Source organism: Flaviflexus ciconiae (assembly GCF_003971195.1).
In the GTDB taxonomy this organism is placed as follows: domain Bacteria; phylum Actinomycetota; class Actinomycetes; order Actinomycetales; family Actinomycetaceae; genus Flaviflexus; species Flaviflexus ciconiae.
The window spans coordinates 1,210,002-1,267,672 of record NZ_CP034593.1; the positions used below are offsets into that span (position 1 = coordinate 1,210,002).

Sequence of the window (57,671 nt, forward strand, 5' to 3'; positions counted from 1 at the left end):
GTCATCATCATCATTGTTGGCCTCTATCACGTGTACAAGGGCATTTCCCGCAAGTTCCACCAGGACTTGAGCCCCTCCGGGGACCGACAGATCGGCCAGCTCATCGACAAGACGGGCCTCGTCGGTTACGTCGCAAAAGGCATTGCCCTCATGGGTGTCGGTGCGATGGTCATGTGGGCAGGTTTCACTGCCGACGCCGACAAGGCACGCGGACTCGATGCTGCCTTTAAGGAAGCCCTCGACCTTCCCGGCGGCGGTATTGCCCTTGCCGCTATCGGCATCGGATTCATCCTGTACGGCATCTATTCGGCGCTGAGGGCGAAATACCAGGAAATGTGAGTCTGGCGGAAGACTCCAACCCAAGCCGAGAAGACCTCCGGAATGATGGTGGCGGTAGCCCACGCGCTTCCGGAGGTCTTCCCCGTCTCGGCCGTTAACGATCACTCACGGACCCGATAGCTCAACGGATGAATCAACCAGAACAACTGTTTGCACCGCCTCCCCATCCTCGGAGGAAATGGGCGCAGAGCTTTCTCCGACGGAATCGAGTTTCCTCATCACCTCGACAACTCGAGTGATCTCACCAAGCGCCCCTCGCCAAAAGCCCCAGTGTCAGAAACGATGAATTACACCCGGGATATCGTCCGAGTCACAGTAGTCACTGGACAGTCTGCTGACGGCTGCCGATTTTACTGACAGTCGCCGATTCCGATGACGCAGGCAGGCGGGCGCTCAGGTTTTTCGATGACGCCTCGGAGACACGGCCGAACGGCGGGCCGCCGAAACCTGCCGCACCAATCTAGACGAGTACCATGAGTGCGGGGAGGAAGAGCCTTAGCAGGCGGCTCTTCTTCCGGTGTCAGGAGATTGGTGTTTAGTCAATGTCGCAGTCATGGTCAAGCGAACCCTCTACGCCAAATCTTAGTAGCCTCAACAAAAACTACACAAGGTGTAATAATAGGGGAACCGTGAACGACAAGTCTCCACAATCTGCCAAACCTTCCGGAATGTTCAGCCTCCGAGCAAACAGTCCGTCAGGGGAGCTTCTCGACCTCTCCGGCCTGGAAGAAGAGGACATTGAACAGATTTCAGCTCTCATGAATTCGCTCGGAAATCTGAGAGAAGCCGAGCGCCGGGTTTCGGAAGCCTCGGCCACCTACATGGCGCTGAACGAGACGGACATGAGGGCGTTGCATTTCCTCATCGTGTGCGAGAACCTCGAACAAGACGTCACGGCATCGAGCATTACTCGCCACCTCCGAGTCTCCCCCGCCACGACCACAAAGTTGCTCGACCGACTCGAAAAGGGCGGTCACATCACTCGCTCTCCACATCCCACAGACCGGCGCGCAACCACAATCCACATCACTCGCGAAACCCGAAAGGCCGCGTACGAATCCGTCGGGGCAATGCAGTCCCGGAGATTCCATGCCGCTGCCCGGCTGAACCGCGAGGAACGCGACATCGTTATCCGTTTCCTCGTGGACATGACCGAGCAGATTGACATGAAGCACGCCGATTGGGCACAGCACTAAGTACCGCATTGCGCGCAATGCGGTGCAGCACCTCGACATACAACGACGTAGTGCCTTCGACACACCGCAACGTAGCCGGTTGGGCCCGTTGCCGAGTAAAGGCCATGATCTGCCCCGCCTAAGGGTTAACGGACACAACCCTCGAACGCAGAAACTCACCTGATTCGAGCATCGTCGAGAACCATGGCCACGGAACGTGAGGCCCTAGCCCCGACACTGATCCGCGCGCACGTCCGAATCGGCACTAATGGACACGTGTTCACAACATCATGGAAACGTGCCGTTAACCACGCGGAGGTTACGACTCTATTGAGTGGTTTCATCCATAAGTCGGTTCGACTGACAGGAAGATGTGCCCACGAGGAAGAAACGAGCAATTTTATCGGTACCACTGCTCGTGGCGGGCCTTGGCGCATGCGGGAGCGACAACGAAGACGATTCCGCACCAGATAGTTCTGGAAAGTCCACGGTTTCATCCGATGACGCGAGCGCCGATAATGGTGAAGAAAACACTAGTGATGATGCCTCAGAGGATGAAACCGCGTCAGCGGACACGTCGAAATGAATGCCAGCATTCGATGCGGTTTTTGAGCTCGATGCCGAGGCTTTCTATGACGTGATGGCGGAGTCAGTTGGCAACAAGACTGCGATCCTCTCCGATAGGGCAAGTTTCACCTGCCCCTACAGGCCGAACTCGAGCACCAGCCTGGTGGGTACGACTTCTTTGCAAGCGACCCGGAGGTCAGGGACAATCTGGAATTCAGGATCACTGACCACGGCGACTACTATTCGGGGAACTCTGGGACACCGAACGCGACAGGTCACTTGAAGACTTCCAGCTAACCACTGGCAGGTACGGCGAAATCACCATCCCGGACCGTAGCGGCACCGTCACGCTGTCAATGCCGTACGAAACCGATGTCGTTCTCAACGACGGCCTTCCGCTCAAGATGGAAAAGCGGCGATTATGAAAATTGTCGCTTCGTTTACATGATCGACGGCCTGCCGTACGGCGACCACTAGCTCGCGCTCACCGATTATCCCGTCGATTTCGCAGAAAACTCCGCCGTCGAGTTCTCGGTTGGCTCCAGCGGCACGGCCACCTGCCCAGCGGCGCAGCCGGACCCGATGGCGCAACTCACGCAGGCAAACCAGATGCTCGAGCTGGGGCTTATCAACGCACAGGACCACGAGGCCGTCAAGAAGAAGGCCGTCGGACTGTAGTCACTCAGCCAGTCGTCACTCGAGCTGGATCCTCAAAGTCTTGCAGCCCAGAAGTGAAATCACCACTGCCCCGACAAGTGCACAGGAATCAATGCAGTTGTCTGGGCAGTGAGCACTGTAGATACTCCGCTTAAACCGATGGCCAACCGGCTTTACGAAGCCACTTGAATCCATCGAGGAGAATGTCGAGAACGAAACCGAACGCTGCATCGAGGTCACATCCGCGACTCGCACCCGATGCCATTGTCGCCTTGCGAACCATTGCAGGGTACTGCCGTCCGAACACCAACATCGCAACCTCCCGCTCCCCCGAATCCTCGGACCCCTCAGCTGTCGCTCGCTAAGGTCCGGTTACCCGGTTGAGTGACAACCCGTGGGGTCAGACTCGGCTGACGTGACCGTTCTGACCATCCGTGCGGAGTTCATCGTCCTGCTCATCCTTCGTGAGTTCAGCAGCTTGTCCATCGTCTCTGGAGAGCTTGGAAGGCCACCAGATTTTCTTACCAATGTCCAGGCTCAGGGCCGGGACCAGCAGTGTTCTCACGACGAAGGTGTCGAGGAGGACGCCGAAGGCCACAATGAATGCGAGCTGGAACAGGAAGAGGATCGGAATAACGGCGAGTGCCGCGAACGTGGCAGCAAGGACCAGGCCCGCAGAGGTAATGACCGTACCCGTCACCGCAAGGCCCCGGACAATGCCTTCCCGGGTTCCATGACGGAGCGATTCTTCCCGAACTCGTGTCATGAGGAAGATCGTGTAGTCGATGGAGAGCGCCACGAGGAATACGAAGGCATAGAGGGGAACAGCCGGGTCCGCTCCGGGGAAGTCGAGGATCTCGTTGAAGACAATCGCGGAGACACCCATAGCCGTGCCGAATGACAGGAGAGTTGTCAGCACCAGCAGGATTGGGGCAACGATTGCTCTCAAAAGCAGCATGAGGATGACAAGAATGACAACGAGGACAAGCGGGATGATGAGCTGTCGGTCCTCAATTGACGTTGTGATCGTATCCAGGTTCGTCGCGGACGGCCCGCCGACGAGCGCACCGGGAGCAGCTTCAGACAGACCTTCCCTGATGTCGACAATTGCATCAAGAGCCGCACGTTCATCGGCCGGATAGGACAGTGTCGCCTGGAGCAGAACGTTACCCTCGACAACTGTCGGGTCCGGTGCCGGAGCCTCGGGTCCTCCCGTGGACTGAATGCCATCCTGGTTGATCGGCGCCTGCCCGCCGGGCCCATCCACCGCGCTAATCGTGACGGAATCTACTCCTTCAGTCTCCTCAAGGACGCGCACGGCCTCGTCTAGGTTTCCTTCCGGCACAAGGATCGTGGCGGGGCTACCGGAGCCAGCCGTGAACTTCTCGGACAGAACTTCCTGACCATCGCGCGCTTCCGAGGCCGTGAGGACCAGTTCGGTTTCGGCAACGCCATCAGCTCGCAGTTGCGTGACGCCGGCAGCGCCAACGGCAAGAACAATGAGAGTGACGATCCAGATCGGGCGGGGACGGCGCTCAACCCAGCGAACAGTCCGGCCCCACACACCCGTCGACTTGACGTGATCCTCGCCGACAGAATCCGGGTCGTAGTGGGGAACGCGAGGCCAGAACGCACGCCTACCGAGCAGACCCAGAAGGGCCGGAAGAAGGGTCAGAGCAGACAGAATCGAAACAATGATTCCAATCGAGGCAACGGGGCCAAGAACAGAATTGGACTCCAGGTCGGACAGGAGGAGCATGAGAAGGCCGGCAATAACGGTGCCGCCGGACGCAACAACCGGTTCAATAGTTGCCCGCCACGCCTTCTTCGTGGCCTCCCAACGATCTTCATTCACCGCAAGTTCCTCACGGTACCTGGCAACGTAGAGAAGTGAATAGTCGGTCGAGGCACCGATGACAAGGATGAAGAGAATGCCCTGGACCTGGCCATTGAGGAGGAACGCTCCCCAGTTCGCGAGGTTCCACACCACGAGAAGCGCACCGCATAGGGCGACAAGGCTCGTCATGAGAACAGCGGCGGGAAGAATCAGGGATCGGTAGACAACAAGAAGGATGACGAGGACAGCAGCGAATGCGACCGCAAGGAGAAGACCGTCGACTCCGGCGAAGGCCGCACTGAGGTCGGTTGCGAGCCCAGCCGGGCCAGTTACATAGGACGTCATACCGTCCGGCAGCTCGCTATCCAGGACACCCTTCAGCTCGTCAACGCCGTCCGAGAGCTCAACAGATGAATCGATGGGAACGAATACTTGGACCGCCTCACCATCCTCCGAAGGAATCGGAGGGGAAATTTCACCCGTGGAATCAAGCTGACCTAAGGAGTCGACGACTCGACCAATCTCTGCCAAATCCGCTTCATCAAGAGCACCGTTCTCCGACACGATCACAATCACACCGGGAATGTCATCGGAATCGTAGAACTCTTGCGAAGCAGTACTCACCGTTGCCGATTCGGAATCGGCCGGCAGGTAGGCACTTTGATCATTCGAAGAGACCTCCGAAATTCGACCGAAGAGGGGCCCTCCAAGACCCGCCGCAACAACCCACACCAGCAAGATCATTGCGGGCAGGAAAACTCGCAATAATCGCGACTTCTTAGGCCGCGTGGTCGAGGAATCGTTTTTTGACGTTGGTTTTGTCATGATCCATTCATCCTTCTCGAAGAAAAAATTACTTCACTTGTCGAACATTACACGAAGTGTAGTAAAGTGGGAATCATGGACGACACGGATTCAGATCTAGCACCCGGAATGTTCGGTCTCCGGGCCAACAGCCCGGCTGGTGAGCTCATCGACTTCTCCGGCCTTGAGGAAGAAGATATTGATCAAATCTCCCTTCTCATGAATAGCTTGGGGAAGTTGCGGGACGCTGAACGCAGGGTGTCAGAAGCCTCTGCTTTGTACATGGAGCTGAACGAAACAGACATGAGGGCACTGCACTTCCTCATCGTCAACGAGAATCTCGGGCAGGACGTCACGGCATCAACCATTACCCGTTATTTACGAGTCTCCCCGCAACAACGACGAAGATCCTGGACCGTCTCGACAAAGGCAGTCACATTACCCGCTCCCCTCACCCAACGGATCGCCGCGCAACCACGATCCGGATCACCCCGGAAACACGCAAGGCAGCATACGAGTCCGTTGGTGCCTTACAGGCACGCAGGTTCCACGCCGCTGCCCGGCTCACCAGGAAGGAACGGAACGTCGTCATTCGCTTCCTCCAAGACATGACCGAACAGATCGATATGAAGCACGCAGATTGGGCACACTCATGAGCACATCACCCACGCATTTGACTGAAGCATCGACACCGCCCCTTGCCGACTTTGGTACATATCGCAACATTGTCGACCTCATCGCCGAACGCGGAGAGGTCGCACCGAACCACATAGCGTTCCGCATTAAACAGAATGGTGCTTTGGTCGACGTTACGACAGAAGAATTTGTGAGCACCGTTCGGGCCGTTGCTAAAGGGCTCATCGCACAGGGCGTACAAGCCGAGGACCGCATCGCGACTCAGGGCGCCACGAGCTATTCGTGGACGATCGCTGACATTGCTTCCCTGTGGGCTGGCGCTATCGTCGTGCCAATCTTTGACACGTCCTCCCCCGACCAGGTTCAGCACATCCTGAGATCCTCAAATTCGGTCGCCGCCTTCGCCGGCACGGAAGAACAACGGCGGGGCATCGCTTCCCAGATCGGCGAGAAGATATGGTCGCTCGATGAGCACGGCATGTCAGCTCTCAAGGCGGCGGGTCAGCACGTTACCGACGAACAGCTGGACGAACGTCGTGTGGGCGTCAATCTCGATGACGTCGCCACACTCGTCTTCACGTCCGGGACAGAGGGGATGCCCAAGGGCGCGATCATCACTCATCGCAACCTCATAGGGCAGGTTCTCAACATTGGGGCGGACTACGGCGAGCTCGTTCATGATCGTGGATCGACACTGATCTTCCTTCCGCTCGCACACGTCCTTGCCCGCGGTTTGCAACTCATTTGCCTGACCGCGGGAATGAGGATCAGCTATGAGTCAGATCCCGCCCAGGCTGTTGGCGCACTGACCACGCTTCGCCCAACTTTCCTTGTCGTTGTCCCCCGGGTGCTTGAACGGATCAGGGATCGTATTGCCGAGCAGGCACGGTCAAAACGCCTCGGATGGGTTTGGCGAGACGCTGAACAAACCGCGATTGCCTGGGGCCGAATGCTGGAAGAACGCCAGCACATGACGGCTAACCCTTCGCGATCGCTGAAGTTGCGGCATGCAACTTATGATCGTCTGTTCTTCGCCAAAGTCCGTGATCTGGTCGGCGGTCAGATCGACTACCTCTTGTCGGGAGCAGCCCCACTTAACTCGAACCTGAACCTCCTCTTCCGCGGCATGGGCCTCGAAGTTATTGAAGGCTACGGTCTGACTGAGTCAACAGCACCATTGACGGGTAACCGGCCTGGGAACAACTATGCGGGGACGGTTGGCCCTCCCACCCCTGGTCACACCGTCAGGATCTCGCCAGAAGGTGAAGTGCTCGCTCGTGGCATCGGTATTTCTCCAGGCTATGACGGGATCGATAACTCCACGACGATGGTTGACGGCTTTATCCGAACAGGCGATCTGGGCACGCTCGACAGCGAAGGCAGACTAACGATTACCGGTCGTCTGAGCGAGACCATCGTGACGTCCGGTGGTAAAACAATCTCCCCACAAAAGTGGGAATCGAACGTGGCGCAAGACCCGCTGGTTGCTCATGCCGTCATGGTGGGTGACTCTCGCCCCTACCCCGGTGCTCTTATTTTCCTTGATCAGGAGGAAGCGGCCAAGCACGGCATCACGAGCACGAACGACGGTCAGTTCTTGGACGACACCATCCCAGCCAGCATCCTCACGGCGATTCGTCGCGCGAATCAGCTAGTTGCGGCCCCGGAACGGGTGAAGCGGATCAAAATCCTCCTCATGGACATGGCTCCCGGAAGCGACTTCGTCACACCCACGATGAAGCTACGTCGATCACGGGTCATCCAAAAACTCTCCGCAAGCATCGACGAACTCTACGAACGAGGCATGTCCGTTTAAACGCGGTTACCGACCTTAGACAGCACCCAATTTCACGACAACTACCTCCCAACTTTAAGAAAAGGGAACACACTATGAACAAGAAGGCATTGGCCGTAATATTCATTACGCTCCTCCTCGGCGGACTTGTCGCCGCCGCAGGTAGCCAAAACAGCGCGAAGATCGGAGGGTTTCCGCTCTTCGCTCTCGTGGTCTGCGGAGCATTCATCATCCAGTGGATTGCCTACATTCACGCGCAACTGAACCAGACCGAAAAGTACTTTGATCTGATCGGTAGCCTCACCTACACGGCGGTATCCCTGATCCTCCTCTTCTCGGTCCCGGACCTTGGAACGCGATCCCTGATCCTTGGCATCATGGTCATCGTCTGGGCGATGCGACTCGGCCCGTTCCTCTTCCTTCGAATCAAGAAAGATGGCGGGGATTCGCGTTTCGACAAGATCAAGAAAGACCCCGTCCGGTTCTTCAACGTCTGGAACATTCAAGGCCTATGGATTACCTTCACTGCTTCTGCCGCGTGGATTGGGATGACCTCATCCGAGCAGGCTCCCATCAGTTGGCTCTTCTTTGTCGGAGTTGGCCTTTGGCTCTTCGGTTTCATCATCGAAGTAACGGCCGACACCCAGAAGAGACTGTGGCGCCGCAAGCCCGAGAACAAGGGACGTTTCATCACGACCGGTCTTTGGTCCTGGTCCCAGCACCCCAACTATTTTGGTGAAATCACTTTGTGGCTCGGCATTGCCATTGCAGCACTGCCGAACCTGTCTGGATGGCAGTTTGTGGGCCTCCTTTCGCCGGTCTTCGTGATCGTTCTGCTCACCAAGGTTTCCGGTATCCCGCTCCTGCAGAAACAGGGCGAGGAACGGTGGGGTGACGAAGCCGGGTACCGTGAGTATCGAGAGAAGACATCCCTCCTCGTTCCCCTTCCCCCAAGGCGCTAAGCGTCCACGGACACACATCGTTCAACTCATCGACTCAAGGAAACGCGTGAGACTCTGGTCCCTCCACCCCCACTACCTTGACAGGCAGGGCCTTCTCGCCGCATGGCGGGAAAGCCTGCTTGCCCAAGCCGTTCTCCTGGGCCGCACCAAGGGATACACAAACCATCCCCAACTGTTCCGGTTCAGGGAAAGCAAAGATCCGGCGGGGGCGCTCGGCGCCTACCTCAAAGAGATCGCAGACGAAGCACACAACCGCAACTACAGATTCGATCAAGAAAAAATCGAACGAATCAATCACGGCTTCACCATCGACGTCACCGACGGTCAGCTGGAGTTCGAACGTCAGCATCTGCTGGCGAAAATCCTGGTCCGAAACCCACTGGAGACAGAGAGAATAGCCTCCCTATCGGCCGGACCTATCACGCCACACCCGATCTTTCACGCCGTGCACGGCCCCATCGAACATTGGGAACGCGGCTCACTAGACCGAGCGCCGGAGGAAGCAAGCGGGCAGCAAGCTTAGACAGCTCTCATCAGCTCAGCACCATGAGTGGCAGAATCTCACTCGACGGAGCATGACCCTTCCGTCGAATCCAGAGTCTACGCATCGTCGAAATATTGTTCAATGACGAGTCATAAAGATTGTTCAGTAACGCCCTGTACGCATGCCGCTACTGTCCGTGACTGGGCGGTTTTATTGCCGGCCAGTATCGATCTGGCTGACGTGGTAAAGCACGAGGTCTTTGATCAGATTCTCGGGAAGAGGGTTCTGTGGCGTGAACCGGATGGCGCGCTCAGTTGTCGAGTAATCGGAGAGACGAGCGCGGAAATCCTCAATTGCCCAACTCGATGGGTCGAAGCTCAGGTGTTTCTTAGAGGCGGTGAAGTAAACCAACGTGCGTCCCTTGTAGGGGCTGCTGCATGTTTAGGTGACATTCGAACTGGCTAGCTTTTGGCTGGCCTGGAAGGATGATCATTATGCCCGCAAAATATCCAGAGGAGTTCCGAGATGACGTCGTACGGGTCGCGTTGAACCGTGACCCAGAAGTCACGCTCGCGCAAATCGCGAAGGACTTCGGCATCCATGTCGGCACACTCGATAAATGGTTACGGCAAGCCCGCATCGAAGACGGCGAAAAGCCCGGTATGACTCGTTCAGAGAACGACGAACTCCGAGAACTGCGCCGCCGCAATAGGCTGCTCGAGCAAGAAGTCGAGGTGCTGCGTCGTGCTGCCGCATATCTCTCGCAGGCACACCTGCCGGGAAAAGGCTCTACCCGCTCGTGAGAGAGCTCGCCGCTGACGGGATTCCCGTCGCGGTGTCGTGCCGGGTATTGAAGCTCTCACGCCAGCCCTACTATCGGTGGCTGAAATCACCAGTGCCAGCGCGTGAACTCTTGCAGGCGTATCGCGCGAACGCGCTCCATGATGCACATCTAGAAGATCCCGAGTTCGGGCATCGGTTCCTTGCCGACGAAGCAAAACAAGCCGGTGAGGCAATGAGCGACCGGACTGCGTGGCGGATCTGCCGCGACAACGGCTGGTGGTCAGTGTTTGGGAAGAAGAAGTCACGAGGCAAAGGAACACGGCCCGGACCTGCTGTGCATGACGATCTTGTGCACCGTGAGTTCACCGCGATAGCCCCGAACGAGCTCTGGCTCAGCGATATCTCAGAGCACTGGACGCGCGAAGGCAAGCTCTATATTTGCGCGGTGAAAGACGTGTTCTCGAACCGAATCGTCGGCTACGCGATCGACTCGCGAATGAAGTCATCACTCGCAGTCAGAGCATTGAATAATGCAGTAATGCGTCGAGGGAACGTGGCCGGTTGCATCCTGCACACGGACAGAGGGTCGCAATTTCGAAGCAGGAAGTTCGGGCGTGTGCTTAACCAGCACGGCATGGTCGGGTCGATGGGCAGAGTTGGTGCTGCCGGTGACAATGCAGCGATGGAATCGTTTTTCAGTTTGCTGCAGAACAACGTCCTTAACCGACGCAGCTGGAACACCAGAGAAGAGCTAAGGCTCGCGATCGTGACCTGGATCGAGCGCACTTATCACCGTCGTCGTCGGCAAGCCAGGCTGGGGCGTTTGACGCCGGTCGAGTACGAGGCCATTATGTATGAGCAGGTTGCACTTGCTGCCTGACACAGTTGTCACCTGAACGTGCAGCAGCCCCGTACTTCAAGGTGGGCATGCGGTAGCTGATAGATTCCTCAACGTCCGGCACAAGCGAAGTAACAAGCTCACGTATTCACTGAAGCTCGTACCGGAAAGCAGGATCAACACCGTCGAGGTATTCGTCGATCGTCGTCACCTTCGTGGTCATAACGTGAGCCCTCTTTTACCACGTCATACCTACCGGGCCGCCGCCGGCACCGCGTCACAGTAATCCACCATGTGCCCAGCACAGAAAGTGTCACCCACTCGTACGTTACCTCCCGGCGGACCGCTAGGACATGCGAGCACCATTAGATTTAGGTACAAGAAACCCTCGAACTGGCTGATGCCGTTCGAGGGCTGTGTGTCCTCACGGATTCTCTCGTTCCGTTTGAACGTGTTGGTGGAGGCGCCGGGAATTGAACCCGGGTCCAACGATGTCGACCAATGGCTTCTCCGGGTGCAGTCTAACTATCGCTGTTTTCGGCCCCAACGCTTATATAGACATAACGTTGACAGACCTAGCACGCTAAGTGTCCCTTCCCCTCCACGTACGAGAGGAAAAGGCAGTGGCTCTTAAAACGACGTCAGATCCTGTAGCAAGAGCGGGCTACAGGGTGACGGATTTCGAGGCTCGCTTAGGCAGCGAGGGCGAAATCGGTGCGCTTAGAGTTGGCACCTATTGGTTTGCATAGAATCGTTAACGAGATGACTATGCTTCCTCGACCCGCTTCACATCAATCTCGACCGTTGTCGAAACCGATCGCCCCCTATTCTGTTATTAAACAGCTCCACCCACCACGGGGCAGACATATATTGTAACCCATTGTTGGCATAGTTTATTCCACTCCAGGAAATGGATCTATGTCACTCGGCGAATAGTCGGTTGCCGAACGTCGCTACTAGGAAGCCCGGCCCTTGCGGAAGTCGGACATGGCACGGCGTGCCTCGCGGTCATCCTGCTTGCGACGCAGGGTTTCGCGCTTGTCCCATTCCTGCTTGCCTCGCGCGAGCGCGATCTCGATCTTTGCTCGGCCGCCAACGAAGTACAGCTGGAGCGGAACGATCGTGAAGCCCTTCTCGCGGGACTTCTGGGTGAGCCGAATGATCTGGTCGCGGTGCAGGAGCAGTTTGCGCGCCTGCGTGGGCCGGTGGTTGGTCCACGTTCCTGCGACGTACACGGGGATTGTGGCATTCTGTAGCCAGGCTTCTCCCCTGCGGTCAATTTCGATCCACGCTTCGGTGATCGAGGCGCGTCCCATGCGGAGCGACTTCACTTCGGTTCCGGACAGGACGAGGCCTGCCTCGTACTTTTCGTCGATGAAGTATTCGTGGGTCGCACGCTTGTTGCGGGCGATGACCTGATTCTTGTCGGCTTCCGCCTTGTTCTTCTGCGCCTGGGATGTGACGCCTGCTTTGGCCATGATTCCTCCTCAGACACTGACAAACAAATCATTGTAGCGCAACGCCCGGGGTTCTGACCAGAGCGTTAGTCTAGTCCGGTCAGTTCATGGTGACTCGGGACTAGTTGCGGCGGGTGAAGCCCGGCTGGTTCATCGGGTTGATGACCGTGCCGTCCTTCCACAGCTCGAAGTGCACGTGGCAGCCGGTGACCTGACCGGTCTGTCCCGTGTAGCCAATTACCTGGCCCTGCGAGACGGACTGGCCGCGCGATACGGCGAAGCCGCTCAGGTGGTTGTAGACACTCACGTAGGACGAGCCGTTGATGATGCCATGGTTGATCATCACCTGGTTACCGGACGTTCCGGTCGTTCCGGTGGGATTCGTTGCGGTAACGACACCCGCGGCGGTAGCAACCTGTCCTTCTCCACAGACGGAGCGGAGGTCAACGCCGTTGTGCATCCAATAACCGCCCGTGATCGGGTACCACCGCATCCCAAACGGTGAGGTCACGTAGACCGGGGCGGGAACGGGGGTGACAAAGGTCGTGCGGGACGGAGCTGGCGCAGGTGCCGGAGTGGGCTCCGGGGTCGGATCTGGTGTCGTCGGTGCAGACGGGGCTACCGGAGCAACGTTTTGACGCGCTTCCTCTTCACGGCGCTGACGTTCTTCCTCTGCAGCCTGCTCCGCGGCGGCTTCTTCACGGGCCTTGCGGGCGGCTTCCTCGGCTGCCCTGCGGTTCTCTGCGTCGATCTCCGCGATCCGACTGGCCGTGGATTCCTGCTCCTCCTCGATGTTGGCAATCGAAGCCTCAAAGTCATCCTTGCGGACCTCAAGTTCAGCGGCATACTGCTCTTCTTCCGCCTCGAGGGCGACGAGGTCATCCGCCTTGGCCTGCGCCATGGCACGCTTCTCGTCCAGTTCGAGAACGATGGCGTCCGCTTCTTCTTGGAGGACGATGATGTCGCCTTCGACAACCTGCTGACGGGCCAGCCTGTTCTCGTTGACAGCAACCTGCGTCTGGGCTTCTTGGATTAGGGCCGTCTCGGTGCGCGCAATCGAGTTCGTTGCCGCAATTGCAGAGAACAGATCGTCGGAGCTGGTGGCACCAAGCCACAGATCCAGGGAACTTCCCGCGGTGTCACCGCGGTACGCAGAACGAGCAAGCTCGTTGAGGGAGGACTGGGTTTGGTCAGACAGTTCAGAGTCGACAAGAAGCTGATCTTCGATTGTCTCGAGCTCGGCCCGGGCCGCTTCTAGCTGACCGGTAATGATCTCCTGCTCGCGCTCCGCAGCGGAAAGGTCGGACTCTGCCGTTGCCAGTTCCGCCTGGGCAATCGGTAGCTTGTTCCTCGTGTCTTCAAGGGCCAGGTAGGCCTCCTGAAGGTCCAGGTCCACGCCTTCGAGAGACGACTGGAGTTCTTCGAGCTTCCGATCGTTCTCTTCCTGCTGCTCGACAAGCTCATCGCGTTCCTCTTCGTTGTCGGCAGACGCCGCCGATCCAGACAGGACAAGGAGAACCACGGAGGCGGTTGCTGCGAATACGTTGCGGATTCTCATTGATTAGACCTTCGTGTAACGGCGGAGGGCAATGTAGGAGGCGAGGACAGTCACGACAAGGGCGCCACCCACGAGCCACGGAGCCATCACGAGAACATCGCCTGAGTCAATGAACTTGACGAAGCTAATCTGACCGTCCGTGCCACGCTCGTCGAAGAAGTACTTCACTCCCCCGTAGAGGGTGCCGACCGCTAGGCCGGAGCCCAGGAGGGCCGCAAAGAATCCTTCGAGGACGAAGGGGGCCTGGATAAGGGAGTTGGAGGCACCGACCATTCTCATGATCCCGGTGTCCTTCTCCCTAAACATAGCCGAAAGGCGGACCATTGTAACGATCAGAAGTAGGGCCGTGATGATCATGGTGATGGCAAGACCACCCGCAATAATCGTTGCGCCGTTCAGTACAGAGAAGATCGACTCGAGCTGTTCGCGTTGGTCGATGACATACTCAACACCGGGCTGGCCGGAAAGCTCGTCGGCAACGATCTCAAACTCTTCGGGTCAACGAGCTTCACGCGGAAAGACACCTGCATGGCGTCTTCCGACAGGGCATCAACCCAGGTTGTCCCCTCCATCTGCTCCTTGAAGTTCTCCAGAGCATCGGCCTTCGACTCGATGTAGATCTCATCGACGTACGGTGCCATCGCTTCGGAGCGGAGGAAGTCATCGATCGCGTCGATTTGTTCCTGGGTGGCCTCTCCCCCGGCACATTGCGCCGTTGTTGGGTTGCTGGGGCACAGGAAGGCCGTGACTTCGACCTTGTCGTACCACTCGTTCTTCAGGTTGCCGACCTGGGTTTGCAGGAGTGAAGCCGCTCCGAGGAACATGAGGGACACGAAGGTAACGAGCGTCAGGGAAGCAACAACGACGCGGTTGGAACGGATTCCCTTGAACGTCTGGGAGAGAACAAAGCCCAGTCTCATGCCTGACCTCCCTTGCCGTAGATGCCGCGTTCCTGGTCGGAAACCACGACACCATCAGAAAGCGTGACGACGCGCTTACGCATTTCGTTCACAATGTCGTAGGCGTGGGTTGCCATGACAACCGTGGTTCCCTTTCGGTTAATGCGATCAAGGAGCGACATGATCCCGCCCGCCGTCTTACGGTCGAGGTTACCGGTCGGCTCATCGGCAAGGAGAAGCTTGGGGCGGTTCACCATGGCCCGGGCAATGGCGACGCGCTGCAACTCACCGCCGGACAGTTCGGTCATCTTCCGCTTTTCCTTGCCGTCCAGACCCACCATTTCCAGGGCCTCGGGCACGGCGGTCCGGATGTGGTGACGGGGCTTGCCAATCACCTGCATGGCGAGCGCCACGTTGTCGAACACGTTCTTGTCTTCCAGCAAGCGGAAGTCCTGGAAGACGCGGCCCACCTGGCGACGGAGTTTCGGAGTGCGTCGGGCCGACAGTTCCTTGACGTTCTTCCCCAGCACATAGATCTGCCCGGACGTTGCAGTCTCTTCGCGCAGGCATAGCCTGAGGAACGTGGACTTACCGGAGCCGGAAGGCCCCACGAGGAAGACGAACTCCCCTCGTTCGATATCGAGAGTCACGTCGTCCAGGGCTGGTTGCGCCCCCGTCTGGTATTTCTTCGTGACGTTCTGAAAAGTGATCATTCGTGGCCAAGCTCGTGCGACAATAATTCACGATTAAGCTACCGCACCCACTCGGCCACGCGACGAGGCACGCCGTTATCTAATTGTCATCTTCGGAGTGCTGTCCCACACGCCAGCGAATTCCGGCGTCAATAAATCCGTCGATATCACCGTCAAAAACGTTGTCGGGATTGCCCGATTCGAAACCGGTACGCAGGTCCTTGACCATCTGGTAGGGATGCGTCACGTACGACCTCATCTGGTCACCCCACGAAGCCTTCACATCGCCAGCGAGCGCCTTCTTCGTGGCGGCCTCTTCCTCCTGGCGCTGGATAAGGAGCCGTGACTGGAGGACCCGCAGGGCGGCAGCCCTGTTCTGGATCTGGGACTTCTCGTTCTGCATGGAGACGACGATGCCGGTGGGAAGGTGGGTCATTCGGACAGCGGAGTCCGTCGTGTTGACCGACTGACCGCCGGGACCGGACGAACGGAACACGTCAACCTTGATGTCGGCCTCGGGAATATCAATGTGGTCAGTCTGCTCGGTAAGCGGAATAACCTCGACGGCCGCGAAGGAGGTTTGGCGGCGGCCCTGGTTGTCGAACGGAGAGATACGGACCAGGCGGTGGGTACCGGCCTCAACCGAGAGCGTGCCGTAGGCGTAGGGGGCCTGCACCTCAAACGTCGCGGACTTAATGCCGGCCTCTTCCGCGTAGGACGTGTCAAGCATCTTGACGCTGTAGTTGTTGCGTTCAGCCCAGCGGGAGTACATGCGGACCAGCATTTCAGCGAAGTCGGCAGCATCCACGCCACCGGCACCGGCGCGTACGGTGACGACTGCCTCGCGCGAGTCGTATTCGCCCGACAGGAGCGTCTTGATCTCGAGGTCGTCAAGGTCCTTGTGGATCTTCTTCAGTTCGCGGTCGGCCTCAGCGTAAAGCTCAGCACCGGACTCCTCGTCGGTTTCCGCTTCCTCCGACGCCATCTCCACCATGACCTCAACGTCATCGATGCGAGCTTCCATGGCGTTAATGCGGTTGAGCTCTGACTGGGCGTGCGAGAGTTTGGAGGTGACCGCCTGCGCCTTCTCCTGGTCATCCCACAGATCGGGCGCTGACGATTCCTCGGTCAGCTCAGCGATCCGCTTCTTCAAACCTTCTGGGTCGGTGACGAGGCGGATCTGCTCGAAAGTCGAGCGAATATCGGAGATCTCTGCAGAATAATCAGTAGCCACGCCTTCCAGGCTACGGCAAAAACCACCTGTCAGCGTAGCCACATCCCGGAGTGTGACGTGGCAGGTAGGGTCCCAATCGCATAAGTTGATCTCGTGGCACACTCATCCCTCTACCTCGCGGCTATCGCCGTTTCCGCCCTCGAGGACGTCGAAATCGTCGCGACCCGTCCTCCGTTTGAGGAGACCCCCGACTATCTTCTCGGGGCGCTTTGGACTCTCAGGGCCGGCACTGGGTTGTGAAACTTCCCCGCCACCAACTCGCAGGAGCTTCACTCGAAGCCGAAGCATCGCTTGCCCCCGGTCTTATCAAGGCCGTCGACGAAGGTAACCTACCCTTCGATGTTGTCCGCCCCAAGGCCTTCACCACGGTGAAGGAGGGCGGCCGGGCCATGGTGTTCCGCGAACCGTTTGGTCAAACGATCTCCCTCGAAGAACTCACGAAGGCTGGAGCACAGTCAGTGGGACGCGTACTCGGCGCCCTCCACGAGCTCGACACCCAGGTCTTTATCGACGCCGGTGTCCCCAGCTACGACGCAGCCGGTCTGCGTCAGCGCCTCACAACCGAACTCGAGGACGTTGCCCTCACCCGCATGGCTCCCTCAAGCCTGCTGGGCCGCTGGGACACATGGATTGCCGATGACGAGCTCTGGCAGATCAACACCGTCCCGGTTCACGGGGATATGGATGAGGACAACGTCCTCTGGTCCAACGGTCAAGTCTCCGCGATCACCTCATTCGGTGAAGCCCACGTCGGCGACCCGGCAATCGACTTCGTGTGGCTCGCCAACACCCTCGACCTTGACCTGCTTGACACCGTCACCGAGTCCTACGCGATGGCGAGAGGAACGGGAGGCGATGCCCACCTGCTCGACCGAGTAGCCCTCCACTCCGAGTTCGCTCTGGCCCGCTGGCTCCTCCACGGCACGAGGATCGACTCCCCCGAAATCATCGAGGAAGCCCGCGCCATGCTCATCGAACTGGACGAAACAATCGCGAGCGACCCCGACGAGATCTCCGGCCCCAGGTGGCAGATGGAGGTGCCGAGCGCAACGACGCCCGTCACCTCCCCCGACGAAGATTGATTGAAGAAGCCACTCGGATTGAAGAAACCAATGGCATTCACGGAGGAGTGCTAACTGATTAAGACCGCCAGCAATCGGCTGTCTCAATCTTTTATTCAACGTGAATCGTCTCCCCCGGGAGACTTGGTACATCTCCGGGCGGTCTAGGCCGTCTCCTTCACCTGTTCAAGCAGGCTGCCGATGATGGTTTCCAGTTCCTCTTCGGGAATCGGATCGACATGATGGAGCCGCTTGGCCTCGTCCTTCTCGCCGAGATAGGCGAAGGTGGCTGAGATCAGAGACTGATCAACACCGGTGGTACGCGACCACGCCAGCCGGTAGAGATGTAGCTGGAGTTCTCTACTTGGCATGTCCTTCTCCGACGGGCACCGCCCTGTCTTCCAGTCAACGATCCGCAGCCGTTCCTGCCCCGTCTCGGGATCAGTGCCGTCACTGAACACGGCATCGACGGTGCCTCGCATGGGAACACCTGCGACAACGACATCGACAGGCGCTTCTACTGCGACCGGGATATCACCGGAGGAAACGAACGGGATCGACTCAAACCGCTGAATCAGTTCGGCTACACGCGGGTTGTTGAGGTCAAGGCCAAGCACCTGATCAGCATCGCCCGACACATCGATGAGGTCGGCGGTACGCGGGGCGCCGTACCTGCTTGCAATGTATTCGTGGATCTGCTGCCCGAGCCGTGCCGCTCGGGCCGGCTCAGTCGGGATTGGTCGCTCAAGGTCGGTCCGGAACTTCACCGGATCCGCCGCCATCTGAACCACGCCATTAGCAGTCAGGTGCCCGATCTCGAACTCCTCAGCATCGTCCCCATCCAGCAGGGCAAGAAGATCGGAGAGGGATTCCCGCACCCAACCCGAAGCTTCCGACACGGCTTCCGACATGTCTTCTGCCGTTCTCGGTACTCGTCCCGCAACGAATTCAGCGGCTTCCCGAGTCTGTTCGGTCGCGCCCCTGTTCATGTCGGCCATCCACTGTCCCGACATGAGCTCGTCGGTCTCATCCGCATCGACCTCGGGAATCTCGGTCATGCTGACACCGCTCAACGGAGCGTCAATGCCAAGGAGGAGTCGCGAGGGGCCCCTCTTCCGTTTCGCATTCGCTGGGTCCTTTTCGATGGCTTCCCGCTCCGCCATTTCCTGCTCCGGTCTTTCAAACCAATAGCCGGCAAGTAGAAGGCGACTGCGGGGCCGCGTCATCGCAACGTAGGCTAGCCTGCGGATCTCCCGATTCTCATGGTCTGCCATATCTTCGCTGAGCCAGGCAAGATAGCTCGCCTCTAGTTCCTTGGGTGTCTCAGGGTCCTTCCACCTCCATTGCGGGATCGAGTGAGCATCCTCTTGCATCCACGTGGGAATCTTGCCGTAATACGAAAGCCACGGTTTCGTCGGTTTCATTGTTAGCAGGTCGAAGCCCCCGTGCCGCAGTTCCGGTATCGCAACATAGTCCCATTCGAGACCCTTAGCGCCATGAATGGTCATGATTGTGACGGTGTTGGGGTTTTCCAGCTCGTCCTTTGTCACGCCCTCTGATTCAAGCGCTAGATCGGCTAGCGGGAGATCTCCATCGTCATCACCCTTGTCCTTTTCCTCAACGAGGTCGAGCCAGTCAAGGAATGCCTCCAGAGTTGCACCCTCGGTATTCTCCGAGTACCCGGCCGCCATGCGCTGAAGTGACAGGAGGCTGGCGCGGCCAATCCCGCCTGATGCTGAACGAGAGGCCACCTCAGTCTCGATTCCCACGAGCCGGACAGCAAGTCCAACGAGGTCTTCCAGACGCGAGTAGCGAGCCTCCGTCAGTGCCTTGAGCCAGGCCTTTAGGAGGCCAAGCCGTTCCTTGCCTGCGGGGCTTACCTTGGAAGATTCCACGTTATCGAGAACCTCAACAAAAGATCTCTCAGAATCGTCGCGATAGACCCGTTCCTTCCGGAGCAGGTTCAGTGCTTGAATGTCGGCGGGTGAAATATTGAGGTAGGCAAGCATTCGCATGATGGCTTCCCCTCGCGGCGGATTAGAAACCGCCCTGAGAAGGCCCTGATTGTCTTGACCTCCGGCTGAGTGATCGCACTTTGATTACCGTGCTCGATAAACGGAATGTCAAGCTCCGCGAGAGCGTCCGCAATCGGTTTCATGGTTTTACGAGCCCGGCACAGCACCGCAATGGATGGGCCCTGTCCCTTGTTGTCACCAGCATGAGCCCTGCGGTACTCGTCGATATCACGGGCAATCGCTTTGAAGGAGTCATCCTTCATGACCTCGAAGGAAATCTGGACTTCTCCCCCGGTCGTATTGAAGGCTTCAAGCGGCGCAACGTTGAGGCCGCTTTTAGCTGCGTGTGCTCGGAGAGGTGCAGCGACCGCGTTAGCTGCCTCAAGGATTTCGCCCTTGTTCCGGAACGCGGTCGCCAGCGAATACTGCGGCATTTTCTTCCCTGGCTCAGCGAAGTTCCGGGTGAAGTCAGCCAGGGCATCGGCTGATGCTCCTCGCCATCCATAGATTGCCTGGTTTGGGTCACCAACCGCAGTAACATCGTGACCACCGGCAAACACGTCGGCGAGAAACTTGGCCTGGTTTACCGAGGTGTCCTGGTATTCGTCGAGAAGGACCAGCCTGTGCTCATCACGAAGGGATTGAACAATATCGGGGCGTGCCTGGAGGACCCGATGTGCAACAGCAACCTGGTCGGCGTACTCGGTGAGGCGGTTCACCTTCTTGTACGCAAGATATTCGTCCACAACATCCAGCGCGGCTAGCCGAGTCTCGTGGGTCGGGAAGTGCCTCTTGACCGCGGCATCCTTTGGAGTCATTGTTTCTACGCCAAGCTCCCGCAGGTGGCTATCGAACTCCACCATGCCTTCACGAACGTCGTCGGTTGTGAGTTCATTGTTGAGGATTGTGGCGGCAAGGTCCTTGATCCGATCAGCAATAGTCCCGAGCTGATTCTCGTTGTCCTTACCGAATCCACCTTTCCAGTTCCTCACAAGGTCATGGATGATCTGGTACTGCTCAGCATCCGTGATGAGACGCGACGACGGGTCAACTCCAACGATCAGTCCATGCTCAGTGGCGATTCCTGACGCAAAGGCGTTGTATGTCGCGACGATGGGGCGAGACAGAATCACGGTCTCTTCATCGATTGCCGTGGCCCCAATTCGTGCGGCTTTACGGAGCATCGCAGCAATTCTGGTCGACAGCTCATTTGCTGCTTTCTTTGTGAACGTCAGGCCGAGAACCTGCCCGGGTTCCACGTGGCCTGCGGCCACGTGGTAGACCACCCGTAGTGCCATCGTCTTTGTCTTACCGGCGCCGGCACCAGCAATAACAAGCGATGGCTCGGGGCCGCCCATGATGACCTCGAGCTGATCGGGCGTTGGCGCAAAGCCATCAACTTCCTGGAGGAAGGCGGAAGCACCTTCGGGAGTTTGTAGGTTCACGAGAACAGGGCTCCTTCTTCATACAGCGGGCACACAACTTTCGCCGAGCAATATCTGCAGGCGTCATTCTCACGAGCCCCAAGGTCCACTCCGCCCAGTTCGTTCTTCACTTCAATAAGCATCTCGTCTACCTGAGCCCGACCTTCATCAGTTAGCGGATCTTGCTCGCGGGTCTTCGGTAATCCGCTCTTATCGGCCTCTGAAACATGGACGAGTTTCGCTCCGGCTGTCGCTTGTCCCGTCTCCTTTTCGTACAGCCACTGGTATACCTTCAGCTGTGGATTCTCCTGCACCAGGGTTTTGCTCTTAGGTTTCCCCGTCTTAAAGTCAACGATCACCGGACCATCTGGAGTTTCTTCGATCCGGTCAATACGACCCGCAACGGTGAAGCTGTCTGTTTCAACTCGGACGGTCCGCTCAACAATTCCTTTCGGATGTTCTCTCAGGTAGTTAGAAAGAGTTTCGACCTGGAAGAGGAGTATTTCCCTTTCGAACTCCCGCTCGTAGCCGTCCGCCAGATCGGCCGCATAGTCATCCCACATCGCTTCGACACTCTCCATCATGGCTTGAAGGTCTCCGTCGGGATGTTTTTCAGCAAGCTCGTGCACAAAGGTTCCTCGGGACAGGGCACGCACATCTTCGACATTCTTCAGGCCGGCCGCTTCCATAAACCATTTGAGTGTGCACTTCAGAATGTTCTCAACGCTTGATGGCGAGATCCTAGTTGATGCTTCCCACGGCTCAGGGTTGCTCGGTTCGAGAGTCGGGATCCACGTTTCGGGTGCCACACCGATTCGATCGCTCGGACTCCATGTCGGCAAGGACGCCAAGATATCGGCGGCAAGCTCACGGTCAGAGTCGCGCACGCGCAGGGTCGGGTCGCTGATCGCGGAGCGCAGCCTACCAATCACACCGGGGATTGACATGGAAAGCTGGCTCGACTCGATGTGCTCTATATCGGCCTCGGTTGCGATGAGGTCAATGAACCGCGAGTGCGAGGTATCTTCGGAATCGACCGCGGTAAAGACGAGTTCCTTCCTGGCGCGACCGATCGAGAATGCCAGCATGCGTAGCTCGTCGTCGAGGACGGAGCGCAGGCCGGAGATCCCGTCCGTGAGCCGGTCGAGGTGAAGCTCGGCAAGGCGACCCGCACCGAACAGCCCGTCTCTGATTCGCAGGTTTGGCCAAGCCCCATCATTCAGATCGGCAACGATCACGAGTTCGAAGTCTTGGCCGATTGCCATGGCGGGGGTTAGCAGGTGGACGCCACTTTCCCGACCGGTCCTTGCGATCGAGTCCTCAGCGATGTCCTGTCCTTCAAGCTCGTCTATCAGCTGAGCTGCCGTGGTCCTGGCATCGCGGTCAACCATGCGCTGGGCGACGCGGAACATCTGCATAACCGAGTCGAGCATGGCGCCCGAGGACCTGCTGGTGGGTCCACCGGATAGTGCACGCTCACGCCAGTCTTCGGCAAGCCCAACGGCTTCCCACGCTTCCCAGAGAACAGCCTCGGCATCAAGACCGCTTGCGATTGCAACGCGTACCTTGTCGAGGATGTGGGAGAGCTTTCTAAGGGGGTGGGCCCAATCATCCTTCGGCGGCTCTACGAGAGCGTCCCGCACCGGGGTCTCAGATTCTCCAAATGCGGCGTTAACGTGCTGGACGAGGGTCCTACGATGAGAGGGCTCGAGCCCGATAACGGGAGATGATAGAAGGCCGAGCAGGTCCGCATCAGCTAGTTCTCCTCCGCCCGCTTCGCGGATGATGTCCATGAGGGCACGGACGACCCTGCTGTACCTCAGGGGCTGGTTTCTGGCGGCGGGACGCACCCGCACCCCGGCCTCGCGTAGGACGCGTTCGATCTCGGTGTGGGCGCCGCGTGAGCGGGTGATGATGGCGATGTCGTCGTAGCGGAGGTTACCGCGGACGTGTTCACGGCGGATCATGCGGGCTATGCCCGAGAGCTGCTGGTCGCCACCGGGGAAAGTCGTAATTGAGAAAGCATCTTCACCGTCTGCGGCCTCGGGCTTGCGATGTTCGCCGGTTCCGGCCACCCCTATTCTGGCAATGAGTGAATCTTGGAGGGCGGCGAGCTTGGCTCCTGCCCGATGCCGCTTTTCGAGCGTGACCAGGCCTGCATTCACGCCGAGCCCGGGCTTACTGCCGCGAGCCAGTCCCGGAAGGTGTGCAATGCCGCCGCGAAAACCTTCGACCGCGGTGTCGGGGTCCGCGGTCATGACCAGCCGAGCGCCCCTACCGTCACCGGGAATTATGTCGTGAACGGATGAGAGCAGCGATGCTGTTGCGAGCGTGGCGTTCTGATAGTCATCGACAAGGACCCAGTCCCAGGTCGGCATTGCGCCCTGCGACCATGCATCGGGCGTGGCGAGCAGGCGTGCGGCCTGGTGGACAAGGCGAGCGTGGTCGAAGCGGTCCGCTCCCGCTCCGCCGGGCGCTGTCGCATCCTCGAGGGCCAGAGCGTTCTCGTAGTGGTCCATGAGGTGCCCGACGGCGATCCAGTTTTCCTCGCTGCGGTCGGTTCCGAGCTGGACGAGGTCGGCACCGGATAGGCCGAGTTCAGCGGCACGGGTCAGCAGGTCGCGGAGTTCGGCGCGGAATCCCGGCAGGGCAATAACGTCGGGCGTGATCGCTTCGGGCCACGGGATTTGGTCCCCAATCTCCGCAAGCAGCTCGGTGATAATGGCGTCTTGTCCGGGACCGGTAATGAGTTCGGGGGTTTGCCGTCCGCGGTCGGCCGCGTATTCCTGGAGGATTCCAAAAGCCCACGCTTGGGCGGTTCGAACAGAAACGTTGTGCGGGAGCCTGCCGTGACGCAGGGTAAGTTTGGAGCGAAGATCGTCGGCGGCCTTGCGGCCCGCGGCGAGCAGAACCAGGGATTGGCCTCCTTCGATGATGTGGGAGGCAGCTTCCAGAAGGACCGTGGTCTTACCTGTTCCCGATGCTCCTGTGATGACAGTGGCGGTGGCTCCCGCTGCTGTCTTAATTGCACGCCGTTGTGAATCATCAAGGTCGAGTTGCTCCATGGCATTTACGATACGTCAGGCCGGGGGCCGATTTGTTTCACTTTTCGGCTAGTGACGAATCGATAAGGGTGTTCCCCTTCTTCTTTCGTACGATTGTAGCTATGGAAATTCAGATTGGAATTCAGAACATCGCCCGCGAACTCACCTTCGAGGTCGACCAGACCGCTGACGAGATTGCCGCAGCTGTCACGGAGGCTATCTCCTCGAACGGTGTCTTCACCGTCAACGACACCAAGGGTCGCCGCGCCATCGTCCCGGTATCTACCCTCGCCTATGTTTCCACCGGTGAGGATGAGCCCCGCCGCGTCGGCTTCGGCCACCAGTAAGCCCTCGGTGTGAGCCCGGTCCGTTGGTGGCCGGGCTATCCAGGCAACCCACCTTTCGGCTCTGGAGAGCCACGCACATAGCATCCCGGTTCGTTTGTGCGCCGTGCGGGAACGCTTCGGACCACGCAAGTCGATCCGTTTCTGGATGTGCGCAAAGTAGCGCTACCACCCACTTCCAGGGAGGCACGGCGGCGATCATTCTTACCTTCTCACTTCCTCTGCCTACGCGCATTGCACGGTTGATCCCAACACAGATCCACGCGTTTCGTACGAACTGGACTAGGATGATCGTGAAGGTTGACCGGTCGTGCTGTTGACATTGACTTATCCCGCCGGATTCCCGGCACTGCTTCTTGGCGATCGGCTACCGGTGCTCTCGAGCACCCCCGTTTGCTCATGAAATAAAAGGATACGAATGTCTACATCCGGACAGATCAATACTGATGCGGCCGCAGTGCCGACCGCGAACGAGCCGAAGGCGGATATTGATGCCACGGCCGAAGAGCTCAAGCTCGAACAGAAATCTTTCGCTGACTTCGGTGTCAGCAAGCCCATCGTTGAGGCTCTCGCAGCCAAGGGCATTACCCACCCCTTCCCGATTCAGGCCCTGACTCTCCCGATTGCTTTGAAGCGTCAGGACATCATTGGCCAGGCCAAGACCGGTACCGGTAAGACCCTCGGCTTTGGTATTCCGATCGTGGAATCCGTCGTTGGTCCTTCCGAGGAAGGCTACGAGAACCTGGTGGCACCCGGTGCACCGCAGGCGCTCGCCATTGCCCCGACCCGTGAGCTTGCCGTTCAGGTGGCGGGCGATCTGAAGATGGCATCGGCTAACCGTGACGTCCGCATCGTCGAGGTGTATGGCGGCCGTGCCTACGAGCCCCAGGTCGATGCGCTAAAGAAGGGCGCCGAGATCGTTGTCGGCACTCCCGGCCGTCTCATTGACCTGCACAAGCAGCGGGTCCTCGACCTCTCCCACGTGAAGACACTCGTCCTGGACGAGGCTGACGAGATGCTTGATCTCGGTTTCCTCGAGGATGTCGAGACCCTCATGGCCGCCACCCCGGCAACACGTCACACAATGCTGTTCTCGGCCACCATGCCGGGCTCCGTTGTTGCCATGGCACGCCGCTACATGACCCGCCCGACCCACATCCGGGCCCAGGATCCGACCGGCGATCAGAAGACCGTGAAAGAAACGACACAGGTCGTTTACCGCGCCCACCAGCTCAACAAGATCGAGGTGCTCGCCCGGATCCTCCAGGCGGAGGGTCGCAAGCTTGCCATCATCTTTACCCGCACGAAGCGTCAGGCCGCCCGCGTTGCCGAGGAACTCGAAGAGCGTGGCTTTGCCACCGGTTCCCTGCACGGCGACCTGGGTCAGGGTGCCCGCGAGCGCGCACTGCGTGCCTTCCGTTCCGGCAAGATCGATATTCTCGTTGCCACGGACGTGGCCGCCCGCGGTATCGACGTCGACAACGTCACCCACGTCATTAACTACCAGTGCCCCGAGGACGATAAGACGTACCTGCACCGGATTGGCCGTACCGGCCGCGCCGGTCATCACGGCACCGCCGTCACCTTCGTTGACTGGGAGGACACTCCCCGCTGGTCCGTCATCAACTCCGCCCTCAACCTCGGTACTCCCGAGCCGGTGGAAACCTACCACACCTCCGATCACCTCTACGCGGACCTGAACATCGATCCGAACGTGACCGGTCGTCTGCCCCGCGCACAGCGCACTCGCGCCGGACTCGAAGCCGAAGAGGTTGAAGACCTTGGCGAGACCGGTGGTCGCAAGGGTGGCCGTAACCGTTCCGGTGGTGGACGTCAGGGAGGCCGCAGCGGCGGACGTGGCGGCCAGGGCGGTCGTGGCGGAAACCAGGGCAACCGGAACCGTCGGGCTGATGGTGGGGAGGGCCGTTCCGAGCAGGCTCCTCGCAGGAACCGCACTCGTCGCCGCACGAAGAACGGTCGCGCGCAAGGCAATTCCGGCGAGTAGCAACCGGGCTTCAACTGGGATTCACTGACTGCTAGTTACTGAAGTTCAACAGGTGCAAGGGAGGGAAGGCGTCACGCCTTCCCTCCCTTTATGCTTTGCTAGCCAAGTACATCGCTAGTCATATGGGCCGCATTTGCTTGCGGGACTGACTAAATCTGTTCGATGACTCCGAGGATGCCGTTAACGATGAGCTGGGTAGCGATTGCGGCAAGGAGCATGCCAGAGAGCTTCGTGAGAAGAGTTGTTCCGCCTTCACCGAGAACGCGGTGAATGACGACGGAGAAGCGGAGTGCCGCCCAGGAAACAATGTGGACTGCAACGAAAGCGGCTATGACAGCAATGATTGACGGGGTGTTTGATCCGGCGTCTTCGACGGCGAGCATGAAAGCAACGATTGTGCCGGGGCCCGCGAGAAGCGGGGTGCCAATCGGAACGAGAGCCACGTTGGTTTTGCCGGCGGGCTTGCCTGGATCGGATTCTTCGCCGGTCAGGAGCTGCAGCGCTACGAGCAGGAGGAGCAGGCCGCCAGACATCTGCATGGCTTCCACGGAGATGTGGAGGAAACCGAGGATATAGGTTCCGAACAGGCCGAAGACGGCCAGGACGCCAGCGGAGACGGAATTGGCCTGCCAAGCGGCCCTGGCTCGTTCTTTCGGGGTGAGTTTCGATGTTAGTCCCAGGAAGATCGGCACGTTGCCGGCGGGGTCCATGATGACGAACAGCGTAAAGAATGTCGACGCAAACAGGGTGACATCGATGACGTTGTTCACGGGTAGTAGACCTCCATTGCCGCCTTGTGAGCGATCCTCTCGAACATTTCGCGCGAGGTGGTGTTCTCGCCGAGCAGGTTCTTCTTGCCTGAGCCATGGTAGTCGCTCGAACCGGTTTGGACGAGTCCTCGCTCGGTGACAATGCTCGCCAGTTCTCGGCGGTCTGCCGGGGAATTGTCCCGGTGATCCACCTCGAGGCCATCAATCCCCAGGTCCAGGCCCCGCCCGATCGCCGTCCAGTCGTGGGAGCCACCGCGGGAAGCGGCCCTGGGGTGTGCCCAGATAGCTACTCCCCCGGCGTCGTGAATCAGGGCGATCGAGTCAACGAGCTCGGGTGCCCAGTACGGCCGGTAGTAGGGCGATCGTGGTGACAGGTAGCCGCTGAAAGCCTCATCCCGGTGAGAGATCGTGCCCCGTGCTAGGAGAGCGTCGGCGATGTGGGGGCGGCCGAGGGTCGCATCCTCCCCCGCCACGGCTACAACTTCCTGCCAGGTCACAATGCCGTCTTTCTCCATGGCGTCCACCATGTTGATCAGCCGTTCCTGACGCGCCTGGCGGACGCGGATGCAGTGGTCGATGATCCCTTCATCGGGATCAAAGAGGTATCCGAGCAGGTGAACGGTCCGGTGCTCGTGCCGGGTAGAGATTTCGATTCCGGTAACAAGCCCAACACCCGTCGTGGCAACGGCTGCTTTGGCTTCGCCATATCCGCGAACGGTGTCGTGATCGGTCAGCCCAAGGATCTCAATACCCACGCTGGCAGCCTCCGCCATGAGCTCGCCGGGTGTCTGCGTGCCATCGGAGTGCAGGGAGTGCGTGTGGAGATCGATCACTGCCCTAGGCTATGGCTTTTTTGAAAACTATGCCCACAAACTCTCCCTCGACAGCCCCGCCGACGCGCTTTTCCGGCAGAACCCACTTCCCCGATCAGCATCACCACATGGAGCGTCGTAGCTACTCCTTCGAGTATCGACGCGTTCAAGCTTGTCGCTTGGTCTTCGGGCTATCACAGGTCTTGCGCTGTCCTTCACAGCTAGGTCCTTCATAGCTCGGTCCTTACATAGCTCGGTCCTTTATCGCTCCGTCCGTTATGGCTCCGTCCTACGTTGCCTCGTCATTCCTCGTGCACGGTATGGGGTCGGTTCGGCGTATAGCGGACTGGCTGGAATCGATACGGCATGAAAGGGGTGACAGAATGGAGGCATGACTGAAGAGACAGAAGACCGCGGTTCGAACCGCTCGCAGAGGCCCGACAATCGTGAATTCCGACAGTTCATTGGTGAGGACTGGGGTGAGCGTCCCGCAGGCCCGCCCCGGTCGGATGTTGCCGACTACACGGCCGTCCGCAGGAAGAAGCTAGCCGAGCAATTTCCGGGTCAGCGGCTTGTGATTCCCGCCGGAGAGCTTCGGGTCCGTTCGAATGACACGGACTACAGGTTCCGTGCCCACTCAGCTTTTGCTCACCTGACCGGCCTCGGTGGCGAACTGGAGCCCAATGCCGTTCTCGTTCTCCACCCGGTCGAGGGCGGCGCGGAAACGCACGAAGCTGTTCTCTACTTCCATCCCCGGTCCCCTCGTAGCTCCGAGGAATTCTGGGCCGATTCCCGCTACGGCGAATTCTGGGTCGGTGCCCGCCCGTCCCTGGAAGAAATGACAACAATGACGGGCATCCGTTCCGAGCACATCGAGTCGCTCCCCGATGCTCTGGACAAGGACCTGGGCCAGGTGCAGCTCGCTGCCATCACCCAGGCAGACACGAAGATCGATGCGCAGGTGACCGAGCTCCGTCAGCGCGAGTCCCTCACCGGTGGCGAAGCACTCGACTCGAAGCTTCTCGAAGCAGCCAGCGAGATCCGCCTCCGCAAGGATGAGTGGGAGGTGGCCGAAATCCAGAAGGCCATCGACGTCACCCACTCGGGCTTCGATGAAATCATCGCGAACCTGCCGCGCGCCGTTGAGCACTGGCGCGGTGAGCGCGTCGTCGAAGGTGCTTTTGCTCAGCGAGCACGCGAAGAAGGCAACGGGGTCGGCTACGACACGATCGCGGCTGCCGGTAACCACGCAAATACTCTGCACTGGATCGTCAACGACGGCCGGGTGAAGGACGGCGAACTCATCCTGGTTGACGCTGGTGCCGAGGTTGATTCCCTCTACACCGCCGATATCACCCGCACCCTGCCGGTGAACGGCACGTTCACCCCGGAGCAGGCCAAGGTTTACGAGGCTGTTCTCGAGGCGTGCGAGGCGTCGCTTGCGAAGGCCAACGAGAAGGGCGTGAAGTTCCGGGAGATCCACCAGGCTTCCATGGAGGTCATTGCCCGCTACCTCGAAGAGTGGGGCTGCCTGCCCGGTACTGCCGAGGAGTCGCTTGCTCCCGACGGCCAGTTCCACAGGCGGTGGATGCCGCACGGCACCTCCCACCACCTGGGACTCGACGTTCACGACTGTGCCCAGGCTCGCCGGGAAATGTACTTGGATGCGGTTTTGGAGCCCGGCATGGTGTTCACCATTGAGCCCGGCCTGTACTTCCGCGAGGACGATCTGAAGATCCCCGCGTGGCTTCGCGGAATCGGGGTGCGGATCGAGGACGATATTCTCGTGACCGAGACCGGTGCCCGTCGCCTGTCGGAAGATATTCCCCGCACCACCCAAGGTGTGGAAGCCTGGATGAAGTCGATCCTGGACAAGAGGAGCTAGCCTATGCAGCGTCGAAGCCGTGTTTTCGTTGGTCGCCTAGCAGGAACCGAAGTTTTCGATCCCATCGGCGACAAGGTCGGCAAAGTCCACGACGTTGTCGTGCTCTTCCGTCTTGTGGGAGCCCCACTCGCCGTTGGCCTCGTCATCGAGGTCACCGGGCGAAAACGCGTCTTCCTGCCGTTGTCCCGCGTCACGTCAATCGCCAACGGACAGGTCATCACGACCGGGCTCGTGAACATCAGGAAGTTCGCACAACGGTCCACCGAGACCCTCGCACTGTCCGAGATTCTCGACCGCAGGGTCTCCTTCAAGGACGGCTCCGGCGACGCCACCGTCATTGACCTATCGATCGAGGAGCAGCGCCGGGCCGACTGGCGGGTCTCCGAAGTCTACGTAAAAACGGACAAAAACGGCCCTCACGGCGGAGAATCCCTGATCGTCGGGGTCGGGGACCTCAACGGTCTTGCCACCGGCAAGGAAGGCCAGGCGGCCACCGCGCTCCTGGCACGCGTCGCCACCCTGAAGCCCGCAGACGTTGCCGACGTGATCCGGGACCTGCCTGGGGAGCGCCGCATGGCGGTGGCATCGGGACTGAACGATGAACGGCTTGCCGAGGTACTGTCCGAGCTGGGCGACGATGAACGAGTGGAGATCATGTCCGATCTCGACATCGAACGTGCCGCCGACGTCCTGGACGTCATGCAGCCCGACGACGCGGCCGACCTCGTGGCAGACCTGCCAGCAAACCACGCGGCTTTGCTGCTGGAACGCATGGACCCCGAAGAAGCCGACGACGTTCGCAGGCTACTCACCTACGACGAGAGAACGGCCGGTGGTCTCATGACAACCGAACCGATCATTCTCTCCCCCGAGGCCACCGTCGCTCAGGCACTCGCCTCCGCGCGACGTAAAGACGTAACCCCGGCTCTTGCCGCCACGGTCTTTGTTGCTCGTCCCCCGCTGGAAACACCCACGGGCAGATTCATCGGGGTTGTTCACCTGCAACGCGCCCTACGGGAACCTCCCTCGACCCTCGTCGGTCGGATCGTGGACTCGGATCTTGAGCCGCTCTTGCCGGAAGACACCATCGGAACGGTTGCCAGGCGCCTGGCTACCTACAACCTGACCGCGCTTCCGGTCGTTGACGAGTCCAGGCTGCTGCTCGGGGCCGTCTCAATTGATGACGTTCTCGACCATCTCCTCCCCGACGACTGGAGGACCAGCCCCGATGACGAATCCGACATGAGAGTGGGTGAATCGAATGCCTGACCACTTCAGCGAACCACTCGATGCTCGCAGTAGAAAAGCCCGCAGGATCAAAGCGAACAGGGACACGGACCGGTTCGGGCAGGTTTCCGAAGCCATTGCCCGGTTCACCGGCACCCCGCGGTTCCTTGCCTACCTGACAGTCTTTGTCTCTGTCTGGCTCGCCTGGAACACGTGGGGCCCGGAAGCCCTCCGGTTCGACTCCGCTGCCCTCGGCTTCACGGCACTCACCCTCATGCTGTCCCTCCAGGCGTCCTACTCGTCCCCTCTCATCCTCCTCGCCCAAAACAGGCAGGACGATCGAAACAAGGTCGCGGCCGAGCAGGACAGGCAACGTGCGGAACGCAACCTGGCGGACACCGAGTACCTGGCCCGTGAAATTGCGGGGATGCGGATGACTCTCGGCGACATGGCAACCCGTGACTTCGTTCGTTCCGAGCTACGCGACATGATCGACGAGCTCGACCGCGAGCGCACCGACCGTCTCAAGGAACGCGAGGAACGCATCAAGCAACTCCAGGAAGAGATCGAGGAGCTACGCGGCGAACGCGGTGAAGAGTAACCGAACACGAGGAATCACTTGATGATTCTCAGTGTGAGGAGCCCCGGCCCAAACGGCCGGGGCTCCTCACTTCATGCCTCCGTCAGCTGACCGGAGCTCTTTGCTTCATGCCTCCGTCAACTGGACGGAATCATGCCGGTAGCTGGAATGGTGCCGGCCGCGGTTTTACGACGCGTTCGGGTCGAGGGTTCTTCGGACGGTTGCGGCGAATATGTCTGCACCCGCTGGTCCCGGATGTGTGGAATCCCCTGCGAGCAGTTCCGGGTGTTCCTCGATCGCGTCGTGCCAGTCGGCAACCCTGATGCGGTCGGGGTGCTTGCGTGCGCACTTGTGGATTGCCTCGTTCGCTTCGGGGATCCAGCTGGCGCGTGCCGGGCCAAATCCGGTGACGAGCACAAGGGTGCGGTCCGGCCCAATTGCTTCAAGCAACCTAGTGATGTCCGATTCGTGGATTGTTCCGTTGGTTGCCAGGGACACAACGACGTAGTCTCCGAGCGTGCCGTTCGCCGCGTATTTGGAAATGATATCGGTGGCGACCTGGATGCTACGTGACTCGGCAGCATCCACGGTCACGCCCGGCATCTGCTCCTGTAGCTTGTACGCGGAGGCGAGGGTAACAGAATCACCGATGATGGTGACGCGGTCCCAACTGGCGGGGGTGCCTTCGTATTCCGGGGTTGGATCAAGCGTTGGTTCGACGGGAGCTTCGGTCGGTTCCTCGGGGGCGCTGGGAGCGGGTTCCCCGGGATCGTCGGTGGGAGTGGCCGGCTCCTCAGCGGGTACATCACCGGGTGCCTCACCGGTCGGATCCGCACTTGGGTCCGTGCCCTCGTTACTGTCACCGGTCTGATTGCCCGGTGGCGGGGTGTGGTCGCCAGCATCCGGTGGCGGTATTGGCTGGGTATTCTTGCCTGCCTCGACGGCGGCCTGGCCGGATGAAACCGGCGGGGCGATAGCGATGCCGGTGACGGCGAAGCTGACGACAAGAAGGGGTACACCAACGGCAGTGATGGCCTGGGCCGGGTTGAAGCCCGCAACCCTGTTGCGGACGTGGATCAGCCAGCCTTTCACTCCCATGGTGCGCACCGGGTTCTCCACGAAACGGTAGGAGAGGTCCGCGCAGATGATGGAGAGAGTCGCGATGATGATCGCGGCGACATAGGGGTTGAGGAACGGGAACTGGTAGTACCCGAGAACGTAGAGGGGCCAGTGCCACAGGTAGATACCGTAGGAGCGGACACCGAGCCACGTGAGCACCTTGGAACCCAGAACCTTCTGAAGCGCGTAGGCGGGGCCGGACTGGACGTCCGGGAGCATGGTTCGGATAACGAGGAGAGCCAGCACGGAGGCTCCGACCATCCCCCACGGGTACATGGGACCCGAGTCGGGAAGAAAAAGGCCGCCAAGAATGATGGCGATGATGGCGAACCAGCCGGCTCCTGCCCACGCGCGGGACAAGGGGTTGCGCTGGGGCTCATCCCGTCCGATGACAACGTGCTGGAGGGCGAATGCGAGGCCCGCTCCCAGCATCAGTCCCCACAGGTGAGTGTCGGTTCCCATGTAGGCCCGCGTCGGATTGTCCGTGGCGAGAAGCCCATGCAGATAGATCGAGAAAGAGCCGATGAGGAGGGCGGCACCCACCCGCCATCTCGTCCCCAGGAACGCGAGGCCGGCCACGACGAGTGGCCACACAACATAGAACTGCTGCTCGACCGCAAGCGACCACATGTTGGTGAGCAGAAGCGGGCTCGCTTCCTCAAAATAGGAGGAGTCATGAGCGATCTCAACCCAGTTGTAGGTGGCGGTGAGCGAACCGACGACTTGGCGTCCAAGCGCTACGAGGGCATCCCCACCGACAAAGAAGGCCAGGGCCGCGGAACCGAGGGTTGCGACCAGCACGGCCGGGAAGAGCCGCCTGAACCTGCGTGCCCAGAAGTCACCGAGGCGGATGCTGCCGTGACGCAGTGTGGAGACGAGAAGCAGGCTGGTGATGAGAAATCCGGAGAGCACGAAGAAAACATCGACACCCACATACCCAAGGGGCGCCCTGCCGGGGATGAGGTGGTAGACGAGGACGAGCCCGGCGGCAATGGCCCGCAAGCCATCCAGTCCGGGGATGCGCCGCATCGAATAGTGTGGCCGTTTTGATACCGGCGCCGTAATCATCGTGTTCATTTCACTATCGAATTTACGCCCGTCCTTCCTAACTGCCAACCGCTCACTATACCTTTAAGAAAACTGTGACGATCTCGTGACTCTCCCGAAACGTGAGCCTGCATACCTCCCACGTATCACCCTGGAATACTTACGGGTCCATCGTTAGAATAAAGCCATGACAGTACCAAGCGAGGAGGCAGTACGGGAAGCCCTCGGCACCGTGCTTGATCCTGAAATTCGTCGTCCAATCACCGATCTCGACATGGTGCGTTCTGTCGACATCGACAATGGCAATGTTGCCGTCGGCATCGATCTCACCACGCAGGGATGTCCGTTGCGTGACACGATCTCGTCTGACATCGAAGAGGCAGTCGGCAAGGTCGAAGGAACCCAGGCCGTGACCGTTGACTTCGGCGTTATGTCCGATGAACAGCGCAAGGCCCTGCAAACTAAGCTTCGCGGCGGAGCTCCCGAGGCGGTTATCCCGTTCTCGCAGCCCGGCTCGCTAACTCGCGTCTACGCAATCACGTCCGGTAAGGGTGGCGTCGGCAAGTCGTCAATGACCGCTAACCTCGCCGTTGCCCTCGCCAAGCAGGGACTGCGTGTGGGCGTTGTTGACGCCGACATTTACGGACACTCGATCCCCGCCATGCTCGGCGTAACCCAGCCCCGACCCGCGTGGAAGACATGATCATGCCGCCCGTTTCACAGGGCATCAAGGTCATCTCCATTGGCATGTTCACCCAGGGCAACACCCCCGTCGTGTGGCGCGGACCCATGATGCACAGGGCGCTCCAGCAGTTCCTTGCCGACGTCTACTGGGGCGACCTTGACGCCCTTCTCCTCGACCTTCCCCCGGGCACCGGCGACGTCGCCATCTCGGTCGCGCAGCTTCTGCCGAACTCCGAGATTGTCGTTGTCACCACCCCGCAGCTCGCAGCCTCGCAGGTTGCTGAGCGTGCTGGCGCAATGGCGGCGCAGACCAACCAGAAGGTCATCGGCGTTATCGAGAACATGTCCCACCTTGAGCTCCCGGACGGAACAAAGATGGACCTGTTTGGTTCCGGCGGTGGCGAAAAAGTTGCCGCCGAGCTCACGAAGATCCTTGGCTACGAGATCCCTGTCCTCGCACAGATCCCCCTCGAGCAGGAACTCCGCGAGCAGGGCGACAATGGCACCCCGCTGGCCGGTACCGACTCCGAGTCCCCCGCATCGACCGCGATTCACGGCATTGCGGACAAGCTCGCGCACCGTGCACGCGGCCTGGCAGGTCGCTCCCTCGGACTCAGCCCGATCAACAACTGATCGCGCGCCGATCAGCCTGATCAACCCGTGACGCTGTGGGCCTCCCAAATGGGAGGCCCACACTCATGTCTGCATTATTCTCAGGAACTCATGTCCCCAAGAGCACGAGGGAAAGCCGACTTGCGAAGCGCGGCTGCCTGAGCAATGATGACCGGCCTATCGAACAGCGCGCGGCAACTCTTATCCGCTATGCCACTGATGTAGCGGGCGCCCGTTCACAATAATCGGATTATTCTAGACGGGATCATTCCAGCCGGTTTGTCGCCGAATCCGTGTCCCGACGTGGCCTCCCGTGGCCCAGAATCAGGTTGCCTGATCGTCGAACGGAACCGTATCCCGGACGGCGGTTGCAGTCCCAGCGGCGGTGCCGCTGGCAGCGGACGTAGCCGGCGCCGTTGCGGCGGGAGAGGTCGTTGCGGTTGCTGTTGCTGTGCCAGCCGCAGCCGTTCCAGCGGCGGCGGCCGTTGCGGTCGCCGCGGCGGCTGTGGGAACCGAACGAGGTGTTGAGACTGGACGGGAGGTTCGGGAGGGAACACGTGCCGGAGGCTCGTCCTTGAGCGCTTCCTTGACGATCCTGCGCGGATCGTACTGGCGCGGGTCGAGATTCTTGAGCTCCTCAAAGTCGGGCCCGAGTTCTTCCTTGACCCTGGCTTTCGCACCGGTGGCGATGTTCTTGACCTCGCGAATGAGGCGGCCGAGCTGCGCTGCGAGCTCCGGGAGCTTCTCGGGACCAACAATAATGACAAGAATGAGCGCAAGGACGATGAACTCAGTCGTGTTGATTCCCATGCCGACCATCATACCCGGCCTTCACATTTCGGACATGGTACTGAGGGACTAGACGAGAAGCGTTCTGGACCACATTTCCCGCCAAATATCCTTGGAAATCCCGAAGTGACAGAAATTCTTGTGACAGGTTAGTGGCTGGATGAGCATGCTCTGTCCCGAATGGTCAACGGCACGGCTTGAAACAGCGGAACGTGCCGGTTTCATGGGTAAGATGGTCCGCAGATACAAGGAGGACCGCATGTCGAGTGACAAGGCCCAGCTGTGGGCGTTCGCCGAAGAGCAGACAACCGAGGACGAACTTCTCGCGGGGGCTCGGGCCGCCGCCGATGATCTTGGCATCGCGGCAACGAGTCCGGCCACGGGGGCGCTCCTCCGCCTCCTCGTTTCCACGTCCCGCGCACAGACGGCGGTGGAAGTGGGCACCGGCGCGGGAGTCTCCGGCCTCTACCTGCTCCAGGGCAATCCCACCCTCACTCTGACAACAATCGACGTTGAGAGCGAAGCACAGCGGTGTGCACGCGAGCTCTTTGCCCGCGCCGGAATCCGAGCATCCCGCACCCGCCTGATCAAGGGCCGTTCCGCGGACATCCTCCCCCGCCTTGCAGATCGGTCCTACGACATGGTGCTCGTCGACGGGTCCGCCGAAGAGGCACCGGGCGATGTTGAGGAAGCCCTCCGTATCCTCCGTCCCGGCGGTCTCCTGATCGTGGCTCGTGCCCTTCTTGATGGTCGGGTCGCCGATCCCGCTCGCCGCGAACCGGACACCGTGGCGTTGCGCGGCCTCGTCCGCGACGTTCTCGAGCGCAGCCCCATGTCCTCTATCGTCCCGATCGGAGCGGGCCTGTTGCTCGCTCAGACACGGAGCGAATAAACCCACCCGCGGCAGGAGCTCCCCCACTTAAGTTTGGCGCTCCCCAACTCGCGGAAGTTCCCGTTCTTGGCAGCACCGGCTCCATGTCATAGCGACAGTGGCTCCTCGAGTCCAATCACGGTAGCTCCACTCGTTGAAGCGGGATGGATCCCATGGTGACGTTTCGCAGACTTGCCGATACCGAGGAGGACCTGCTCGAGACTTTTCTCTATCTCGCTATTCATCAGGAAGATCCCACAAATCCGGTGTCTCGGTCGGTTCTTGAGCTTCCGGAGCTTGCTACATATATCAGTAACTGGGGTCGGCGCAGTGACCACTGCCTCGTTGCCGAGGTCGGCGGCGTCGTCATCGGTGCCGTCTGGTGCAGGATGTACGCCGGCCAGGTAACCGGCTATGGCTTCGTGGATGATCAAATCCCCGAGCTCACCATGTCTCTTCTGCCCGAATATCGGGGACGGGGTATAGGAAGTGAGCTGCTGGGACGGCTTTTCGAGTTGTTGCAAGAAAAGGGCTTCGAGCGGGCTTCCCTGTCCTGCCAAGTATCAAATCCTGCTTATCGTCTCTACCAACGAATGGGTTTCGAGACCCTCCGCCTTGGCGACGGGATGCGGTCATGGTCATTGAACTCGAAAAATCACAGCGAACCGGATCAAACAGGGGTGGGTCCGGGCCGGGAAACACGAGTAGGACATAGGAAATCCCGGGCCTTAGCGTTAGCCAAGACCCGGGATGTGAAGCTGGTTCTAGCTCACTACTGCATTGAGTGCCGCACCAAGCTCTGCTGCTTCATCAGCGTTTAGCTCGATGACAAGGCGTCCACCGCCATCAACAGGAATTCTCATGACGATTCCGCGGCCTTCCTTTGCCACTTCAATCGGTCCATCACCCGAGCGGGGTTTCTGCGCTGCCATGGTTTATCTCCTTAACTAAAGGTCGTCTCTAGTTTACGGCATCACGGCCCGGAGAGGGAGAAGTATGTCACGTACCGTTCGGTCTATTGCCGTCTTCGTCCTTGCCGTTGACCTTGTCAGCCACCGCGCTAATACCCTTGAGGATAGCTTCGAGGGCCTCCTCGGCCGTATCAACGACGGTAATGAGATCCATGTCTTCCGGGGAGATCATGCCTTCCCCGACCTGCTTGTCCTTGATCCAGTCAACGAGGCCTCCCCAGTATCCGGAATCGACAAGGACGACGGGGAACGACATGACCTTGCGGGTCTGAACGAGAGTGAGGGCCTCGAAGAGCTCATCGAGGGTGCCGAAACCGCCGGGAAGAACAATGAAGCCCAGCGAGTACTTCACGAACATCATCTTGCGGATAAAGAAGTACCGGAAGTTGATGCCAAGATCGACGTAGTCGTTCATGCCCTGCTCGAACGGAAGCTCAATGCCAAGGCCAACGGAAATGCCCTTCGCGTCGACCGCGCCCTTGTTCGCGGCTTCCATGATTCCCGGCCCTCCGCCGGTGATGACCGAGAAGTCATGCTCAACCAGTTTGGCGGCGATGTCGGTGGCGAGCTGGTAGTTGGCGTTCTCGGGCTTGGTCCGCGCGGAACCGAAGATCGACACGGCCGGGCCGAGGTCAGCCAATGCACCAAATCCTTCGACGAACTCCGCCTGGATTCTCATCACGCGCCACGGGTCAGCATGGAGCCAGTCGGAATCCTGGTTGGGTGCAAGCAGCCTCGCATCCGTTGTCGACTTCGGGATCTGGTCGCCCCGCAGGAGCACGGGGCCGCGTCGATATGACTTCATATCATGTCCTTTCGTTCTTCGCCCACAGTACCGAATCGCTCGGTGAGCGCCGCTTCGCTATCTCGCCGGATGACCAGATTGATCGCAGGAACGAACCAAGTCGGCGGATTCACCCGCGATTTCCAGCGTTACAGCCGCTAGGCCTGGTCGGCAAAGAGTTCCCGGATGTGCTGAGCATCAACCGAGTGTCGGAGCTGCCGTGCCGCTTCGGTAATCGAGCCGGACAGGGACGGATACACCGTAAAGACGGAAGCCATGTCGTCAGCTGTCATACGGGAGGTGACCGCGAGCGCAATCGGCAAAATGTATTCGGAGGCCGCCGGGGCCACGACGACACCGCCAATAACGATGCGAGTTGAACTGTCAGCAATGAGCTTGACGAAGCCGTCGTTCATCCCCTGCATCTTCGCCCGCGGGTTCCGCATGAGAGGAACGATCGTCATGACGGCGTCGAGGCCTTCGTCGACATGCTTCTGGGTGACACCCACGGTCGCGATCTCGGGTGCCGTGAAGATGTTCGCGGCGACCTTCGACACGTCGAGAGGCTCGACGTAGTCGCCCAGCGAATGGTTCATGGCGATCCGCCCCTGCATGGCTGCCACGGAGGCCAGCGGATAGGAACCGGTGACATCACCGGCGGCGTAGACGCGGAAGGCGGTTGTGCGGGACACCTTGTCGACAAGGATGTGGCCGGATTCTTTGAGGGTCACTCCGGCTTCTTCAAGGCCAATGCCTGACGTGTTCGGGATGGAGCCCACCGCCATGAGGCAGTGCGAGGCCTCGATCTCCCGACCATCGGACAGCGTGACAATAACGCCGTCTTCGGTACGGCGCACCGACTGGGCGCGGCTCTTGTTGAGGATGGTCATGCCGCGGCGGGCGAAGACATTCTCGATGACCTTGGCGGCGTGCGGGTCCTCGTTGGGGAGGACCCGGTCACGAGACGACACGAGGGTGACTTGCACGCCGATCCCCATGTAGGCACCGGCGAACTCCGCACCCGTAACACCGGATCCGACCACGACCAGGTGCTCAGGCAGTTCCGTCATGTTGTACATCTGGGTCCAGTTGAGAATCCGCTCCCCGTCCGGCTTCGCGTCGGGCAGCTCCCGGGGGGTCGCACCGGTGGCAACCAGAACCATTTCCGCTTCGAGAGTCTGCTCGGTTCCGTCCGCAAGCTTCGCCAAGACCAGCCGACACCCGTTATCGCCGATCCCGGTGAGGATCGTACCCTTACCGTTCAGTATTGTGACCCCTTCATCCGACAGGCGTTCGTGAATGTCGTCGGATTGGCGGGTGGCAAGGTCTCGGATTCGGGCGTTGATTGCCGGGAAGCTCACGGTCCACGGCTCGTCCGAGGCAACAATGCCGAGTTCGTCGGCAGATTCGACGTTGTGCAACCATTCGGCGGACGCAATGAGGGTCTTGGAGGGCACCACGTCGGTGAGGACGGCGCTGCCTCCCATGCCTTTGTCTTCGATGATGGTGACGCGTGCACCGAGCTGGGTGGCGGTCAGGGCGGCCTCGTAGCCGCCCGGTCCACCCCCGATGATGACGACGCGGGATCCTTCGCGGACCCGGGACGCTCCCGGGATCTTAGATTTCGGTGCGCCCGACGCGGTCGGACCTGTCGGCCTGGGATCAGTTACGTTCTCCACGTGAACATTGTGTCAAAGAACGCACGCGGTGGGGCACTCTTCAGAATGGGTCATGCAAATCGGTCACGAGAATGTACCGTAGTGCTATGACCACACAGGACCCCTACACGCTCGCTTCGAGCGCGGCCGAATACATTGCAGCCGCCGCTGGAATCGAAGCTATCGACATTGCCCTTGTCCTCGGATCCGGATGGAAGGGCGCGGAAGACCTCCTCGGTGACGCCGTTGTCACCCTCCCGGCCGAAGACGTTCCCGGTTTTACTGCCTCCGCTGTTGTGGGGCATGGCGGGACCCTCACCGTACGCAAGCTTGCCTCGGGCGCCCACGCACTGATTTTGGGCGCCCGCACGCACCTCTACGAGGGACTTGGCGTCGCGGCCGTCGCCCACGGTGTACGCACCTCCGCGAAGCTCGGAGCGAAGGCCCTGATCTTGACCAACGGATGTGGCTCCACCGTTCCCGAATGGGGACCGGGCACCGCGGTCCTCTTGAAGGACCATCTCAACCTCACCGGCACCTCCCCCATTGTCGGCGCAAACTTTGTGGACCTGACGGATGCCTACAGTCCCCGGCTCAGGGAGATCGCCCACCGGGTTGATCCGAACCTGCCCGAGGGGGTCTACGCACAGTTCCCCGGCCCTCACTACGAGACCCCGGCCGAGGTCAAGATGGCGCGCCTGCTCGGCGCCGATCTCGTCGGCATGTCCACCACTCTCGAAACGATTGCGGCCCGCGAAGCCGGTCTTGAGGTTCTCGGGATCTCGCTGGTCACAAACCAGGCCGCGGGCTTTGCTCCCGCCCCGCTGTCCCACGAGGAAGTTCTCCAGGCAGGCGCCGAGGCCGGACCTCGCCTCGCTACCCTGCTTGCCGACATCGTTAAGGAAATGAGCGCATGATGATCGATATCGACTCCTGGATCGCCCACGACCCCGATCCCAAAACCCGGGCCGAGCTCACCCAGCTCAAGGAACAGGCCGCCAACGGTGACGCGGGCGCTCAGGCCGAACTGGATGATCGCTTCTCCGGCCCCCTCGAATTCGGCACCGCGGGCCTGCGGGGCGAGATGGCGGGGGGACCCCACCGCATGAACCGTGCGGTGGTTCGCAAGGCCGCCGCCGGTCTCGTCGACTTCCTCCAGGAAGAAGTGGGCCGCGACGCTCTCCTCGTTATCGGCTACGATGCTCGCCACAACTCGAAGGACTTCGCGCTCGACACCGCCGCCGTTGCCACGGCCGCGGGCGCCCGCGCCATGATCTACCCGCACCACGTTCCCACACCCCTGCTGGCGTGGGCCGTCCGCCACCTGAACGCCGATGCTGGCGTCATGGTCACCGCCTCCCACAACCCGCCCAGGGACAACGGCTACAAGGTGTACCTCGGTGGCCGAGCAGTGTCCGAGGGTGCTCAGGGCGTTCAGATCGTCCCACCCTACGACGCGAAAATCGCCGAGAAGATCGCAGCCACCTCCGATGCTGACGAGATCCCCCTGGCCACGACGGGGTGGACGGAGATCGGCGAGGACGTTATCGAGGCCTACCTCGAGCGCGCCGCCTCGCTGGTCCCCCACCAGAACTTCTCGGACCTCAAGATCGTGCTGACTTCCATGCACGGCGTTGGTGGCGAGACGATGAAGGAAGTTCTGGCCCGCGCGGGCTTCACGAACGTCACCGAGGTTGCGGAGCAGGCCCAGCCCGATCCGGGCTTCCCCACCGTGGCCTTCCCCAACCCGGAAGAGCCCGGAGCTCTCGATCTTGCACTCAGCAAGGCAGCATCCCTCAAGGCTGATCTCGTGATCGCAAACGACCCGGACGCCGATCGATGCTCGGCGGCGATCCCCACCCCGAACGGATGGCGGCAGCTCAACGGTGACGAGATCGGTTCCATTCTCGGTGACCAGATCGCAAAGATCGGTGCCATCACCGGCGGCACCCTCGCCTCCTCAATCGTTTCCTCGCGTCTTCTCAAGGAGATCGCGGGCCGTCACGGCCTCACCCACGTCTCCACCCTCACGGGCTTCAAGTGGATTGCACGCGTTCCCCAGCTAATTTTCGGTTACGAGGAAGCGATCGGCTTCTGTGTCGACCCGGACGGTGTACGCGACAAGGACGGCATCACCGCCGGCCTTCTCCTGGCACACGTGGCCGCTCAGCTCCGCTCGAAGAACAAGACGATCGGCGAGCAGCTCGACCACCTGGCGGAAACCCACGGCGTCTACCTCACGGCACCGGTAACGATCCGCGTGGACGACCTGTCGCTTATGCCGGCCACGATGGCGCACCTGAGGGCCAATCCGCCCACCCAACTCGCTGGCTCCCCCGTGGCAAGCGTCGAGGACCTTTCGGAGGGCTCGCAGGCCCTCCCACCGACCGACGCAATCGTGATCCTCAACGAGTTGGGCGACCGCGCGGTCGTCCGTCCCTCGGGCACCGAGCCGAAGGTCAAGTGCTATCTCGAGGTTATCGAGCCCGTCACCCAGAGCCTCGACTCCTCCCGAGCAGCCGCCTCCTCACGCATGGCCCAACTCCAGGCGGACATGAGCAAGGCCCTCACCCTGCCGTAAGGGCTGGCAAGACTAGCTAAACACATGACCCGGCCAATCTGGCCGGGTCATGTGTCTGCTTAGCTAAGTTCTCATGACGGCTACCGAACTCACGTTCAGCGTGGGTCAACCTTGATCTGGTGTGTTACTTCTACCGGAAGCCAGGGTTGCCTTCAGGCGTTTCGCTTACTCCGTGCCGGTAGGCTCGGGCAGGACCGCCCACACGACGTGCGTCCAGTTGCCGAGGGCACGGTGCTTGGTTTTGCGGTTGAGAAGATCCTCGAAAGGCACGTCGTAGAGCATGCCGGAGGACGGCTCGTAGATCCTCATGTTGCTCGTGCGAGTCTGCTTTGCTGGCGGCACCGCGAGAACCACGTGGCGCGGGATTGCGGTATCCAGGCCCAGCCGGGAGTTGCCACCCGTGTACAGCGGCACGGGGATGCCTGTAGCGTTCGCATTCCAGACGGACTGGAGGATGGCACGACCCTGCTCCGTGCTGTCGTCGAGCGCGTGAGCCTTGTAGGTGACGCCGGGGAATCGGGCTTCCCGTGCCAATGTCCACGGAGGGCTTCCGAAACGCTTCGGCCAGTCAATGGGACCCACCGCATCCTTCGTGATCCGCTCGTGGATCTCCAGCTGGTAGGAACGAATCCGGTCCGGGTCTTCTTCCAGGGTGCGTGCGAGTGCCGGGTCTCCCGTTGCTTCCAGCATGAGGAGAACCGCGGCACCGCACGTCGTTTCATTGACCTGGGTGACCAGTGTGGAGCCCAGGACCACGGGAACCGGGTCGATCGGATCAGCAGGCGGGTGCGGGCTCATCCGAGTGTGGATCGGCCGCTGGAGTTTAGCGACGATCCTGCCCACATGAAGCCCGGCCATGGATCAGCCGATCCTATCGAGCAGCACGGACTCCCGGGTCGGAGCAACGGTACTGATCTTGATGCCACCCTCGAGGGCCTCGCGTGCCTTCTCGAAACGCGGCTCATCGTCCGTGTGGAAGGTAAGGATCGGATCGCCAGCCTTGACGGCTTCGCCGAGATGGGCGTGGATCGTGATGCCGGCGCCGGCCTGCACCTGGTCCTCCTTGCGGGCACGGCCCGCGCCGAGCTTCCAGGAGGCCACCCCAACCTTGAGAGCGTCGAGTTCGGAAATGACGCCGTCGGATTCGGCAACTACCGTTTCCGTGTGCTTGGAGGTGGGGAGCTCAGCATCCGGGTCGCCGTGCTGTGCCCGAATGAGCTCCTTCCAGGAATCCATTGCCTTGCCGTTCTCCAGGTTCTCGGACGGGTCGGTATCGATGCCGGTGGCGAGAAGCATTTCGCGAGCGAGTGCCACGGTCAGCTCCACGACATCATCGGGGCCGCCGCCTGCCAGTACCTCGACGGACTCCTCCACCTCGAGGGCGTTGCCGATCTTCCGTCCCAGCGGGACGGACATGTCGGTCAGGAGAGCCACCGTGTGGGTGCCCGCGGCCTTGCCGATCCGCACCATCGTGCGAGCCAGTTCGCGGGCCTGCTCAAGGTCCTTCATGAAGGCACCGGAGCCGACCTTGACGTCAAGGATGAGGGAGTCGGTTCCTTCTGCGATCTTCTTTGACATGATCGACGACGCAATAAGCGGGATGGCTTCGACGGTGGAGGTGATGTCGCGCAGGGCGTAGAGCTTCTTATCGGCCGGTGCAAGCCCGCTTCCCGCGGCGCAGATCACTGCGCCAACGGTGTCGAGCTGGCGAAGGATCTCGTCGTTCGTCAGGTTCGCCCGCCATCCGGGGATGGCTTCGAGCTTGTCGAGGGTGCCTCCGGTGTGGCCGAGGCCGCGGCCGGAGAGCTGCGGGACGGCTACGCCGTACGAAGCGACGAGCGGTGCAAGCGGCAGGGTGATCTTGTCTCCCACTCCCCCGGTCGAGTGCTTGTCGGTCGTGGGTTTGGACAGCGAGGAGAAGTCCATAGTTTCACCCGAGTTGATCATCGCCTGGGTCCAGGTGGAGATCTCATCTTGGTTCATGCCGTTGAGGAAGATCGCCATGGCAAGTGCCGACATCTGCTCCTCTGCAACAACGCCGCGGGTGTAGGCGTCGATCACCCAGTTGATCTGGTCCGTGGAGAGGACCTCGCGGTCCCGCTTCGTCCGGATAATGTCGACGGCGTCGAATGCTTCAGTCATTCGTTTTCCTCTCTACCTTGTCGAGGTCGTTTGGCCCAAAGCCGTAGGGCAAGACCTCTGATAGGGGCATAATGCCCCGGGGCAGGTTAACCTCGGTGTCCGGGGTGCCGTGCTCCCAGAGGAGCTGTCGGCAGCGTCCGCACGGGATCGTGAGATCACCATTGCCGTTCACGCACAGAAAGGCGGTGATCTTACCGCCGCCCTCGCGCACGAGGTCGGAGACCATTCCGCATTCGGCGCAGAGGGTCACCCCATATCCGGCGTTCTCGACGTTACATCCGGAGAAGATGCGTCCGTCGGTGGACAGGCATGCGGCTCCAACCGGGAACCCGGAATAGGGCACGTAGGCCATGTTCATGGCGTCGATAGCGGCCTGACGCAGGGCGTTCCAATCCGTCATGACTTGATGTACGGAATGTTCTCTGCGGCGGGTGCACGCGACTTACCGACGAAGCCGGCGACCGCGAGGATCGTGACAATGTACGGGATCATGGCGAGCAGGTTCGGGTCGATCGGGTTCGTGGCGACGAGCGGCAGGAAGTCGACGATCGCGGAAGCGAAACCGAACATGAGAGCCGCTCCCATGGCGCCGATCGGATGCCACTTGCCAAGGATCATGGCGGCAAGGGCAATGTAGCCGTTGCCAGCCGACATGTTCTCCGTGAACACGGCGTTCGCGCCAATCGTGAAGGCGGCGCCACCGAGACCGGCGAGCGACGATCCGAGGATCGTGTTGAGCGTCCTCGTGCGGTTGACGTTAATGCCCACCGTGTCCGCTGCCTTCGGGTGCTCACCAACGGACCTCATGCGCAGGCCCCAGCGGGACCGGAACAGCATCATGGTGAGGAAGATGAGGAGGAAGTAGAGGACGTACACGATGATCGTGTGGCGGAAGAAGACGGGTCCGATGAACGGAATGTCTGCCAGCAACGGGATCTCGTAGACGGGAAGCGAGTACGAGATCGAGTTCCACTCCGGCGTATCCTTCACAACCGTTCCGAGAAGGAAGGACGTAATGCCGAGGCAGAGCACGTTCAGGACGACGCCAACAATGATCTGGTCCACGGCGTACTTCACGGAGAAGAGCGCGAGGAGAAGTCCGACAAATGCTCCGGCAAGCGGTGCTCCGAGCAGGCCCCACCAGGAGCTTCCGAACATGGAAGCGAAGACAATGCCGGTGAAGGCACCGACGAGGAGCTGACCCTCGATCGCAATGTTGACAACACCAACGCGCTCACACACAACGCCCGCCATCGATCCGTAGATCAACGGTACCGCTGCGGTGATCGTGGCGGCGAACAGGCCGGCGATCGTGATGAATCTGCCGGATCCGCCACCGGAGAAGGTGAGGAAGGCAAGAATCAGGGGCAGGAGGACAAGCAGGCCCAGCCACAGCGGCTGCTTCTTTCGCTGGACGGCACGAACAACCGAGTAGATTGTTGCCGCGGCCACGATTCCCGTAAGAATCCAGCAGGTCTGTCCCGCGTACACAAGCAGGTTTCCGCTGTCCCTCGAGGGGCGGATGTCTTTCCACACGAACTCGGCAACGCCGTGAGCGTTCATAGCGAAATAGACGCCCAGCAGTGTCGCGAGGACATAGAGAATCGGGAGCTTCCAGGAGATGGGAGCCTGAACGCTATGTTCATTTTCCGCGGGCAGTGCCTCTTGGCGGTCGACGTCGATGGTCACTTTGCCTCCTGCTGAAGAGTAATGAACTCGCGGTAGCCGACGCCGTCAGGCTTCGGGAAACGGAAAATCCAGCGGATCAGCGGAGGAGCTGCGATCAGCAGGACAATAACGGACTGAAGGATCAGGATCATGTCGACGGGAACACCCGCGCCCTGCATGCGGGGCGAGCCCGCCTTAAACGCACCGAAGAGCAGACCGGCGCCGAAGATACCCACGGGCTTGTTGCGACCAAGGAGAGCCACGGTGATGGCGTCAAAGCCGATCGAACCCGCCGCGCCCTGCGTGAGGCTACCGAGGGTGCCGAGGACCTGGTTCGCACCCGCCAAGCCACAAAGGGCCGCGGAGGTAAACATGGTCATCGTGATGACCTTCGCGGTCGACATGCCAGCAGTTTCGGAGGCGTGGGCGTTCGCGCCAACGGCGCGCAGCTCGAAGCCGAACTTCGAACGCTCCAGAAGCCACCAGACGAACCACGTTGCCAGGATCGCGAGGATAATGCCCGCGTGGAGCGAGAAGTCGCCCGGCAGAATCATCGGCAGGCGTGACTCATCGGCAACCGCCTGCGACTTCGGCTGGTTGTTGTTCGGGCCCTGGAACACGTCCTGGTTCAAGACGTAGAGCATGAGGAAACCGGCGATCGAGTTCAGCATGATCGTCACGATCACCTCGTTCGCACCCGTTTTTGCCTTGAGCAGACCAACGAAGCCACCCCAGATACCGGCGACGATAACCGCGCCAACGACAGCGACGAGAAGGTGGGCGCCGTAGGGCAGGTCCAGGGTGAAGCCCAGGTAGGTGGCGGCAATAGCGCCCAGAATGATCTGGCCCTGACCACCGATGTTGAACAGGCCGGCCCGGAAGCCCAGGCCCAGGCCGAGGCCCGCGAGGATCAGCGGCGCGGCGTCCTTAAACGTGTTCGTCAGGGGCCGGATCTGCCTGGCAAAGGTGTCCTGATCGGGGTCGAAGATCGAGCCCTTGAACAGCCTCCAGTACGTGTCGATAATCGACGCATCGGCGATCCAGATAAAGAACGCACCGACAATAAAGGCAATGATGACCGCGACAACCGAAATGATCCAGTTGGAACGGACGGCTACGTGAAGAGCCGCTCTCACCTTGAGCGACAGGGGCGTCGACGTGTCTGTCGATGTGCTCACCGGTCCTCCTTCTGCATGGCTTCCTCCATGGGAACTCCGGCCATCATGAGGCCGAGGACAGCGTTGGGCGTGTGTGCGGGAACGATGCCGACGACCCGGCCTCGGTACATGACCGCGATGCGGTCGGACAGGGACTGAATCTCGTCCAGCTCCGAGGAGATGAGAACAACGGCGGTTCCGGTGTCTCGTTCCTGGACGATGCGGTTGTGAATGAACTCGATGGAGCCAACATCGACACCGCGGGTCGGCTGGGATGCGACAAGAAGCGTGAGCTTGCGCGACATTTCGCGCGCCACGATGACCTTCTGCTGGTTACCGCCCGACAGTGTCGTGATCGGGTCGGAAACGTTCGTCAGTCGAATATCAAACTCGTCGCGGAGCGTCTCCGCGTTCTCGTGGATTTCCTTGAGCTTCAGAGATGGGCCGCGGGAGAACCGTTCGGAACGGTACTGGTTGAGGACCAGGTTCTCGGCAACCGAGAAAGGCTGGACCATTCCGTCCCTCATGCGGTCCTCCGGGATGTACCCCAGTCCCTCGTCGACCCGCTTGCGGACAGGGTGCTTCACGATCGATTTACCGTCGAGCAGGATGTCGCCCCTCGTGGGGGCACGCAGCCCGAGGAGGATCTCGGCGAGCTCGGTTTGACCGTTTCCTTGAACGCCGGCGATGCCGAGGATTTCGCCCTTCTGGATGTCGAGATTGACGCGGTCAACCACTGTCACGAGGTCATCGTTGACGTACGACAGGTTCTTGACCGAAACAACGTTGGGAGCCGGCTCGGGCTCGGTCTTGTCCACCTTGAGCATGACGGAGCGGCCCACCATCATGTTCGCCAGCTCTGCCTCGGAGGAATCGGGAGATGCTTCGCCAACAACCTTGCCACGGCGAATCACCGTGATCTTGTCGGCCACGGCGCGGACCTCGCGAAGCTTGTGGGTGATGAAAACGATTGACGTGCCGGCTGCCGCGAGTTCCTTCATGATCTCCATGAGCTCATCGGTTTCGGCGGGTGTGAGCACGGCGGTGGGCTCATCGAGGATCAGGATCTGGGCCTTGCGGGACAGAGCCTTGACGATTTCAACGCGCTGCTGGGCACCAACAGGCAGATCCTCGATCTTGGCTTTCGGGTCAAGGTCGAAGCCGAAGCGCTTCGATACGTCCTTGACGATCTGGTGGGCTTCCTTCGTCTTGATGAGCCCAATGCCGGGGACGGTTGGTTCGTAGCCGAGTGCGACGGACTCGGCAACGGTAAACACGGGGACGAGCATGAAGTGCTGGTGGACCATGCCAATGCCGGCCGCGACGGCGTCACCCGGGCCTTTAAAGGTCACGGGCTTCCCGTCGATACGGATCTCCCCTTCATCGGGGTCGTACAGCCCGTACAAAACGTTCATAAGAGTCGACTTGCCCGCACCATTCTCTCCGAGGAGCGCATGGATCTGTCCGGGTTCAACGACAAGGTCGATATGGTCATTGGCGATAAGGGATCCAAACTTCTTTGTGATCCCGACAAGCTCAAGCTTCACCTTGGCTGTTGCCTTTCTCTGTGTTCCAGCGGCCGATTGATGATAACGGATTTGCTGGACGTGGCGAAAAAGGGCGGGCCTAGAACCATGTGGGGCATGATCCTAGGCCCGCCGGATGACCGAATATTACGGTGCGTTCGGGGTCTCTACAACGAGTTCACCCGAGATGATCTGCTCGCGGAGCGCATCAATTTCGGATACGAGCTCGGCGGGAACGTCGGACTCGAAGTCGTGGAACGGAGCGATGTTCACGCCGCCGTTCTCAAGCGTGCCAACGTAGGCTTCGCTGTCGAACTCGTCGGTTGCCACATCGGCAATTGCGTCGAGGACCGAAACGTCGATGTCCTTGAGGACCGAGGTCAGGATGATCGACGAGAACTCGGGAGCGGACTCGTACCAGTCGGAGTCAACACCGATGATGTAGACGTCGCCAGCGGTCTGAGCGGCAGCGGCAGCGCCGAGGCCAACCGGACCGGCGACCGGCATGATGATGTCGGCACCCTGGTTGATGAAGTTGTTGGCGAGCTGCTGACCCTGTGCCTGATCATCGAACGAGTTCGAGAAGGAACCGGTCTGGGACTCCTTGTCCCAGCCCAGAACCTGAACGTTAGCGTCCGGGTATGCCTCGTTGTAGGCGGCGACGCCGTCAACGAAACCGTCCATGAAGATTTGGACGGACGGGATCGGCAGACCACCGAAGGTGGCGACAACGCCGGTCTCGGTCATGCCTGCAGCCGCGTAGCCTGCGAGGTAAGCAGCCTCGGCGGTGTTGAAGAGAAGCGCACGAGCGTTGTCGGACGGGGTCTCGAAGGGGGAGTCAACGAGAGCGAACGAAACGTCCGGGTTCTCCTGAGCAGCGCCGCTCGTTGCCTCTTCCAGAAGGAAGCCAACACCGATGACGAGGTCACAGCCCTCGGCAACCATGGCGTTCACGTTCGGAGCGAAGTCAGTGTCGGACGACGACTCGGCGGTCGAGGTCTGGACACCCATGAGCTCCTCAGCTTCCATGAGGCCGTTGAATGCCGACTCGTTGAAGGACTTGTCGTCCCAGCCGCCTGCGTCAGAGACGATGCAAGCGGTGTATTCGGAAGCGTCGATGGAGGCGTAGTCACGGCCGGCGCCGTCGCCGTCCTCGGTGCCCTCACCATCGGTGTCTTCGGTATCCGTATCCTCGGTGTCGGTATCCTCGGTATCGGTATCGGTGTCCTCGGTGTCCTCCGAGTCAGTGGTCTCTACCGTGTCCTCGGTCGAATCCGTCGTCTCATCGGCGGCATCGTCGGCACAGCCGGCAAGGACAAGAGCAGCGACACCAGCAAGTGCCATAAATGACGTGGATTTCTTCACGCGTTACTCCTATTTCATAGGTCCGCGCCCGTGCGGCACGGATTTCACCAATAGCATACTCGTTAACGTGCCGTTAACGTACACAGAAGGGCAAAATAGTCATCAAAGTTTGATAACGGGTTTAAATAGTCCCACACTTTTCGTCAATACGGCAGTGTTTTGACAGATTAGTTTGCGCGGTGTTCACCGGCTTCGAATTTTTGTCACACCGCGTGGCCCCACCCTCCCAGCAGTCCGGGCATGTTTTTTGGTGGTGACCGCGGTCGAATTTATCGAAGTCTGTTCAGGTCGTCACCAAGGGAGGCAACCACGCCCCCAAGTCCCGCCGACTGTTCCTTGGTTGTCACGAGCAGAACATCACCAGTATCGACCACAACAGCCTCGGGGATCCCGTGGATCACAATCGGCCGGTCATGAGAGTAAACGACGGCACCGTCGGATCCCGATAGGACAACGGGCTGGGCGGAGCCGCCGGAGGACACCTGCTCGGCAGAGTTATCCAGGTGTTCGGACAGCGAGGCATAACCGCCGATATCGGACCAGCCCATCGAGACCGGCACCGTCGTCACTCCCCCAATTTCTGCCAGGGGCTCGGCAATGGCGCGGTCGATAACCGAGTCTTCCAGGTCATCCCATCCGGTGAGGGCCTCGGCCCGTCCCGGGCCGTCCCACTCGGCTGCGATGGCTCGCAGGCCGGCGGCAAGCTCCGGCTTGAACTGCGCAAGAGAATCGAGCAGAACACCCACCCTGGAGACAAACATGCCGGCGTTCCAGAGGAAGGTACCGGATTCGACATATTCGACGGCGCGCGGAAGGTCCGGCTTCTCCATGAACTCGGCAACGGCGTACGCGCCCTTGACAGTCGTTTCCTCGCCGACGTGAATGTAGCCGAAGCCCGTGTCGGGCGAGGTGGGGGTGATGCCGATGGTGACGACCTTGCCGGTCTTTGCGGAGTCGATGGCCGTGCGCACCGCCTGTTGGAATGCTCCGGTGTCGGAGATCAGGTGGTCGGCGGCGAAGGAGCCAACCACGGCATCGGGGCCGTACCGCTTTTCAACGATGGCGGCAACCAGGCCAATGGCCGGCATGGTGCCCCGCGGCGAGGGTTCGATGACGAGGGCGTCTTCGGAGAGATCCAGTTGCTCGGCAACCGCCTTCGCATGGTCTTTGCCGGTCACGACAATGAGGTCATCCGCGAGGCCTTCCAGCCGGTCGGAGGTGGCTTGGATGAGGGTGCGTCCCACACCCGTCATGTCAATGAGGAACTTCGGGTGGCTGCGCCTCGACAGGGGCCACAGCCTCGTTCCGGCACCGCCTGCGGGAACAATCGCAACAAACGTCATCTCTTTGCCTTTTCGCTCTCAAGCCGGTGATCCATTTTCGCCTGGGCAAGCTTCAGCTCGAGCTTCTCGATCTTCTTCGAACTCTTCTTACCCTTGCGACCGTCCCATTCTGGCAGGTTCTTTCGCAGCCGGTCGGAGAACTCGGGGTCCTTCGTCATATCAGGAACGACAACGCCGGTGAACGGCTCATGGGTCCACCTCGTTGTCTCCGGAACGGACAGGGTCACGAAGTTCGGGGTGTCATGTGCGTGGATGGATTCGGGAACCGTGATCTTCATGGGTGCCGGCGGGTTGGCGGTGAACGCCGCGGCGATGAGAACGATACGGGTAACGAAGTTGATCCACAGGAGGAGCGTTGCGATCGCAGCAAACGGGGCAAGCACCGGATTGTCTGAGACGGAGCCAATAACGGATGTACCGAGGAAGCGAACAACGGATGTGCCGAGCGCACCGAGGGCCGCTCCCATGAACAGGTCCTTCCGGGGCGGCCGGGCACCGGCCGTGAAGCGGAAGAGCAGCATGATGACAACAAGGTCAACGAGGAAAGCGACGAAAAGCGAACCGATCCTGATCGCCCACTGGGCAAAGCTTCCTTCGATGCCAATGAAGTCGAGGATGGTGTCCGCCAGGGTGCCCGCCACGGATGTCAGAACGGAACCGAGAAGAACGCCGAGAGCAAGACCGAGGAAGGCGAGCAGGTCGCGGGCCTTCAGGACAATGAAGTTCTCGGGTAGCTTCGAGATGCCGAACATGGCCCGGATCGAGACCTTGAGGGCGTTCATGACCGACAGCGCGGTCCAGAGCAGGACACCCATGGCGATGATCGAGGCCGGATTCAGGGCAGTTTCCATCACCAGCGAATCGGGGGATATGAGTCCGCTGGGATCGTCTTCGGTCTGGAGGATTCCCGGCATGGCGTCGTTGATGCCGTTAAAGACGGTGTTCCGTAGCTCCTCATTGGAACCCAGCACGGCCATGAAAGCCGTGATGGAGATCGTGAGGGCGGCCGCGATGGAGAAGATAGCCGAGTAGGCAATACCACCGGATAGGAGCGCACCCTTGGCCACCCCGTACCGCTGGAATGCTCTCAGCAGCCGGATGTGCTGGATCTTGTGCAGGAAAGGCTCCGGCTCCACGGTGATCGGCCTAGTCGATGGCACCGTGGAGGGAGCGTCATAGTAAATGTCGTTGTCATTTGCCACGCGTCCAGCCTAAACGAAACAGGGCCGACGCGTGTGCTGAGATGCAGTTTTACGCGTGAAACGGAGGAGGGACAGCCGAGTGACTGCCCCTCCTCCGTCATGCTGTTCAGTCTGGAACCGAGTCCCGCAACCCGTTGGAATCCCTAGAAGTCCGTCACGTCGTAGTCGATTGTCAGCGGTGCGTGGTCGGACCACCGGCTCGCATAGTCGCCTGCTCGGCCGACTTCCGCGGAGACCGCGGTGTCCGCGAGCGCCTTCGTGGCCATCTGGTAGTCGATGCGCCACCCGGCATCGTTATCGAATGCCTTGCCGCGCTGGGACCACCAGGTGTAGGGGCCCTGGACGTCGCCGACGAGGTTGCGGTGCACGTCCTCGTAGGTATCGAACCACCGCTCGAGGTAGGCCATTTCCTGGTCAAGAACGCCGGACGTCTTGTTGTGGTTCGGCTTGAAGTTCTTGATGTCCTTCGGTCCGCGAACGACGTTGAAGTCGCCCGCCATGAGCAGTTCGTTCTCGATCTGGCCAAGACGGTCCTCCGCCATGTCCAGGTGACGGTACTTGGCTGCCATGACCTCCGGCTTTGTTGCCGTACCCGAGTAGAGGTAGGCGGAGACGAAGGTGACGGTGCGGGATCCGACGGTGACGTCGGCTTCGACCCAGCGTCCCGAGTCCACGTCGTTGTCCCCTTCGAGCCCAATCCGGGCTGCGGTGACATCGAGGTGGGGGCGGACGGCGATGGCGACGCCGCTGCGCCCCTTCGCACGGGAGGCCTGCTGGACGACGCTCCAGTCTCCGGGGAGGAGTCCTTCCACGAGTTCTTCAGGTGCGCGAACTTCCTGGAGGAGGAGCACATCGGGGTTGTTCTCGGTGACCCACTCCTGCATGCCCTTTTTGACGGCGGCACGGATTCCATTGACGTTTACGGTTGTTACCCTCAAAGCTTGCTTTCTGCCATTGTGACAACGTTTTCGAGGAGCATTGCCCGGGTCATCGGGCCCACTCCCCCTGGGTTCGGCGAGAGCCATCCCGCCACTTCCTTTGCCTGCGGATCGACGTCTCCGACGATCCGGGCCTTTCCATCCTCCCCGACAACGCGGGAAACTCCAACATCGAGGACGACGGCACCGGGTTTGAGCCAGTTGGCACGGACCAGGCCGGGCGAGCCGGCCGCGGCAACGACCACGTCCGCCATCGCCACCTTCTCCGCCATGCCAACCGTGCCGGTGTGCATGAGGGTGACGGTGGCGTTAATGGAACGGCGGGTCAGCAGGAGCCCGATAGAACGGCCGACGGTGGTGCCGCGGCCGATCACCGCGACATCTTTACCGTCGAGGTCGATCTCGTAGCGGCGGAGCAGTTCGATCACGGCGGTGGGCGTGCAGGGAAGCGGCGACGTGATCGGCTCCTTAGCGCGCAGTGCGAGCCTGCCGAGGTTTGTCGGGTGCAGGCCGTCCGCGTCCTTGTCGGGGTCGACGGACTCGAGGACAAGATTCGTGTCGATGCCGTCCGGGAGCGGAAGCTGGACGATGTAGCCGGTGCAGGCCGGATCCTCGTTAAGGCGCTCGATAGCGCCGAGGATCTCCTCCTGGGAGGCGGAAGCCGGGAGGTCTTCGCGGATCGAGTTGATTCCGACTTCCTGGCAGTCCTTGTGCTTACCGGCAACGTACTTCTGGGAGCCGGGATCATCCCCGACGAGAACCGTGCCGAGGCCCGGAACGATTCCCTTCTCCTTGAGTGCGGCGACGCGCGCGGCTAGCTCGTCCTTAATGGTCTGTGCGGTGGCCTTGCCATCCAGTACTTCGGCTACCAACTCAGAGCCCCGGGTACAGCGGGAAGGCGTCGGTCAGTGCCTTGACGCGTGCCGACAGGGCGGCAACGTCAGCGGCCTTACCTGCGATCAGGGTCTCGGCGATAATGTCGGCAACCTCTTCGAACTCGGCCTTGCCGAATCCGCGGGTGGCGAGAGCCGGGGTGCCGATGCGAAGACCGGAGGTGACCCTTGGCGGACGGGGATCGAACGGAACCGAGTTACGGTTGACGGTAATGCCGACCTCGTGGAGGAGGTCCTCCGCCTGCTGACCGTCGAGCGCGCAGTCGCGCAGGTCAACGAGAACGAGGTGGACGTCGGTGCCACCGGACACGAGGGCAATTCCAGCGTCCGCAACGTCCTGCTGGAGCAGGCGCTCGGCCAGGATGCGTGCACCGTCCAGGGTGTTCTGCTGGCGTTCCTTGAACTCGGGCGACTGAGCGACCTTCATGGCAACAGCCTTCGCGGCAATGACATGCATGAGAGGCCCGCCCTGCTGGCCCGGGAACACGGCCGAGTTCAGCTTCTTTTCCAGCTCGGTCGTCTGGGCGAGGATCATGCCGGAGCGGGGACCGCCGATCGTCTTGTGGATCGTGGTCGTCACAACATCGGCGTGCGGGATCGGATTCGGGTGCAGGCCCGCTGCAACGAGGCCGGCGAAGTGAGCCATGTCAACCCACAGGTAGGCGCCAACGGCGTCGGCGATCTCGCGGAAGCGAGCGAAGTCCAGGTGGCGGGGGTAGGCGGACCAGCCGGCCACGATCAGCTTCGGCTGCTCGCGGCGCGCAATCTCCTCCACCTCTTCCATGTCGATCAGGCCGGTTTCCTTCTGAACCCCGTAGGAAACGATGCGGTAGTTCTTACCGGAGAAGTTGATCTTCATGCCGTGGGTCAGGTGACCGCCGTGGCTGAGTTCAAGGCCCATGACCGTGTCACCGGGGGTGACGAGCGCATGGTAAATAGCGGCGTTCGCCTGGGCACCGGAGTGCGGCTGAACGTTCACGTATTCGCATCCGAACACGGCCTTGGCTCGCTCAATCGCGAGGTTCTCCGCAACATCGACGTGTTCGCAACCACCGTAGTAGCGGCGACCCGGGTAACCCTCCGCGTACTTGTTGGTCAGCACCGAGCCCTGCGCCTCCAGGACGGCACGGGGAACGAAGTTCTCCGACGCAATCATTTCAAGGGTGTCGCGCTGACGGCCCAGTTCGTTCTCGAGAACTGCGGCGATTTCGGGGTCGACCTCTGCGATCGATGAGTTGAGCAGATCCATTAGTTTCTCCAGGGTCTTGGACAGGTGGCACCATCGTATCCCGTCAATCTGACGGAAGCCTGTCCGGCACGTGAAAAATCCACCGGCTGAAACATGGAAGGCGATACCCTTGCAACCATGCCTGCAATCGTTCTTTCGCTCTCCTGCCCGGACCGCCCCGGGATCGTCCACTCCGTCACCGGGGTCCTTGCCTCCGCTGGCGGCAACATCCTGGAATCCCAGCAGTACGGCGACATTGACACCGGTCAGTTCTTCCTCCGCATCGAAGCCGAGATCCCCGGCACCATCGGCGACCTGAGGGAGCCCGTTGACGAGCTCGCGGACCGGTTCCAGGGACGAATTGAGCTCGCCGAGAAGGACCGTCCCCTGAAGACCATCATCATGGCGTCCACCACATCGCATTGCTTGACCGACCTGCTTTACGAGCAGCGCATGGGGCGCCTCCCTATCGAGGTCGCTCGGGTTGTCTCCAACCACGACAAGCTCCGCCCCATTGCCGACTTCTACGAGGCCCCCTACACCCACATTCCGTTCGTGAAGGAACGCCGCGAGGAAGCCGAAGCCCAGCTCATGGAGATCGTGGACGAAACCGGTGCCGAGCTGATCGTCCTAGCGAGGTACATGCAGGTGTTGTCACCGCAGCTGTGCAAGCGCATGGCGGGATCGATCATCAACATCCACCACTCCTTCCTGCCCTCCTTCAAGGGCGCCCGCCCCTACCAGCAGGCCCACGACCGCGGCGTCAAGCTCATCGGCGCAACCGCCCACTACGTGACCGAGGATCTGGATGAAGGGCCGATCATCGAGCAGGACGTCGAGCGCGTTTCCCACGCCCTGTCGGCCCCCGACCTCCAAGCCATCGGCGAAGACGTCGAACGCCGTGTCCTCGCCCGCGCCGTCCGGTGGCACGCCGAAGACCGCGTGCTACGCAATGGACAGCGCACCGTCGTATTCCCGTAAAGGTCCGTGACGCACCAGACCGAAATGGGAAGCCGGCGAGATACCCACCACTGGCAGTGCCTGGACAACATGGCGGGGCCACCACATTTCCAGTGGACTGCAAGAGGAGTGAGTGCCGCTCTTCAAACATCGGCGAGGTAACCCACACGGCCATACCAAAACCAAAAGGGCTAGCCCCGTGTGCGCGCCGACTTCCACCGGGGGCGCGGTCGCGACGTTGTTGTCCTC

General features: G+C 60.5%; 47 protein-coding genes, 1 other RNA gene and 1 pseudogene (1 of these 49 only partly in view). 19 read left to right on the forward strand and 30 right to left on the reverse strand.

What is annotated here, in order from left to right:
• Together EJ997_RS05460 and EJ997_RS05465 are read left to right on the forward strand one after the other, a co-directional pair.
• Positions 1–339, forward strand: the 3' portion of a protein-coding gene (locus tag EJ997_RS05460; RefSeq protein ID WP_126703674.1) for a DUF1206 domain-containing protein. The gene continues 510 nt to the left of window position 1, outside the view; 339 of the gene's 849 nt are visible here — the last part of the coding sequence; its start codon lies beyond the left edge, outside the window; it ends in the stop codon at positions 337–339.
• Between the two features lie 668 nt (positions 340–1,007).
• Positions 1,008–1,535: a MarR family winged helix-turn-helix transcriptional regulator gene (locus tag EJ997_RS05465; RefSeq protein WP_164719819.1), complete on the forward strand. Its 528-nt coding sequence runs from the start codon at positions 1,008–1,010 to the stop codon at positions 1,533–1,535.
• 1,603 nt (positions 1,536–3,138) lie between these two features.
• On the opposite strand, the gene EJ997_RS05470 is transcribed toward EJ997_RS05465, so the two are convergent.
• A complete protein-coding gene (locus EJ997_RS05470; RefSeq protein WP_126703676.1) occupies positions 3,139–5,400 on the reverse strand; it encodes an MMPL family transporter in 2,262 nt (753 codons plus the stop codon).
• 631 nt (positions 5,401–6,031) lie between these two features.
• On the opposite strand from EJ997_RS05470, the gene EJ997_RS05480 reads away from it, so the two are divergent.
• The 4 genes from EJ997_RS05480 (at position 6,032) to EJ997_RS05495 (ending at position 10,919) form a co-directional block, all read left to right on the forward strand.
• Entirely contained in the window at positions 6,032–7,831 is a 1,800-nt protein-coding gene (locus EJ997_RS05480) for an AMP-dependent synthetase/ligase (RefSeq protein WP_206501845.1), read from the forward strand.
• Positions 7,832–7,905: 74 nt separating this feature from the next.
• Entirely contained in the window at positions 7,906–8,772 is an 867-nt protein-coding gene (locus EJ997_RS05485) for a DUF1295 domain-containing protein (RefSeq protein WP_126703677.1), read from the forward strand.
• A gap of 46 nt (positions 8,773–8,818) precedes the next feature.
• Positions 8,819–9,295: a pyrimidine dimer DNA glycosylase/endonuclease V gene (locus tag EJ997_RS05490; RefSeq protein ID WP_126703678.1), complete on the forward strand. Its 477-nt coding sequence runs from the start codon at positions 8,819–8,821 to the stop codon at positions 9,293–9,295.
• A gap of 455 nt (positions 9,296–9,750) precedes the next feature.
• Positions 9,751–10,919, forward strand: a protein-coding gene (locus EJ997_RS05495) for an IS3 family transposase (protein WP_126703679.1) whose coding sequence is annotated in 2 segments (ribosomal slippage) — positions 9,751–10,035 and positions 10,038–10,919 — 1,167 coding nt in all. Because the reading frame shifts where the segments join, the coding sequence is not laid out codon by codon here.
• 413 nt (positions 10,920–11,332) lie between these two features.
• On the opposite strand, the gene ssrA is transcribed toward EJ997_RS05495, so the two are convergent.
• The 7 genes from ssrA to prfB form a co-directional block, all read right to left on the reverse strand.
• Positions 11,333–11,702: a transfer-messenger RNA gene (ssrA, locus tag EJ997_RS05500) on the reverse strand.
• 131 nt (positions 11,703–11,833) lie between these two features.
• Positions 11,834–12,355 (reverse strand): SsrA-binding protein SmpB, encoded by a 522-nt coding sequence (gene smpB, locus EJ997_RS05505; RefSeq protein ID WP_126703680.1) that lies wholly within the window; start codon positions 12,353–12,355, stop codon positions 11,834–11,836.
• Positions 12,356–12,455: 100 nt separating this feature from the next.
• Positions 12,456–13,892, reverse strand: a complete 1,437-nt coding sequence (locus EJ997_RS05510; protein ID WP_126703681.1) for a M23 family metallopeptidase — start codon at positions 13,890–13,892, stop codon at positions 12,456–12,458.
• Positions 13,893–13,895: 3 nt separating this feature from the next.
• Positions 13,896–14,249 carry an FtsX-like permease family protein gene (locus EJ997_RS13410; RefSeq protein ID WP_228201594.1) on the reverse strand — a complete coding sequence of 118 codons (354 nt, stop codon included), beginning with the start codon at positions 14,247–14,249 and terminating at the stop codon, positions 13,896–13,898.
• A gap of 38 nt (positions 14,250–14,287) precedes the next feature.
• A complete protein-coding gene (locus EJ997_RS13415) occupies positions 14,288–14,812 on the reverse strand; it encodes a permease-like cell division protein FtsX (RefSeq protein WP_228201595.1) in 525 nt (174 codons plus the stop codon).
• Positions 14,809–15,504 (reverse strand): cell division ATP-binding protein FtsE, encoded by a 696-nt coding sequence (gene ftsE / locus EJ997_RS05520; RefSeq protein WP_126703682.1) that lies wholly within the window; start codon positions 15,502–15,504, stop codon positions 14,809–14,811. The genes EJ997_RS13415 and ftsE overlap by 4 nt, the downstream gene beginning before the upstream one ends.
• A 79-nt stretch (positions 15,505–15,583) precedes the next feature.
• Entirely contained in the window at positions 15,584–16,717 is a 1,134-nt protein-coding gene (gene prfB, locus EJ997_RS05525; protein WP_126703683.1) for a peptide chain release factor 2, read from the reverse strand.
• 93 nt (positions 16,718–16,810) lie between these two features.
• Here prfB and EJ997_RS12890 point away from each other — a divergent pair, with 93 nt between their 5' ends.
• Together EJ997_RS12890 and EJ997_RS05530 are read left to right on the forward strand one after the other, a co-directional pair.
• A complete protein-coding gene (locus EJ997_RS12890) occupies positions 16,811–16,957 on the forward strand; it encodes a hypothetical protein (protein WP_164719821.1) in 147 nt (48 codons plus the stop codon).
• Positions 16,954–17,799, forward strand: coding sequence for a phosphotransferase (locus EJ997_RS05530; protein ID WP_164719823.1), 846 nt, complete (start codon positions 16,954–16,956; stop codon positions 17,797–17,799). Before EJ997_RS12890 ends, EJ997_RS05530 begins: the two co-directional genes overlap by 4 nt.
• 143 nt (positions 17,800–17,942) lie before the next feature.
• Here EJ997_RS05530 and EJ997_RS05535 read toward each other — a convergent pair whose 3' ends face one another.
• Genes EJ997_RS05535 through EJ997_RS05545 form a run of 3 tightly spaced genes read right to left on the reverse strand, consistent with a single transcriptional unit; the run spans position 17,943 to position 24,282 of the window.
• Complete coding sequence (locus EJ997_RS05535; protein WP_126703685.1) at positions 17,943–19,793, reverse strand: 3'-5' exonuclease; 1,851 nt, start codon at positions 19,791–19,793, stop codon at positions 17,943–17,945.
• Positions 19,742–21,238, reverse strand: a complete 1,497-nt coding sequence (locus tag EJ997_RS05540; RefSeq protein WP_126703686.1) for an ATP-dependent helicase — start codon at positions 21,236–21,238, stop codon at positions 19,742–19,744. Before EJ997_RS05540 ends, EJ997_RS05535 begins: the two co-directional genes overlap by 52 nt.
• Positions 21,235–24,282 carry an ATP-dependent DNA helicase gene (locus EJ997_RS05545; protein ID WP_126703687.1) on the reverse strand — a complete coding sequence of 1,016 codons (3,048 nt, stop codon included), beginning with the start codon at positions 24,280–24,282 and terminating at the stop codon, positions 21,235–21,237. The genes EJ997_RS05540 and EJ997_RS05545 overlap by 4 nt, the downstream gene beginning before the upstream one ends.
• A gap of 101 nt (positions 24,283–24,383) precedes the next feature.
• On the opposite strand from EJ997_RS05545, the gene EJ997_RS05550 reads away from it, so the two are divergent.
• A complete protein-coding gene (locus tag EJ997_RS05550) occupies positions 24,384–24,608 on the forward strand; it encodes a DUF3107 domain-containing protein (RefSeq protein WP_126703688.1) in 225 nt (74 codons plus the stop codon).
• A gap of 415 nt (positions 24,609–25,023) precedes the next feature.
• Positions 25,024–26,610, forward strand: coding sequence for a DEAD/DEAH box helicase (locus EJ997_RS05555; protein WP_126703689.1), 1,587 nt, complete (start codon positions 25,024–25,026; stop codon positions 26,608–26,610).
• A gap of 149 nt (positions 26,611–26,759) precedes the next feature.
• Here the strand turns inward: EJ997_RS05555 and EJ997_RS05560 are convergent, their stop codons facing one another.
• Together EJ997_RS05560 and EJ997_RS05565 are read right to left on the reverse strand one after the other, a co-directional pair.
• Positions 26,760–27,380 (reverse strand): MarC family protein, encoded by a 621-nt coding sequence (locus EJ997_RS05560; RefSeq protein ID WP_126703690.1) that lies wholly within the window; start codon positions 27,378–27,380, stop codon positions 26,760–26,762.
• Positions 27,377–28,213 carry a PHP domain-containing protein gene (locus EJ997_RS05565; RefSeq protein ID WP_126703691.1) on the reverse strand — a complete coding sequence of 279 codons (837 nt, stop codon included), beginning with the start codon at positions 28,211–28,213 and terminating at the stop codon, positions 27,377–27,379. Before EJ997_RS05565 ends, EJ997_RS05560 begins: the two co-directional genes overlap by 4 nt.
• Positions 28,214–28,583: 370 nt before the next feature.
• Between EJ997_RS05565 and EJ997_RS05570 the strand changes: the two genes are divergently transcribed.
• The 3 genes from EJ997_RS05570 to EJ997_RS05580 are packed head-to-tail and all read left to right on the forward strand — an operon-like array spanning position 28,584 to position 31,905.
• Positions 28,584–30,077, forward strand: a complete 1,494-nt coding sequence (locus EJ997_RS05570) for an aminopeptidase P family protein (protein WP_126703692.1) — start codon at positions 28,584–28,586, stop codon at positions 30,075–30,077.
• A gap of 3 nt (positions 30,078–30,080) precedes the next feature.
• Positions 30,081–31,346 (forward strand): magnesium transporter MgtE N-terminal domain-containing protein, encoded by a 1,266-nt coding sequence (locus EJ997_RS05575; protein WP_126703693.1) that lies wholly within the window; start codon positions 30,081–30,083, stop codon positions 31,344–31,346.
• Complete coding sequence (locus EJ997_RS05580; protein WP_126703694.1) at positions 31,339–31,905, forward strand: DUF1003 domain-containing protein; 567 nt, start codon at positions 31,339–31,341, stop codon at positions 31,903–31,905. The genes EJ997_RS05575 and EJ997_RS05580 overlap by 8 nt, the downstream gene beginning before the upstream one ends.
• A 165-nt stretch (positions 31,906–32,070) precedes the next feature.
• Here the strand turns inward: EJ997_RS05580 and EJ997_RS05585 are convergent, their stop codons facing one another.
• The gene (locus EJ997_RS05585) at positions 32,071–34,032 is read right to left on the reverse strand and encodes an acyltransferase family protein (RefSeq protein ID WP_164719825.1); all 1,962 of its coding nucleotides are present in this window, start codon (positions 34,030–34,032) and stop codon (positions 32,071–32,073) included.
• Positions 34,033–34,237: 205 nt separating this feature from the next.
• Here EJ997_RS05585 and EJ997_RS13420 point away from each other — a divergent pair.
• Positions 34,238–35,367, forward strand: a pseudogene (locus tag EJ997_RS13420) (Mrp/NBP35 family ATP-binding protein).
• Between the two features lie 303 nt (positions 35,368–35,670).
• Here the strand turns inward: EJ997_RS13420 and EJ997_RS05595 are convergent.
• Positions 35,671–36,168 carry a twin-arginine translocase TatA/TatE family subunit gene (locus tag EJ997_RS05595; RefSeq protein ID WP_206501851.1) on the reverse strand — a complete coding sequence of 166 codons (498 nt, stop codon included), beginning with the start codon at positions 36,166–36,168 and terminating at the stop codon, positions 35,671–35,673.
• 127 nt (positions 36,169–36,295) lie between these two features.
• On the opposite strand from EJ997_RS05595, the gene EJ997_RS05600 reads away from it, so the two are divergent.
• Positions 36,296–37,027 carry an O-methyltransferase gene (locus EJ997_RS05600; protein ID WP_228201596.1) on the forward strand — a complete coding sequence of 244 codons (732 nt, stop codon included), beginning with the start codon at positions 36,296–36,298 and terminating at the stop codon, positions 37,025–37,027.
• 152 nt (positions 37,028–37,179) lie between these two features.
• Positions 37,180–37,827, forward strand: a complete 648-nt coding sequence (locus EJ997_RS14060) for a GNAT family N-acetyltransferase (RefSeq protein ID WP_126703696.1) — start codon at positions 37,180–37,182, stop codon at positions 37,825–37,827.
• Here the strand turns inward: EJ997_RS14060 and EJ997_RS05610 are convergent.
• The 3 genes from EJ997_RS05610 to EJ997_RS05620 form a co-directional block, all read right to left on the reverse strand.
• Entirely contained in the window at positions 37,771–37,938 is a 168-nt protein-coding gene (locus EJ997_RS05610; RefSeq protein ID WP_126703697.1) for a DUF3117 domain-containing protein, read from the reverse strand. The two genes, EJ997_RS14060 and EJ997_RS05610, sit on opposite strands and share 57 nt — an antisense overlap.
• 67 nt (positions 37,939–38,005) lie before the next feature.
• Positions 38,006–38,782: an LOG family protein gene (locus EJ997_RS05615; protein WP_126703698.1), complete on the reverse strand. Its 777-nt coding sequence runs from the start codon at positions 38,780–38,782 to the stop codon at positions 38,006–38,008.
• A gap of 137 nt (positions 38,783–38,919) precedes the next feature.
• On the reverse strand, positions 38,920–40,440 hold the full coding sequence (locus tag EJ997_RS05620) for an NAD(P)H-quinone dehydrogenase (protein WP_228201598.1): 1,521 nt from the start codon (positions 40,438–40,440) through the stop codon (positions 38,920–38,922).
• Between the two features lie 86 nt (positions 40,441–40,526).
• On the opposite strand from EJ997_RS05620, the gene EJ997_RS05625 reads away from it, so the two are divergent.
• Positions 40,527–41,336 carry a purine-nucleoside phosphorylase gene (locus tag EJ997_RS05625; protein ID WP_126703699.1) on the forward strand — a complete coding sequence of 270 codons (810 nt, stop codon included), beginning with the start codon at positions 40,527–40,529 and terminating at the stop codon, positions 41,334–41,336.
• Positions 41,336–43,000: a phospho-sugar mutase gene (locus tag EJ997_RS05630; protein ID WP_126704960.1), complete on the forward strand. Its 1,665-nt coding sequence runs from the start codon at positions 41,336–41,338 to the stop codon at positions 42,998–43,000. Before EJ997_RS05625 ends, EJ997_RS05630 begins: the two co-directional genes overlap by 1 nt.
• Before the next feature lie 165 nt (positions 43,001–43,165).
• Here the strand turns inward: EJ997_RS05630 and EJ997_RS05635 are convergent, their stop codons facing one another.
• From EJ997_RS05635 to glyA, 12 genes are all read right to left on the reverse strand, one after another.
• Positions 43,166–43,858: a hypothetical protein gene (locus EJ997_RS05635; protein ID WP_126703700.1), complete on the reverse strand. Its 693-nt coding sequence runs from the start codon at positions 43,856–43,858 to the stop codon at positions 43,166–43,168.
• Positions 43,859–43,861: 3 nt separating this feature from the next.
• Complete coding sequence (locus EJ997_RS05640; RefSeq protein WP_126703701.1) at positions 43,862–45,142, reverse strand: thymidine phosphorylase; 1,281 nt, start codon at positions 45,140–45,142, stop codon at positions 43,862–43,864.
• Complete coding sequence (locus tag EJ997_RS05645; RefSeq protein ID WP_126703702.1) at positions 45,135–45,542, reverse strand: cytidine deaminase; 408 nt, start codon at positions 45,540–45,542, stop codon at positions 45,135–45,137. Before EJ997_RS05645 ends, EJ997_RS05640 begins: the two co-directional genes overlap by 8 nt.
• The gene (locus tag EJ997_RS05650) at positions 45,539–46,831 is read right to left on the reverse strand and encodes an ABC transporter permease (protein WP_407644340.1); all 1,293 of its coding nucleotides are present in this window, start codon (positions 46,829–46,831) and stop codon (positions 45,539–45,541) included. Before EJ997_RS05650 ends, EJ997_RS05645 begins: the two co-directional genes overlap by 4 nt.
• Entirely contained in the window at positions 46,828–47,988 is a 1,161-nt protein-coding gene (locus tag EJ997_RS05655) for an ABC transporter permease (protein WP_228201599.1), read from the reverse strand. The genes EJ997_RS05650 and EJ997_RS05655 overlap by 4 nt, the downstream gene beginning before the upstream one ends.
• Entirely contained in the window at positions 47,985–49,514 is a 1,530-nt protein-coding gene (locus EJ997_RS05660; RefSeq protein ID WP_126703703.1) for an ABC transporter ATP-binding protein, read from the reverse strand. The genes EJ997_RS05655 and EJ997_RS05660 overlap by 4 nt, the downstream gene beginning before the upstream one ends.
• Positions 49,515–49,640: 126 nt before the next feature.
• Positions 49,641–50,858, reverse strand: coding sequence for a BMP family lipoprotein (locus EJ997_RS05665; protein ID WP_228201600.1), 1,218 nt, complete (start codon positions 50,856–50,858; stop codon positions 49,641–49,643).
• A gap of 269 nt (positions 50,859–51,127) precedes the next feature.
• Complete coding sequence (locus EJ997_RS05670; protein WP_126703704.1) at positions 51,128–52,201, reverse strand: mannose-1-phosphate guanylyltransferase; 1,074 nt, start codon at positions 52,199–52,201, stop codon at positions 51,128–51,130.
• On the reverse strand, positions 52,198–53,403 hold the full coding sequence (locus EJ997_RS05675) for a YihY/virulence factor BrkB family protein (RefSeq protein ID WP_126703705.1): 1,206 nt from the start codon (positions 53,401–53,403) through the stop codon (positions 52,198–52,200). Before EJ997_RS05675 ends, EJ997_RS05670 begins: the two co-directional genes overlap by 4 nt.
• Positions 53,404–53,546: 143 nt before the next feature.
• Positions 53,547–54,341: an exodeoxyribonuclease III gene (locus EJ997_RS05680; protein ID WP_126703706.1), complete on the reverse strand. Its 795-nt coding sequence runs from the start codon at positions 54,339–54,341 to the stop codon at positions 53,547–53,549.
• Positions 54,338–55,213 carry a bifunctional methylenetetrahydrofolate dehydrogenase/methenyltetrahydrofolate cyclohydrolase gene (locus EJ997_RS05685; RefSeq protein ID WP_126703707.1) on the reverse strand — a complete coding sequence of 292 codons (876 nt, stop codon included), beginning with the start codon at positions 55,211–55,213 and terminating at the stop codon, positions 54,338–54,340. The genes EJ997_RS05680 and EJ997_RS05685 overlap by 4 nt, the downstream gene beginning before the upstream one ends.
• 1 nt (position 55,214) lies before the next feature.
• Positions 55,215–56,483 (reverse strand): serine hydroxymethyltransferase, encoded by a 1,269-nt coding sequence (gene glyA, locus EJ997_RS05690; RefSeq protein WP_126703708.1) that lies wholly within the window; start codon positions 56,481–56,483, stop codon positions 55,215–55,217.
• 117 nt (positions 56,484–56,600) lie between these two features.
• On the opposite strand from glyA, the gene purU reads away from it, so the two are divergent.
• Positions 56,601–57,443 carry a formyltetrahydrofolate deformylase gene (purU, locus tag EJ997_RS05695; protein ID WP_228201601.1) on the forward strand — a complete coding sequence of 281 codons (843 nt, stop codon included), beginning with the start codon at positions 56,601–56,603 and terminating at the stop codon, positions 57,441–57,443.
• Positions 57,444–57,671 lie beyond the last annotated feature (228 nt).

Coding starts and splice junctions, on each gene's coding strand:
- EJ997_RS05465 (WP_164719819.1), top strand. CDS start 1,008: ATGTTCAGCCTCCGAGCAAACAGTCCGTCAGGGGAGCTTCTCGACCTC.
- EJ997_RS05470 (WP_126703676.1), bottom strand. CDS start 5,400: ATGACAAAACCAACGTCAAAAAACGATTCCTCGACCACGCGGCCTAAG.
- EJ997_RS05480 (WP_206501845.1), top strand. CDS start 6,032: ATGAGCACATCACCCACGCATTTGACTGAAGCATCGACACCGCCCCTT.
- EJ997_RS05485 (WP_126703677.1), top strand. CDS start 7,906: ATGAACAAGAAGGCATTGGCCGTAATATTCATTACGCTCCTCCTCGGC.
- smpB (WP_126703680.1), bottom strand. CDS start 12,355: ATGGCCAAAGCAGGCGTCACATCCCAGGCGCAGAAGAACAAGGCGGAA.
- EJ997_RS05510 (WP_126703681.1), bottom strand. CDS start 13,892: ATGAGAATCCGCAACGTATTCGCAGCAACCGCCTCCGTGGTTCTCCTT.
- EJ997_RS13410 (WP_228201594.1), bottom strand. CDS start 14,249: ATGATCATCACGGCCCTACTTCTGATCGTTACAATGGTCCGCCTTTCG.
- EJ997_RS13415 (WP_228201595.1), bottom strand. CDS start 14,812: ATGAGACTGGGCTTTGTTCTCTCCCAGACGTTCAAGGGAATCCGTTCC.
- ftsE (WP_126703682.1), bottom strand. CDS start 15,504: ATGATCACTTTTCAGAACGTCACGAAGAAATACCAGACGGGGGCGCAA.
- EJ997_RS05535 (WP_126703685.1), bottom strand. CDS start 19,793: ATGCGAATGCTTGCCTACCTCAATATTTCACCCGCCGACATTCAAGCA.
- EJ997_RS05545 (WP_126703687.1), bottom strand. CDS start 24,282: ATGGAGCAACTCGACCTTGATGATTCACAACGGCGTGCAATTAAGACA.
- EJ997_RS05550 (WP_126703688.1), top strand. CDS start 24,384: ATGGAAATTCAGATTGGAATTCAGAACATCGCCCGCGAACTCACCTTC.
- EJ997_RS05555 (WP_126703689.1), top strand. CDS start 25,024: ATGTCTACATCCGGACAGATCAATACTGATGCGGCCGCAGTGCCGACC.
- EJ997_RS05570 (WP_126703692.1), top strand. CDS start 28,584: ATGACTGAAGAGACAGAAGACCGCGGTTCGAACCGCTCGCAGAGGCCC.
- EJ997_RS05575 (WP_126703693.1), top strand. CDS start 30,081: ATGCAGCGTCGAAGCCGTGTTTTCGTTGGTCGCCTAGCAGGAACCGAA.
- EJ997_RS05580 (WP_126703694.1), top strand. CDS start 31,339: ATGCCTGACCACTTCAGCGAACCACTCGATGCTCGCAGTAGAAAAGCC.
- EJ997_RS05585 (WP_164719825.1), bottom strand. CDS start 34,032: ATGCGGCGCATCCCCGGACTGGATGGCTTGCGGGCCATTGCCGCCGGG.
- EJ997_RS05595 (WP_206501851.1), bottom strand. CDS start 36,168: ATGATGGTCGGCATGGGAATCAACACGACTGAGTTCATCGTCCTTGCG.
- EJ997_RS05600 (WP_228201596.1), top strand. CDS start 36,296: ATGAGCATGCTCTGTCCCGAATGGTCAACGGCACGGCTTGAAACAGCG.
- EJ997_RS14060 (WP_126703696.1), top strand. CDS start 37,180: ATGGTGACGTTTCGCAGACTTGCCGATACCGAGGAGGACCTGCTCGAG.
- EJ997_RS05610 (WP_126703697.1), bottom strand. CDS start 37,938: ATGGCAGCGCAGAAACCCCGCTCGGGTGATGGACCGATTGAAGTGGCA.
- EJ997_RS05615 (WP_126703698.1), bottom strand. CDS start 38,782: ATGAAGTCATATCGACGCGGCCCCGTGCTCCTGCGGGGCGACCAGATC.
- EJ997_RS05625 (WP_126703699.1), top strand. CDS start 40,527: ATGACCACACAGGACCCCTACACGCTCGCTTCGAGCGCGGCCGAATAC.
- EJ997_RS05630 (WP_126704960.1), top strand. CDS start 41,336: ATGATCGATATCGACTCCTGGATCGCCCACGACCCCGATCCCAAAACC.
- EJ997_RS05635 (WP_126703700.1), bottom strand. CDS start 43,858: ATGGCCGGGCTTCATGTGGGCAGGATCGTCGCTAAACTCCAGCGGCCG.
- EJ997_RS05640 (WP_126703701.1), bottom strand. CDS start 45,142: ATGACTGAAGCATTCGACGCCGTCGACATTATCCGGACGAAGCGGGAC.
- EJ997_RS05645 (WP_126703702.1), bottom strand. CDS start 45,542: ATGACGGATTGGAACGCCCTGCGTCAGGCCGCTATCGACGCCATGAAC.
- EJ997_RS05670 (WP_126703704.1), bottom strand. CDS start 52,201: ATGACGTTTGTTGCGATTGTTCCCGCAGGCGGTGCCGGAACGAGGCTG.
- glyA (WP_126703708.1), bottom strand. CDS start 56,483: ATGGATCTGCTCAACTCATCGATCGCAGAGGTCGACCCCGAAATCGCC.
- purU (WP_228201601.1), top strand. CDS start 56,601: ATGCCTGCAATCGTTCTTTCGCTCTCCTGCCCGGACCGCCCCGGGATC.